This window comes from Enterobacter sp. CFEC122, assembly GCF_052983755.1.
Genome location: NZ_JBRIQR010000040.1, coordinates 1 through 42954 on the forward strand (window position 1 = coordinate 1; position 42954 = coordinate 42954).

Sequence of the window (42954 nt, forward strand, 5' to 3'; positions counted from 1 at the left end):
TTAACGGAAGCAGCACAGGAGATTGAAACGCGCTGGCGCTTCGATCTGGGTAATGGCTTCGCCGTTGCGCCTGGCATGGTGACGGTTTTCACCGCCAGCAATACCCATTACCGCCCCTTCATTCAGGGCTGGAAAGCGTTCGATAACGGTCTGAACCTCTCCGCCCGTTACCGATATAACACCGTCAATGACGCACACAGCGACAAAGAAGTAGACGGCAGCGGCTACACCCGCCGCCAGTCACACCAGTTCGACATTTGGTTCGCGTATAACATTGGCAAATTCGGTATGTCCTACAACCCGCGCTTCCGCTGGCAGGATGATGTCGATCAGGGAACCGGGGATGACACCTACTGGGAGCATACCGTTGCGTTCAACTACAAGCTCGACGATGGCTGGACGCCTTACGTCGAGCTGGTTTCACTGGATAAAACCTACATCACTGCCGATGGCAGTCATGAAAATGATTATGCCGTACGTCTGGGGATAGTGAAGCAACTCTGACGGTCTGACTACACCGTATCGTGCTGCAGCAGCCTGCAGCCGATACGGTCCACGGCGCTTAACAGTTCAAGTTGCCCTTCCCGCTGATACAGCGATACCGCGTTAATGTCGATCGGTAACGGCCAGCATAGCGATGAGATCGCCGCCAGTGTCGATCCCTCGCGGGTAATCGCAATAATCTTTAACCCTTTGCGCAACGCGTTACGCGCCATTTCAATCAGCGACTGCGTCTCCCCAGATTTACTGATCAGCACCAGCGTCCCCTTCGATACCCGTGTCAGCTGGTGCATATCATTCAAAATAAGGTGCGGCAGGCTCGCCAGCGATAAAAAGCGCGACAGGTAATTGAGGCTGGTGAGCGAGGCTCCCCGTGCGTACAGATAGATATGGCTGGAATGGGTAAGCAACCCGGACACCTCCGCCACAATATCGTCCGCCTGCGGCCCTACGTCAGGCTCTACGGGTGCGGGTGTAAAATGATCGCGCAAAAAACGATACCGAAGCTCGGTATAACTTTTATAGCCCATTTTTTTACACACACGATTAACGGAAGTTGTCGTCGTAAAGGTATCACGGGCAATCTCTTTTGCCGATATATTAGAAATATTACATGCGTGATGCTGAATGTATTCAAATATCAAACGTTCACTTCCCTGGAATGAATTCATAAATTACGCCCTGTTTAATCCCGGCATGATACTAACACAACGGGAAAATAGTCTCTGGAAGACGCTTCACACATTGCATTTACGCGTATCACGATACGTAATTAGTATTAGCAAACATTAAAAACCGGTTTAGGTTCTCTTTATACTTTCCCTGTTTTCACATCCAGGGAATTATGACAATGACGAAACAAAAAGTTGTCGCGGTGACGGCCTGCCCGACAGGCATTGCGCACACCTTTATGGCGGCGAATAAAATTACTACATGGGCTAAAGAGCACAATATCGAGGTAAAGGTCGAAACGCAGGGCAGCGACGGCGTTAAAAACCGCTTAACGAAACAGGATATCGCCTCCGCCACAGCCATTATACTGGCAACCGACGTTCCCATTCAGGATGCCGAGCGCTTTGAAAACGTTCCCCACCTTCAGACCCGCACGCAAGAGCTGATTAAGCATACCGATCGCTATCTACGTCAGGCGCTGGCCATGGAAAAAAACGTCACCTCCACTACCGTCGAAGACGAAGACGATCTTCCGCGTTCGGCTTACCAGACTTTTATCGGCCATATCATGGCGGCCATCAGCTATATGCTGCCAGTGGTGGTCATGGGCGGGCTGATGATGGCAACGGCCAAAATCACCGGCCAGTTTATTAACATCGACCACTCGCCGTTCAGCGTGCTGGATAAAGTGGGCTTTATGACCATTAAGTTCATGTATCCTGTTTTCGCCATGTATCTGGCATTTTCCGTTGCGGGTAAACCGGCGCTGATCCCCGGGCTTATCGGCGGCATCATGTCAGACGAGGTCTACAAGCGCTTCTTCGATATCGAAGGCTTTATGCCGTCCGGCTTCTTTGGCGCGATTGGCATCGGCTTCTTTGTAGGCTATCTGGTGCGCTGGCTGAATGATTCCATTCACGTCCGCCAGCAGCTCACCACCATTAAGACCATGCTGATCGTCCCGCTGATCACCGGCATTACGCTGGTGATGGTCATGGAATACCTGATCAACCCGATTTTTGGCTCGCTTAACCAGCTGATGGTGGTCTTTTTTACCTCGGCAGGTGACACCGGGCGCGGATTCTATTCCGCGATGATCGCCGCGGGCACCGCGTTCGACCTGGGCGGTCCGGTCAACAAGGCGGCAGGCTCGGTCGCGCTCGGCCTGAATGGCATGAGCGAAACGTTTGATCTCACCGCCCGCGAACTCTCCATCGTGATCCCCTCTATTGGCGTCGGCTTTGCGGCGTTTCTCAACGGCCGCTTTGGACTACCGGATGTCTTCAGCCGGGAAGAGAAAACCGTCGGGAGTACCTCGTTGCTGCTGGGCGTGATTGGGATTTCCGAAGGCGCGATCCCGTTCATCCTGAAAAACCCACGTCTGATCCCGGTGTTCATGACCGGTGCCGTTGCCGGCGCGCTAATCGCCATTGCACTTGGCGTGAAGCAGACGCTGCCTCTGCCTGCCATCTGGGGCTGGCCGCTGGCAACCAATGTGGTGGGCTACCTGGCGAGCGTCTTTATTGGCGCACTGATTTGCGCCCTGGGCGTGCTCTATGTCAGCCCAAAGAACGCCAGGTAAGGGGAACGTCATGAATCAGATCCACGTCATTGCCCATACGCACTGGGATCAGGAGTGGTATTTCACCCGTCAGGACAGCATGGTGCTGGCATCCTATAACTTTGCGGATGTCATCGACACGCTGGAGCGGGACCCCGCTTACAGCTGTTATCACCTTGACGGACAGATGGCGGTAGTGGAGGACTTTCTCGCCATCAATCCCGATTATCGCGCCAGGCTGGAAACCCTCGTCAAAGAGAAAAGAATCTTTGTGGGGCCATGGTATACCCAGACGGACACCTACAACGTGCATGGCGAATCCATTATTCGCAATCTCAAGTACGGCATTTTCGCCGCCCGTGCGCTGGGGCATGCTATGCAGGTCGGGTACCTTCCGGACACCTTTGGCCACAATGCTCAGATGCCCACCATTTTGCAGGGCTGCAATATCGACAATATCGTCTTCTGGCGCGGTATCGATCACGACATACAAGCGAAAAGCAGCCAGTTCCTCTGGCGCGCGCCGTCTGGGGCGACCGTTATCGCCTGCGCGATGGCATTCGGTTATGGCGCAGCTAAAAACATGCGTTCAGACGCGAGCCATCTGCAGGGTAAAATCTTCCCGATGGTCAATCTTCTGCGTTTACGGGCCGGGATAAACGACCTGCTCCTGCCCTGCGGCGGCGATCAGGTCTGCATCGACCCGGCGCTGCCGAAAATTCTGCAGGTCGCCAGCGCACGCTCTCCCGATGGGGATCGATACGTTATCAGTTCGCTGGAGCGCTACGTCGACATTCTGCGCGCGCAGCGTGAACAGTTTGAAGGCTGGGAAGGGGAGCTGAAATCGCCGCGCTACACCCGCATCCATAAAACGATCGGCTCCGTGCGCTACGACATCAAAAAGAAAAATGATGAGGTGGAGCAGTTCATCCTGCGGCAGTTGGAGCCGACAATCGCTATGGCTCGCCATCAGGGGATTGCGGTCAACCTCTCTGTGGTCGATACGCTCTGGAAGAAGCTGTTGCGAAGCCATGCCCACGACTCTATCGGCGGCTGTAATAGCGATACCACCAACCGCGACATACTGCATCGGCTGGAGCAAACCGAACAGCTGTGCCACAGCCTGTGGAACCTGGTGGTAAAAACCCTGGCCGCCGCCTGCGCTCAGGAAAATGACCTGCTGATTTTCAACCCGCTGGGCACCCCAACGCAGCGCGTAGTGATAACCACCCTGTATAGCCGTGCTGATAATATCGCCCTGACATATCAGGGGCAGCCCATCTCTTTCGACGTCCTGAAAAGAGACATTCTGCCCGGCGGAACGGCGATCTCCCTTAGCGCTGAAGGCGAATGTGAAACGCCCCTTCCTCCCTATTATCGCTGGCACGTTGCTGTGAAGACACCGGTTCTGCCGCCGGTCGGCTATCTCAGCGTTAACGTTAACGATGACCCGGCGCCTTTCCAGCAGCAGGAACAGACAAAGGGCAGCGAGATAGAGAATGCGCATTATCGATTAACGCTGGACGCCGGAACGCTCACCCTGCACGACAAACGCAGCGGCAGATGCATTCCCTCTTTCTTTACTCTCGAAGACTGCGCGGATGCGGGCGACAGCTACGATTTCTCACCGCTTGCGGGCGACACGCCGACGCGGTGCGACCAGTTCACGCTCGTCGACTGCCTGAAAACGCCGCTTGTCGAAAAGCTGATCGTGGAAGCCACCCTGCTTCTTCCGCCGGATCTCGCAGACCGTCAAGAAAATGCCCGAACGCCGTTATCCCTTCGTCTGGCGTGTGAATTACGCGATCACGATCCGAACCTGTATGTGGACAGCTCGCTGGAAAACAGCCACTGCGATCACCGGCTACGTTTGCTGATTAACAGCGATATTCACACCCGCCACGCAATCGCCTCGCAGCCCTTCGCGATAATCGAGCGCGAAACGGGGTGTCACGCTGAAGAGTGGCAGGAACACTATCGCGAAATGCCCGTGGATATCGAAACCAGCGAGGGAATCATCGCTGTCGCACAAGCGGGCAAAGCGCTGGTGGTGAATAGCCGCGGCATGAAGGAGTTTCAGATAATCGGCGACGCACCGGCTACGGTTGCCCTGACGCTGTTTAAATCAACGGGCGTGCTGGGACGCAGCGATCTCGACTGGCGACCGGGCCGGGCATCCGGCATCAATAATACGGTGGTCGAGACCCCCGATGCCCAGTTGCTGAAACCGTTGCGCTTCTCCTTCACCGTCGCGCTGGCCGATAGCGCCGATCATCTCACGCTTCGCCAGCTGGAAAATCAGACAGCGGGACAGCCCTTCACCTATCAACGGCAAACGCTGCACACGCTCGATCACCGTCTTGAGCGCTTTTCGTTGCGTCTGCCCGACCGCAGGCTTCCGGCAGAATTCTCATTATTGTACCTGCCGGAGCCGCTCATCCTCTCTGCCTTGCCCCATGCGCAGCAGTCGCAGGGTACGGTCGTTCGCGTGTTTAACGCCGGCAAGGAGCCCGTTCCCGTCCCGGCAAGCCTGGAGGGGTTTCGTCAGATCAACTATCTGGAAGAGCCGGTGCAGCCGGTAACGGCTATTCCCCCTTTCACGACCTGCGATTTTTTAATGGAGGCTTAATATGAACCTGCTTGCATTGACGCATCCCGATCTGGTTTTTATCAACCCGCCGCACCGTTCGCCTGAAGCGCTAATACGCTGGCTCGCCGAACCGCTCGCCAGGCAAAAAATCATCAGTGATGAAGAAACGTTCATCCAGAGCGTGTTACAACGCGAAAGTGAAGGTCCTACCGCGCTGGGTGAAGCGCTCGCCGTCCCGCACGGTAAAACCGAGGCGGTGCAGCAGGCGGCTTTTTGTCTGGCCCTCTTCGATGACCCGATACGCTGGCCGGGGCTGGACGGTGATGAAGAGGTGAGAATGGTTTTCCTGCTCGCCATTCCGCCTGCGGAAGCAGGGAGTACCCATATGCAGCTGCTGACGACGCTGACCTGTTTATTGACGGAAGATCGGGTGCGTGAGCGACTGCTGGCGGCGCGCACCCGGGAAGAGGCGATGTCCGCGCTGAGTGCTGAAGAACCACAAAAACAGGACGATGCTCCAGAACGCTCCTTTCTCATCCCGGCGGTGCTGGGCAGTATCGCAACCGCAGCCTTTTTGCAGGCGGGACTGAGCTGGATCTGCGGGGGGAGTTAAATGAACAGCGCTTAGCACACACCGTGCTGAGCGCTTGTTTTTGTTGAATAATCAATCAGATTTTTCTCGCCCGCCTTTACAATCGCTGAAGCGCCCGTCGTTTGTACTCTCGTCTTTTTACTTTGTTCTGCATCAAATAAATCGCAAACATGTTTGATGCAAATCACTATATGTAGCACTTAAAATGCACGCCGACCCAACATCTTGTATTTATCGTCTACTATTCCAACAACAAGACGGCGCTTACGCTGGCCGGAATTGTGGATAACACGAGCTGGGAACGCGGGAAGTCTTTGGCCTGGCGGGAAATGCGTCCGGTGAATACTTCTCCACCTCTGTGGATAACCTGTTTTTAAAAATGGAGTGATCATGACACCGCATGTGATGAAACGTGATGGCTGTAAAGTGCCGTTTAAATCAGAGCGCATCCAGGAAGCCATTCTGCGTGCAGCTAAAGCAGCGGGAGTCGATGACGCAGATTACTGCGCCACCGTCGCAGAAGTCGTTAGCAGCCAGATGACTGAACGCAGCCAGGTTGATATCAACGAGATCCAGACCGCGGTTGAGAACCAGCTCATGGCAGGGCCCTACAAGCAGCTGGCGCGCGCCTATATTGAGTACCGCCACGATCGCGACGTGCAGCGCGAGAAGCGCGGCCGTCTGAACCAGGAGATCCGTGGCCTGGTGGAGCAGACCAACTCCGCCCTGCTCAATGAAAACGCCAATAAAGACAGTAAAGTGATCCCCACCCAGCGCGACCTGCTGGCCGGTATCGTTGCCAAACACTATGCCCGTCAGCATCTGCTGCCGCGCGACGTGGTCTCGGCGCACGAGCGCGGCGAGATCCACTACCACGATCTCGACTATTCGCCATTCTTCCCGATGTTCAACTGCATGCTGATCGATCTGAAAGGCATGCTGACCCACGGCTTTAAAATGGGTAACGCGGAGATTGAACCGCCTAAGTCGATCTCCACGGCTACCGCGGTCACGGCGCAGATTATCGCCCAGGTCGCCAGCCATATTTACGGCGGCACCACCATTAACCGCATTGACGAAGTGCTGGCCCCGTTCGTGACGGCGAGCTTCAACAAGCACCGGAAAACCGCCGAAGAGTGGCAGATTCCGGACGCGGACGGCTATGCGCATTCCCGTACCGAGAAAGAGTGCTACGACGCCTTCCAGTCGCTGGAATATGAGGTGAACACGCTGCACACCGCCAACGGCCAGACGCCGTTTGTAACCTTCGGCTTTGGGCTGGGCACCAGCTGGGAATCACGCCTGATCCAGCAGTCGATCCTGCGCAACCGTATTTCCGGCCTCGGCAAAAACCGTAAAACCGCCGTGTTCCCGAAACTGGTGTTCGCGATTCGCGACGGCCTGAACCACAAGTTTGGCGATCCGAACTACGACATCAAACAGCTGGCGCTGGAGTGCGCGAGCAAGCGCATGTACCCGGACATCCTGAACTACGATCAGGTCGTCAAAGTCACCGGTTCGTTTAAAACGCCAATGGGCTGCCGTAGCTTCCTCGGCGTGTACGAGGATGAAAACGGCGAGCAGATCCACGACGGGCGTAACAACCTGGGCGTGATCAGCCTCAACCTGCCGCGCATCGCGCTGGAGGCAAAAGGTAATGAAGCTGAATTCTGGAAACTGCTGGATGAGCGCCTGCAGCTGGCGCGTAAGGCGCTGATGACCCGCATTGCGCGCCTCGAAGGGGTCAAAGCCCGCGTGGCGCCGATCCTCTATATGGAAGGGGCCTGCGGCGTGCGCCTGAAGGCGGACGATGACGTATCCGAGATCTTCAAAAACGGCCGCGCGTCGATTTCGCTGGGCTATATCGGCATTCACGAAACCATCAACGCCCTGTTTGGCGACACGCACATGTACGACAGCGAAGCCCTGCGTGAGAAAGGCATCGCCATCGTTCAGCGCCTGCGCGACGCGGTAGACCAGTGGAAAGAGGAAACCGGCTACGGTTTCAGCCTGTACAGCACCCCAAGCGAGAACCTGTGCGACCGCTTCTGCCGCCTGGACACCGCCGAGTTCGGGATTGTGGAAGGCGTGACCGATAAAGGATACTACACCAACAGCTTCCACCTCGACGTCGAGAAAAAGGTAAACCCGTACGACAAGATCGACTTCGAAGCGGCCTATCCGCCGATCGCCAGCGGCGGCTTCATCTGCTACGGCGAGTACCCGAACATTCAGCACAACCTGAAGGCGCTGGAGGACGTGTGGGACTATAGCTACCAGCACGTGCCGTATTACGGGACCAACACGCCAATTGATGAGTGTTACGAGTGCGGCTTCACCGGTGAGTTTGAATGTACCAGTAAAGGCTTCACCTGCCCGAAATGCGGCAACCACGATGCGGCTCGCGTCTCCGTGACCCGTCGCGTATGCGGCTATCTCGGCAGCCCGGACGCCCGTCCGTTTAACGCCGGCAAGCAGGAAGAGGTGAAGCGCCGCGTGAAGCATCTGGGAAATGGGCAGATCGGTTAATCCGCTGCCACGTTAATGCCCGGTGGCGCTGCGCTTACCGGGCCTACGGACCGCTCTCTTTTGTAGGCCGGGTAAGCGCAGCGCCACCCGGCGTGGTTATTCACAATGAACTATCACCAGTACTACCCTGTCGACATCGTCAACGGCCCCGGCACCCGCTGCACCCTGTTTGTTTCAGGCTGCGTCCACGAATGCCCCGGCTGCTACAACAAAAGCACCTGGCGACTCAATTCCGGCATGCCGTTCACCGCGGAGATGGAAGATAAAATCATCAACGACCTGAACGACACGCGCATCAAACGCCAGGGGATCTCGCTCTCCGGCGGCGATCCCCTGCACCCGCAAAACGTGCCGGATATGTTGAAGCTGGTGGAGCGCATTCGCGCAGAATGTCCGGGAAAAGATATCTGGGTCTGGACGGGCTACAAGCTGGATGAACTGAATGCGCAGCAGATGGAAGTCGTGGATCTGATTAACGTGCTGGTCGACGGCAAGTTCATGCAGGATTTAAAAGACCCGGCGCTCATCTGGCGCGGCAGCAGCAACCAGGTTGTACATCATCTGCGTTGATCAAAGGCGGATATTATCCATCCGCCCTTATCTCAAAAACGACTCAAACTCTCCATCGCCACCGCCTTAAACCCGGCGAAATCCTCGCAGCTACAGAGCCGTGACATCGCCCGCTCGCGCAGGAAAGTGACGAAAATATCGTAAATCGCCATCGCCTCTTCGTACTCGCTTTTGCTGATGGCGAGCAGGAAGATAACGTGCGCGGTTTCGTCGCCCCACTGCACGCCGTGCGGGGCGAGCACGGTGTAGACCACCGTTTTCTGCGCCAGCAGGCCGAGGGAGTGCGGCAGCGCGATGCCGTCGCCGAGCATGGTGCTGACAATAGCTTCACGCTCAACAACCGAATCCAGAAACTCCGCGCCGACAAAGCCTTCGGCCTCAAGCTGTTCACACAGCTCGCGGAAGAGCGTCTGCTGATCGATAGGCTTGCCGATAATGCGGAAATGGGCCGCGTCGAAGTATTTATCCAGCATCCACGGGCGGGTGCGGTCCACCAGCACCAGCTTGCCAATCTGCTCTAACTGGTAGTCGGTCGGGAACGGGGCGATCATCACCACCGGTTTCGACTTTTCGCTGACGCGGGCGGTCGCGATCACAAAGTCTTCGCTAATGGTTTCTGCCAGCTCGTACTCGCGCAGGGTGAGCGTGCGCGTCACCTCAATCTGCGGGTATTTACGCTGCAGTACCGCCTCAATCATGCGGACCATGGCATTACCGGCGTCGCATACCAGCAGCACGCGCGGCTGACGCTGGTAGCCGATGTTGTAGTGGCGCTCAAGCCCGACGCCAATATGCAGCACCAGGAAGCCAATCTCGTTTTCGCTGATCGCATACGGCGTGTATTTGCCCCAGCTCGACACCGCGGCCAGCGTCATGTCCCACGCCATCGGGTAGTGCTGCTTGATGTTATCCAGCAGCGGATTGGGGATCATGATTTGATACCGCACGCGGGTGATCATGGTTTTGATGTGCGTGAGCAGGTCCGCATGCAGCTGCGCGTCGCTGAGCAGGTTGTAGTTATAGTGAGTGTTGATATACCGCAGGATGTAGTTGACCAGCGCCTCGTCGTCGTCAGCGTTAATGGCGCTGGGCGCGATCTCCTGAATCTGCCGCGCCGCAATGTGCACGCACAGCCAGCTCTCCTCCGACGGCGAAAGCGCCTTGCCCGCCAGCTGCTGGATGGTCACCGCGATATCCTTCGCCGCCTCGCGCACGTTCTCTTCCACGTCTTCGGCATGGAATTCCGGCAGCGGGTAACCTTCGCTGATGCGACGTACCGATACCGCGCAGTACAGGCGCAGGAACAGCTCGCCTTCATCGGTCAGGCGAATGTGGTGACGGGTCAAGGCGTCGTGCAGCACCGGCACCATCTGCTCCGCCACGCCCGCATTCAGCGCCACGTCGGTCACCAGCGGGTTCAGGCTGTCCTGCTGCGCCAGCTCCCAGAGCAGATCGGTCAGGCAGGCGCGGGTCGACATTTCGCTGCCAAACAGCTTCATGCCGTGGCGCGGACGGGTTTCCAGCGTCAGGTTGTAGCGATGAAACCACTCGCGCACCTCCGCCATATCGCTTTGCAGCGTGGCGCGGCTGACGAACCATTCGTCCGCCAGATCCTCCAGCTTAAGAGAAAACGCCGAGGTCAGAAAACGCACCACCAGATAATGCACGCGCTCCGGCCCGGTCCGCGGGATACGCAGCGCGCGTGGGTGGGATGCCTGAAGCTGCTGATAGCGCTCGGCATCCTCAATTTTGAGCTGGTAGCCGTTGCCCCGGCTCAGGATGAACTGCGCGCCGTGGCTGGCCAGCAGCGCGTTCAGGGCGGTGATGTCCGCACGGACGGTTCGCGTGGAGACCGACAGCCGCTGCGCCAGCTCGTCCTGCGGCAGCGTCTCGTTTTGCAACAGGTCGAAAAGTTGCGCCAAACGTTGGTTCGGAAATCGCACGTCGTTGTCCTCTTACGGCTTAAGGTGAAATGACCATCTGGGATGGGCTGCCGACCGGGGTATAGTCTGGCTCAAAGCTCAATTTCCCGTCCTGCGCCACGCGGAAGCGGGTAATGTTGTCGCTGCGCTGGTTCATGACGTACAGCCAGCGCCCCTGCTTATCGAGCGTCAGGGTGCGCGGGTAGTCACCGCGCGTCCACACATCGTCCTGATGCGTCAGCGTGCCCTCCGCCGTTACGGTAAAGTGCCCGATGCTGTTATGCAAACGGTTAGCCACATACAGCTGCTTACCGTCGGCGCTTAATGCGAGCCCGGCAGCAAAGCTGGTGCCTTTGTAACCTTCCGGCAGGGCAGAAACCGTTTTACCCTCTTTCAGGGTGCCGTTGGTATTCACGGTATACCGGGTGAGCGTAGACGCCTCTTCGTTAATCAGCCACAGGGCATCGCCCTTCGGCGTAAAGACAAAGTGGCGCGGCCCGGCGCCTTTCGAGGAGGCGCTGATAAACGGCGGATCGTTCGGCGTCAGCTTTCCTGTCCGATCGTCAAAGCGGTATTGGTAGATGCGATCCAGCCCCAGATCGGTGGAAAAAACGTATTTCCCGCTCGGATCGGCGGCGATCATATGCGCATGGGGGCCGTTATGATCGCTGATCGCGAAACTGCCCTCGACGGCAGCTGCCGGCTTCGCCGCGCCCGGTTCGCCTTGATCCTGATGTGTGTCCGTGGCGTCACCCAGGCTGCCGTCTGCGTTAACGGGCAGCACCGCGATAGATCCGCTGACGTAGTTCGCCACCAGAAGATGGCGACCGTTCGGCGTCAGCGACAGGTAAACCGGCCCCGCACCGCCGGAGGCCACCTGATTGAGCTCGCTCAGCTCACCGTTATCGCCGACGCGCAGCGCCTGCACCACGCCCTGCTCCACTTCGCTTGCCAGATACAGCGTTTTGCCGTCCTGTGAAAGGGTCAGCTGCGCCGCATTGGGCAGTTTGCTTACCCGCGTTTTATCGTTCAGCGCGCCGGTTTGCGGGTTAACAGTAAAACGGTACAGCCCTTCACCGTTTGGATTATAGGTACCCACCCAGGCATATTGCGTCTGGGCGACAGCGGCGGTGGCGAACATTGATAGTGAAGCGACAAGCAAGGTACGGGTGTGCATGGTGGCTCCTGTATAGGTGTGAGTTCTACTTCACCAGCTTCTTCGTCATCGCCAGCAGGGTACGCACATCTTCCGGACGCGTATCACCGCTGGCTTTGTCGATAATCGAGCTGTAGATATGCGGGATGATTTTGCTCACGCCCGCGTCGAGGGCGATCTGCAGGATCTCCTCATAGTTTTCCAGATCGATACCTCCTGTCGGCTCCAGCCAGAAGTCGTGACGGGCGCAGGCTTCCGCCACCGCTTTGTACTCGTCACGGCACTTCAGGCCGCCCATCGGGAAGTATTTGATAGAGCTGCCGCCGAAATCTTTCAGCAGGGCAATCGCCGTTTCCACCGGCACAATGCCGTCCATAGCTGCGCTGCTCAACGGGCCGGTGGAAATTTTCACCATCCCGACGGTACCGGTCGGAGAGACCAGACCGTTGACCACGGAGTCATTTTGCCCCAGCAGCGCGCGGCTGGTGGCCACGCCGGTAAAGACCTGGTTAACGTGCTGCGGCTGCACCTGGCGGGAGATCTCGCTCACCATCGCCGACTGGTTCGGATCGCCCGCGCCCAGGCCAACGGAGAGCGCGTTATCAATCAGCTTCGCGTATTCGCGCATATCGGCAACGGCGCTCGCCACGTCCGGGTAATTTTTGGAGAGCACGCCCACCAGCACGTGGCCTTCCGCCGCCTCGTAGATGGCGCTGGCGTTGGCCTTTGAGCCAGCCAGCACGTTCAGACAGACGCGGTCACGGTAAAAGTTGGGGGTCAGTTTCATGCGTTTTTCTCCTGTCCTAATACTTCACTAATGCGGCGGTACACAATGTTCAGCTGGTCAGCGTTTACGCTGCGCACGTCCGCTTCGATAATCCCTTCGTTGGCCTTGTAGCCACGGAAGTAAATGGCGTACTCGCCCTGCTTGAGCTTCGCCACCAGGTCACCCGTGCCGACGCCGGTGGTGGCTTCGTCAAACTTAATCTCGGTGCGGGCGATGTCGCGTCCGGCGCTGTCCCAGACCACGCGCGCGGTCACACCGTTCAGGGTGTTGAGCGCCTCGATAAACGGCGTCATTTTCGCCACCATCTCGGCGCCGCTCTCTTTGGTGGCCGTCAGATAGTGTTCGATGGCGCAGGTCAGGCCAAGAATGCCCTCTTTACCCACCTTCATGGCGCGGCCAATCCCCGCCGTCTGGCGCTTCACCCACTCAACGTACTGGGTCTTGCCGATCACCAGCCCGCTGGTGGGGCCTTCGATCGCCTTTGCACCGCTGTAGATCACCAGGTCCGCGCCGGCGCGGTAGTACACGTGCAGATCTTCTTCCGCCGCGGCATCGACGATGAGCGGCAAGTCGTGTTTACGTGCGACAACCGCCGCCTGCTCGACGCTGAGCATGCTTTTCTGCACGCAGTGGTGAGATTTGATGTACATGATCGCCGCCGTGCGCGGGGTAATCGCCGCCGCCAGCTGATCGGCGGAACATTCGTTGGCGTAGCCCGCTTCCACCAGCCTGCCGCCGCCCAGCGCCACCATGGTGCCCACCGGCGCGCCAAAATTCACGTTGTGGCCTTTCGGCAGGACGATCTCGTTGTTCTCAATCGGGGTGACGTGCAGGTTTTCCAGCAGCCAGTCGCTGTCTTTCACCAGCACCGCGGCCACGGACTGGGCAATGCCCGCCGACGCGCAGGAGACCACCGTCGCGCCTTCCACGTCCAGCAGCTTCGCGATGTATTCCCCGGTTTTATTGACCAGATCCTTCATCTCGAAATAGTGATTCATGCCGTCCATCGCCGCCTGTACCACCTCCGGGCGCGGCGTGGAGACGCCCAGCGCCGTCATGCGGCCAGAGGTGTTGATAACCTGCTTTAAGTTGTACTTCTCATAAATCGAAGGCATGTTCCGTGCTCCCTTGTTCGGTCATGTAGCCCTTGCCCGCGCGGATCGCGGCAAGCGGCACCAGTATGTGTTCAGCCTGCAGGCTGTCGTTTTCGGCATCCGTCAGCACCGTCGGCTGACGTTTAATGGTGAACAGCGTCAGGTCGGCGTCGAGACCCGGCTGAATGCGGCCTTTGCGCGTCAGGCGCAGGCCGTCGGCGGCGTTCGCCGTGACGCAGTCAATCACCTGCGGCAATGACATGCCGATGGCGAGGAATTTCGACATCACGCTTGCCAGCGAGCCGACCGGGCCGTTGATGCGGTTGCGGCAGTAGATGTCCGAGCTGATGGTGTGCGGCAGGATGCCCATCGCGATGGCGCGTTTCGCCACCTCAAAGCTGAAGCTCGCCGTGCCGTGCCCGACGTCCAGACGCACGCCGCGCTTAAGGGCGGAGGTGATGGAGGCGCGCAGCTCGCCGGACGGCGTCAGAATGCGGTTAGGCTTGCCGTTATAGCAGTGGGTAATGATGTCGCCGGAGCTTAACAGCTCGGCGATTTCATCGAGGTTCGGCGGGTTATTGCCGATGTGCACCATCAGCGGCAAGTCGCCATTCTCTTTCTGGATGGCTTTGGCGCGCTCCAGCGGCGTAATGCCGTTTTCACCGACCACGCTGCTGCTCATGCGCGCCTTCAGGCCGACGATAAAATCAGGGTGGCGCTTCACCGCCTGCTTCACCGCATCGGCGTCAATGTTTGCCATGTTGGCCAGTTCGTTCTGGGCAATCAGCCCCACGCGGGAGATATTCAACAGGGCAAAGACGTCGGTGGAGGCTTTGCGGGTGATTTCGTAAAAATCGTCCACGTCGTCGGCCCCGGTACTGCCCGCGTCCACCACGGTAGTGACGCCGGTGGCAATACCCACGCTGTCCGGCTCGTCGTGGTAAATCGGTGAGTTCGGGTAGCAGTGAACGTGGGAGTCAATCCAGCCCGCGCTAACGTACACGTCACCGTTAAGCTCAACCGTTTTACGGGCGGGAGCGTCAATTTCGCCCGTCGCTGCGATCTTCCCGTCCTGAATGGCGATATCGGTCAGGGTATCGTCGGCGAGGCGCGCACGGCGCAGGAGTAAATCAAACATGAGGATCTCCTGATAGGGCGGGCGCAGATGCGCCCGCGGGTATTAAAGGGCGACCGGGAACAGCCAGCCCAAAATCATTGCGCCGAGGATGGCGCCACCGGTAATCGGCTTCTGCCAGATGTAGAACAGCAGCGCGCCCACCAGCGAACCGACGCCGATTGGAATGGAGGCGGTCATCGCGCTGAGGATAATCAGCGGCCCGAGGAAGCGGCCGGAGGCGTTACCCGCGCCCATCATCACGTCTGCGCCGTAGGTGGAGTTGCTCTGGTTGATGGTGAACTTACGCGCCAGGATGATGACGTAGCCAATCGCCAGACCAATCACCAGGCCGGTAATCAGCGAGGCAATGAAGTTGGTCACCGGGAACATGATCCCCGCGCCCAGCAGCAGCGCCGGTACGCCGAGCCCCACGCCGGTCTGGATCGCCCCGCCGATGTCGAGAATACCCACCAGCGACCCTTCAATAATGCGGGCGAACAGGAAGCTCGCGCCGAACGCCGCCACCGCGCCGTAGACGCCGGTATCGATTCCCGCTTTCAGCATCGCCACGAAGGCCACTTCGTTAAACGCGCCGATGCCGTAGAGGTAGTACATGTGCGTCCCGGCGAAGACGCCGGAGGAGAGCAGGCCAACGAAGATCGGGAACGACCAGTCGGCATACCAAAAACCTTTATTCTGTTCCATTTAGAGGCTCCTGTTATTTACCGCTGAGCGAGTTGTGGATCATGTCGAGCCAGTTCGGCACGGTCAGATGGAAGGATTCGATCATCTTCATGTCGAAGCCGCGGAAGAAGCCGCTCAACACGAACAGCAGCACGATCGCCGCCATCATCACTTTGGTGACGTGGTTCCAGCCGCTCTCCTCAACGCCTTTACCGATCAGGATGCCGAGAACCAGACCCGGTACGGCGTTCCCCATGATCAGCTGCGCCGCGCCGCCGAAGATGGTGGCCCAGAAGCCCGATTTTTTACCCGCGTCGATGGCCGCCAGCCAGAAGATCACCGGCATCACGGTGTTAACCAGCAGGTTCGCGGCAGGCACCAGCACCTTCACGGCGGTGACCTGCAGCGCTGCCGGCACGGAGGAGGCGGTCAGGTTCAGGAAGGTGACGACGAGCATGCCAATCACGCCGCAGGCAATCGCCATTTTGCGGGGGTCGTGCAGCGTTTCGCCGACGTTACGGTTTTTGATCATCAGTGCAGCAGCACCCCAGTTCGGGATGATGCGGTGGTCAACGTCCTGTGTGAAGGCACCTGCAGCCACGGAAGAGGCCCAGGCGTTAAAGAAGAAACCTAACCCAAAGGAGAAGTGGGACGCCGGATCCCCTTCACAGGAGTTCAGTTCCCCCAACGTACGAAACGCGCCCATACCCTGAGTGGTAGGCGCATGAAACATGCGTGCAGCCCCGGCTCCGACACCGACGCCAACCAGGCCGCCAATGATGAGCGATTTTATTAATATAATTAAGAACATCAGTCTGCCCTTTTATGAATAATCAGCGTTGCGTGACGAAATCCACCCGGTCAAGATTGATGGCGGTCACGTTGACGGTCACATCCAGCTCCACGCTGTAGGTGCGTCTTTCCCGGCGCAAAAAGAAGAACAGAAACGCTTCTTTACGCACCGCTTCTTGCGCCTGAACAACCTGCACATCCTGTGGCTCAATACGCAGTAAGATATGCGGTGAGGCTTTCATCACCGCGGCCTGAACGTGGTTGAGGGCGTCGGCAAAGGCGCGCGCTTTGGCGTCGCCCTTCCCCTTCACTCTCACCGTGGTTGTGAACTGTTCTTTCATGCTTATGCGCCGTATTTCTTCTGCCACGCCTGCACCAGACGCTCGCCCAGCTCTTCTTTATCCATAAAGCCAAAGCCCAGCACGTTGCAGCCTTCGTTGATGGCGGTCACGCCCTCTTCCACGGAACGCATGCCGTATTTGGCCTTGTAGCCATATTTGGTTTGGGCGGTGATGGCGCCCGCGCCGCCGCTGCCGCAGAAGGAGATGCCGAAGGTGGCGTTTTCGGCTTTCATCACGTCGCCGAGCTTCATGTCTGCCGCCATGCCCGGTACGACAACCGCGCGTCCACCTGCTTTTTCCACACCGGCCGCCACCTTCTGACCTTTACCCAGGCGATCGCCAATCACGACTGTAATCTGTTCCATGTGTTGCTCCTTAAAGGTTGTCTTTCGCGACTTCAAAGTGAACGGAGAGCAGCCAGGCTTCTTCATCAGGAAGGTTGCCAAACTGCGCCACCACTTCACGGGCAAGCCGCATTGAATCCGGTGAAATTTCGTCAAACAGCTCTGCTTCAACCTCCGGCAGCGGCTCGCCGGTCACGGACCGGTGCGCCATGGCGCGCACGTGGGAAGTAAGCATCTGCTCCTGTACCGCATTGGGGATGATGTTGTTCCGGGCCAGCAGGGCATAAACCTGCTGCAGCATGGTGTTCGCGAGCTGTTCTGTTTGCTCTGCCTGTTCCCCAACGTCGTTCATTACCGCTCCGTTAATCACTGGTCTTACCCCGTTAATGGCTCTGGAATAAAACTAACGTTGGGGGGGAATTGTTTGTAGCGAGTTGTTTTCCACTTCGAAGTGGAAAGGGGAGCCGCAGCAGTGATCTGTGCCACATAAATACGGTGAATCTGGATTAATCACGGCATTTGCGTGATTAATATCACGTATTCCAGCGGCAAAACGCGCGCCGGGGAAACGAAAACGTTCAGGCGTGGTGACGCAAAAATGTGATGGCGATAGGGTTTACTTATTACTGCGCAAAAAAAAACGGGGGCCACTGGCCCCCGCTGGTTGTTTGTCAGATGCGCGATCGGTTAACGGTATTTCTTGTGATACGTATTACGGGTCGTCACAAACTGCTCGGCCGCCGCCTGGGCTTCCTTCACTTTGCCTTCGTTAGCGAGCTTCAGCGCGCCGTCGATCTGGCCGACCAGCACGTCAAAGCCGTGGCGGTAGTCTTTCATCTCTGCACTGTCTGCCGCTTTGCTTTCCAGTTTAGGAGGCGTCGCTTTTTGTGCGTCCAGCGCCGCTTCACGCATTTTGGTCAGCGCGTCTTTCATTTCCGCCGCATTGTCGGTTTTCTGCACCACCTTCAGGTTTTGCCCGAGGATGCCCATGTCGTCTTCAAGATCGGCAGCAAACGCAGAAGAGCCAAGAACCAGCGTTGAAGCCGCGACGATCGCTAACAGATGTTTACGCATTGCTCACTTCCTTTTTTATTATTAACAAAACGCTATCTCTATTGTCCGGCGATTTTCATTTCCGGGAGTAATACAGAACCACACTGTATATTGCTGCGTGTTTCAATATCGTTACCGACCGTAACGATATTGCGCCACATATCCTTCAGATTGCCAGCGATGGTAATTTCGCTCACCGGATACTGGATTTCGCCGTTTTCAACCCAGAAGCCCGCCGCGCCGCGAGAGTAATCGCCGGTGATGCCGCTGACGCCCTGACCCATCAGCTCGGTCACCACCAGACCGGTGCCCATCTCTTTCAGCATCTGCTCAAAGTTGAGGCCCTGCCCGGCAATGCGCCAGTTGTGAATGCCGCCCGCGTGCCCGGTGCTTTTCAGCCCCAGCTTGCGCGCGGAGTAGTTGGTCAGAAGCCACTGGGTCAGAATGCCGTCTTTCACGATGTCACGACGCTCGGTGCGCACGCCTTCGCTGTCGAACGGCGTGGAGGCCAGGCCTTTCAGCAGGTGCGGATGCTCTTCGATGGTGAGCCATTCCGGCAGGATCTGCTTGCCCAGCGAGTCGAGCAGGAAGGTCGATTTACGGTAAACGGAGCCGCCCGCGATAGCGCCCACCAGATGGCCAAACAGGCCGGTCGCCACTTCGTTGGCAAAAATCACCGGGGCTTTCATGGTGGAGAGCTTGCGCGGCGACAGGCGAGACAGCGTGCGTTCGGCACACTCTTTGCCTACCCACTCCGGAGACTGCAAATCCCCCAGCGCGCGGCCAATGGTATAGGCGTAGTCGCGCTCCATGTCACCGTTCTCTTCGGCGATGACGCAGCTGGAGAGCGAGTGGCGGGTAGAGCAGTAGCCCTGCAGCATGCCGTGGCTGTTGCCGAAGACTTTGATGCCGTAGTGGCTGTTAAAGCTGCCGCCTTCGGTATTGGTGATGCGCTTGTCGGCCTGCAGGGACGCCTGCTCGGCGCGCGCGGCCAGCTCGATCGCTTCGTCCGGCGTCACTTCCGCCGGATGGAACAGGTCGAGATCCGGCGCCTCAAACGCCAGCAGATCTTTATCCGCCACGCCGGCGTAAGGATCCGGCGAGGTATAACGGGCGATATCCAGCGCGGCCTGCACCGTACGGGCGATGGCATCCGGACTGAGATCGGTGGATGACGCACTGCCTTTGCGATTCTGGTGGTATACCGTGATACCCAGCGCGCCGTCGCTGTTGAATTCAACATTCTCCACTTCGCCATAGCGGGTGCTCACGCTAATGCCGGTGGTTTTGCTGACCGCCACTTCGGCGCCATCTGATTTTTCTGAAGCAAGCATCAGCGCGGTGGAGACGGCTTCTTCCAGAATCTTACGCTGCGCTTCAACTTGTGAGGTTACTTTCATCGCAAATGCCATACTGTAAGAGAGAGTTAACTGAAGTCTAACAGAGAACCGTTTTTCAGTGCGCGTCTTAACTGGTAACATTAGCCTCTTTTTTTAAGGAGCCTGACATGACTAAGCAGCCCGAAGACTGGCTCGACGACGTTCCCGGTGATGACATCGAAGACGAAGATGATGAGATCATCTGGGTCAGTAAAAGTGAAATTAAACGTGACGCCGAAGAGTTAAAACAGCTTGGCGCGGAAATGGTAGAACTGGGTAAAAACGCGCTGGATAAGATCCCGCTCGACCAGGATCTGCGCGATGCCATTGAACTGGCACAGAAAATCAAAAAAGAAGGCCGTCGTCGCCAGCTTCAGCTTATCGGGAAAATGCTGCGTCAGCGCGATGTTGATCCGATCCGCCAGGCGCTGGATAAGCTGAAAAACCGCCACAACCAGCAGGTTGCGCTGTTCCACAAGCTGGAGCAGATCCGCGATCGTCTGATTGAACAGGGTGATGACGCCGTACCGGAAGTGCTGAATCTGTGGCCGGATGCCGACCGCCAGCAGCTGCGTTCCTTGATCCGCAACGCGAAGAAAGAGAAAGAAGGGAATAAGCCGCCGAAGTCTGCGCGCCTGATTTTCCAGTATCTGCGCGAGCTGTCTGAGAACGAAGAGTAATCCGTTCCCCTCACCCCGAAGGGGCGAGGGGGAAAAGAACGTAGGCCCGGTAAGCGCTAGCGCCACCGGGCTTTTTTTTACGCTTCGGCGGCCGCTTCCGCTTTCTTCGCCAGCCCGTCCAGCAGCTTCTGATGGATCCCACCAAAACCGCCGTTGCTCATCACCAGAATATGGTCGCTGGGCTGAGCGGCTTTCACCACCATATCCGCGAGCACATCCACATCCGCACTCCAGTGCGCAGGCTGGATGCAGGCATCGGCCACTTCCGCCACCTGCCACGGAATATGCTGCGGCTGCAGCAGGAAGACTTCATCGGCACGTCCTAACGACGGCGCGAGATCGTCTTTGCAGATGCCCATCTTCATGGTGTTCGAGCGCGGTTCCAGCACCGCCAGAATGCGCGCGGTACCGCCAACTTTGCCACGCAGGGCGGCAAGCGTCGCCAGAATGGCCGTTGGGTGGTGCGCGAAATCGTCATACACGGTGACGCCGTGGGCTTCACCGCGCAGTTCCAGACGGCGGCGGGCATTGATAAACGAACCCAGCGCATTCGCCGCATCCGCAGGCTGAACGCCCACGTGACGCGCTGCCGCAATCGCCATCAGGCCGTTGTGCATGTTGTGTTCGCCCACCAGGCCCCACTTCACCTCGCCCACTTTTTCGCCGTCGAGCAGCAATTCCCACTCGGAGGCATCGGCGTTGAGTTTCTTCGCCTGCCAGTGGCCCTGCTCGCCCACCAGCTCCTGCTCGCTCCAGCAGCCCATTGCCAGGGTCTGCTTCAGGTTGATGTCGTTTTCCGGCAGGATGATGCGGCCCTGGCCCGGAACAATGCGCACCAGGTGGTGGAACTGTTTCTGAATGGCTTTCAGATCGTCAAAAATATCCGCGTGGTCAAACTCAAGGTTGTTGAGGATCAGCGTGCGCGGGCAGTAGTGCACGAACTTGGAGCGCTTGTCGAAGAACGCGCAGTCATACTCGTCGGCTTCGATCACAAAGAACGGGCTGTCTCCCAGACGCGCAGAGACGTCGAAATTACCCGGTACGCCGCCGATGACGAAGCCCGGCTTGTAGCCGCAGGCTTCGAGGATCCAGGTCGCCATGCCCGCGGTGGTCGTTTTGCCGTGGGTACCGGCAACGGCAACCACCCAGCGGTCGCGCAGGACGAAGTCATGCAGCCACTGCGGGCCGGACATGAACGGAATATTGCGTTCCAGTACCGCCTCAACGCACGGATTGCCGCGGGTCATGGCGTTGCCAATAATCACCAGGTCCGGCTCGGGATCCAGCTGGCTGGCATCGTAGCCCTGAATAAGAGAGATGCCCTGTTTCTCCAGAAGTGTGCTCATTGGCGGATACACATTGGCGTCCGAACCTGTCACCTCATGGCCCAGCGAGCGCGCCAGCATTGCCAGTCCGCCCATGAAAGTGCCACAAATCCCCAATATATGAATGCGCATACGTCACTATCCTTCTTCAATGTGGCGCACATTTTACTCACATGTTAGCGGCTGTGAAACGCATTTCAGGTAAATCCGTATGTTGCTGGCGCGATTCACCTCTGCGCTACTATTTGAATATTTGTTAAGATTGTTGGGCTTTAGTCGTTTTAGTGAACATACAATCGCTCTACTCACAAAGATGCAGGGAAAGTGTTATGAAAACGTTAGGTGAATTTATTGTCGAAAAGCAGCACGAGTTCTCTCATGCTACCGGTGAACTCACTGCTTTACTGTCGGCAATAAAGCTGGGCGCTAAGATCATCCACCGTGATATCAACAAGGCCGGTCTGGTCGATATCCTGGGTGCCAGCGGTGCCGAGAACGTTCAGGGCGAGGTTCAACAGAAACTCGATCTGTTCGCAAATGAAAAACTGAAAGCTGCACTGCGCGCGCGCGACATCGTTGCGGGTATCGCCTCCGAAGAAGAAGATGAAATTGTTGTTTTCGAAGGGTGTGAACACGCGAAATACGTTGTTCTGATGGATCCGCTCGACGGCTCCTCCAACATTGATGTTAACGTTTCTGTCGGTACCATTTTCTCCATCTACCGCCGCGTCACGCCTGTTGGCACGCCGGTGACCGAAGAAGATTTCCTGCAGCCGGGCATTAATCAGGTTGCTGCCGGTTACGTCGTCTATGGCTCCTCCACCATGCTGGTCTACACCACCGGTTGCGGGGTACACGCCTTTACGTACGATCCTTCCCTGGGCGTTTTCTGTCTGAGCCAGGAACGCATGCGCTTCCCGGAGAAGGGCAATACCTACTCCATTAACGAAGGTAACTACATCCGCTTCCCGAACGGCGTGAAGAAGTACATCAAATTCTGCCAGGAAGAAGATAAAGCGACGCAGCGCCCGTACACGTCCCGCTATATTGGCTCTCTGGTCGCGGATTTCCACCGTAACCTGCTGAAAGGCGGCATCTACCTCTACCCAAGCACCGCCAGCCACCCGGACGGGAAACTGCGTCTGCTGTACGAATGCAACCCGATGGCGTTCCTGGCCGAACAGGCGGGCGGTAAGGCGAGCGACGGTAAAGAGCGTATTCTGGAGATCGTGCCGGAAAGCCTTCACCAGCGCCGTTCGTTCTTCGTCGGCAACAACCACATGGTTGAAGACGTTGAACGCTTTATCCGCGAGTACCCGGACGCGTAATCCCTCTCTTCAGGGGAGCCGATCCGGCTCCCCTGTTCATTTATATATTTTACCGTATAAGTGTTTATAAAAAACACGCTTTAATATTCGCCACTGCTCCTGCATTATTTCCATAACAGTTTGACAGATATTTCGTGGAGCAGAAACGCAATGAAAAATTATTCCCGTGCTAATACCGGCATTGATTTAAATCTTATCCCTGTATTTATTGAAATCGTCCGCTGCGGCAGCATGGCAAAGGCCTCTTTGCGTCTGGAGATGTCACGCCCTGCGGTGAGTCTGGCATTAAAGCGTTTTAATCAACTCTTTGATGAGCCGTTATTTCTCCGCAAAGGCTTATATCTTGAGCCGACTGAAAAAGCATTAGCCTTAACCAGCTCGCTGGAAATATTAATGGGCGAAATTCACGATAATATCGGGGCGCTTAATTCCGGAAGGAATAAAACCCCGGCACAGAACGTACCGGGGCTGGGTAATATTATGCCGCGTTCTGAGTCGTCACTTTGAATGATGACATGGCTTCCATCAGCTGACGCGACTGCTCCTCAAGGGAGCGGGTCGCGGCGGAGGATTGCTGCACCAGCGCCGCATTCTGCTGCGCGGTTTCATCCATCTGGTTTACCGCAATATTCACCTGCTCAATGCCGCGGCTCTGCTCCTGAGACGCGGTCGCAATCTCACGCATCAGTTTGGTCATGCGCAGCACTTCTGTTGCGATCTCATCCATCGTTTCGCCCGCCTGCTGGGCCAGCTCGCTGCCCTCGTTAACGTGGGTTTGCGAATCACTGATAAGGGAACGAATCTCCTTCGCCGCGTCGGCGCTGCGGCTGGCCAGGTTTCGCACCTCGCCCGCGACGACGGCAAACCCGCGCCCCTGCTCGCCCGCGCGCGCCGCCTCTACGGAGGCGTTAAGCGCCAGAATATTGGTCTGGAAGGCAATGCCGTCGATCACGCTCAGGATGTCGGCGATGCGCGCCGAGCTGCCGGAGATATCGCGCATTTTTTCAATCACGTAGCAGACCATTTCGCTGCCGTGATCGGCCGTGTCGGAGACCGACTTCGCCAGCTGGTGCGCCTGCTCGGCGTTATCGGCGTTGAGCTTCACCGTGGCGGTGATCTGTTCCATGCTCGCCGCCGTCTGCTCCAGCGACGTGGCGGTGGATTCCGTTCGCTCGGCGAGATCCCGGTTCCCCAGCGTCAGCTCGCGGCTGCCGGTGTCAATCTGCGCGCTGGCATCGCGTACCCGCAGAACCGAGTTCATCAGCGACTGACGCATCTCCTCAATGACCGCGTTAAGGCGGTTAAACTCCTGGCTCGCGGGCGCGGCCAGCGTATGGGTTAAATCGCCCGCCGCCACGTTCTCCAGCTGAGCAATCGACGCCGAGAGCGGCTTGAGCAGCATATGGCGCAGCGCCAGCCAGGCCAGCACGATAATGCCCGCCGTCAGCAGCGCGGCGACGATAATCAGGATCAGGACGCGGGTTTTACTCGCCTGCACGGCGCTCACTTCCGCCTGACCTCGCGCTTCGCTCCATTTCTGAAACGCCTGCATGTCGTTATCAAACGCTGACGCCAGCGGGATCAGCGTCTTCTCCAGCAGATCGTAATACCCGTCCGCGCTCTGGTCGTTGAGGGTTTTCAGCATCGGGTTGATCCCCTGCTGGTTATACGCCGCCAGGCTGGCTGCCACTTTATCGAGCAGCTGCTGCCCCTGCTCGTCAGCCACGCCGCCGTCGATCACGCCCTTCAGCGTTTTCTGGGCCAGGGCGACTTCCTGATTAATGTTTTTTACCGCGCTGGCCGCATCGTCCAGCATGCCGATTTCCATCATGCGGACGGCCTGACCCGCTTCATTGCGCGCGCGCAGGATCAGCGTATAGCCTGAATTAAGCTGCACCATCTGCTCACCCTGAAGGTGATTAATGCGCTGCAGCGAAGAAGAACTCTGTGTGAGGGCATAAATGCCAATGCCGCTGACAATCAGCAGCAGAAGGGTCATAACGGCCAGTAAAGAGAGCAAGCCGGTACGAATCGATAGCGTTTTCAGCATGATATTATTTCCGGTAGCGAGATATTTCTGGGCATAAAAAAAGAGTATCGGCCGCTACCGGAAAATGTTTAGACTTTCAGCATGTTATCGCTCTGTTACCGATGTGTTCACGCGGGTAACAGGCGAGCTTTGACGGTTCTCCCAGAGCACCGTCAGGCCGCGCTGCAGGGCAATAAAAATAAACAGCAGAATGCCGATGGCGATCTTCGTCCACCAGGAGCTGAGCGTGCCGTCAAAGTTGATATAGGTCTGGATCAGCCCCTGAATCGCCACGCCGAACAGCGTCCCCAGCACCGTCCCCACGCCGCCGCTGAGCAGCGTGCCGCCGATGACCACAGAAGCAATCGCATCCAGCTCCACGCCAACGCCTGCAAGGGCATAGCCCGCCTGGGTATACACCGAGAAGACGATCCCCGCCAGCGTCGCCAGGCCGGTCGAGAGCATATAAATGCGGATGGTGGTGCTGCGGGTCGAGATCCCCATCAGGTTGGCCGACGTGGCGTTGCCGCCAATGGCGTAAACCTGATTGCCAAACCGGGTGCGGTGGGCGAGGAAGATGCCAATCACTACCACGCCCAGCATCAGCAGCCCCATCGCGCTCAGGCGGCCGCCGCCGGGGATTTTCCACGCAAGGCTGGAGAGCGTGTCGTACACCGGATGGTTAATGGGAATCGACTCTTCCGACACCAGGTAGCTCACCCCGCGCAGGAAGAACATCCCCGCGAGGGTAATGATAAACGCCGGAATTTTTAACGCGTCGATCAGCAGCCCCATAAAGGCGCCAAACGCGCAGCCCATCACCAGCACCAGCGGGAACGCCAGCAGCGGTGAGATGCCCCAGAAGCCGATCGCTTTCGCGAGGAACACGCCCGTAAACGCGATCACCGAGCCGACGGAGAGGTCGATCCCGCCGGAGAGGATCACAAAGGTCATGCCGACGGCGATGATGCCTAAAAAGGCGTTATCGGTCAGGATATTGCAGATCACGCGCGTCGAGGCAAACCCCGGGAACTGGGTCAGGCAGTAGAGATAGCCCAGCACAAACACGCCCAGCGTGATCATTAGCGGTAAATTACGTTTTATCATGGCCACGGATCCCCTTAATGATGCTGACAAAGCGCGGCGACTGGACGATCAGCACGCAGAGCACGACCACCGCTTTCACCACCTGGTTGAGTTCCGGCTGGAATCCCGAAAGCAGGATCCCGGTGTTCATGCCCTGAATGATCAGCGCGCCGATCGCCGAGAGCAGCAGGTTAAAGCGCCCGCCCATCAGCGACCCGCCGCCGATGACCACCGCCAGGATCGCATCCAGCTCCAGCCAGAGCCCGGCGTTGTTGGCATCGGCTCCGCGAATATCCGCCGCGACGATCACGCCGGCGATGGCGGCGCAAATACCGCTCAGCACGTAGGTCAGCATCACCATCAGCCGCGTGTTGACCCCGGCGTTGCGCGCGGCGCGGATGTTGATCCCGACGGCCTCAATGAACATGCCCAGCGCCGTTTTGCGGGTGAAAAGCCAGAACACCACTAGCGTCACCAGGGCAATCATCACCGGCGTCGGGAAGAACAGAAGGTTGCCGCTGCCGAGCCACGCCAGGCTCGGCGAGTTAAAGGTGACAATCTGTCCGGAGGTAATTAGCTGCGCGACGCCGCGCCCGGCCACCATTAAAATGAGCGTGGCGACAAAGGGCTGGATTTTCAGCACCGCCACCAGAATGCCGTTCCATAATCCGGCCAGCACGCCAGTGCCTAAGGCTGCCAGCAGGACCACCGGCAGGCTATGCCCGGCCACGGTCATGGAGGCTGCCGTGGCCCCGGCGATAGCCATCACCGCGCCGACGGAGAGATCAATCCCGCCGGTGGCGATGACCAGCGTCATCCCGATGGCCAGCAGCGCCACGGGCGCGGCGCGGTTTAAAATGTCTATCGGGCTGCCAAACAGGCGGCCATCCTGCACGATAATCTGGAAGAAATGCGGCGCGACCAGGCTATCCACCAGTAAAACCACCAGCAGCGCCGCGATTTGCGGCGTGCCGGTCGGCCAGCTGAAGCGGCGCTTTGACTCACCGGTTTGCGAAAGCGAACGGGACATCACGATTCACTCCTTATGCCGCGATGGCATTCATGATCGCTGGAACGGACAGCTTATCCAGCGGGATCTCTGCCACCTGTTTACGATCGCGCATGATGATGACGCGATCGGCATAGCCCACCAGCTCTTCCAGCTCGGACGAAATGACCAGCAGGGCCAGACCGTCTGCGCACAGGGTTTCGATAAGCCGGATAATTTCGGCGTGCGCCCCTACGTCAATGCCGCGGGTCGGTTCGTCGAGGATCAGGAACTGGGGTTTGGTCAGCAACCAGCGGGAGAGCAGCACTTTCTGCTGGTTACCACCGGAGAGGAACTCGATGGGCTGTTCCGCGCTCGGGGTGCGGATGCCGAGCTGGCGGATAAAGCGCTCAGCAATGGCGTTCTGCTCTTTGCGTGGGATCGGCCGCAGCCAGCCGCGCTGCGCCTGAAGCGCCAGAATGATATTTTCCCGCACCGAGGCGGCGGCAATAATGCCGTCCGTTTTCCGGTCCTCCGGGCAGAAGCCGACGCCCAGGCAGGAGGCCTGATGCGGCGATCGCAGGGTTTGCGGTTTGCCCTTGATCAGCGCGCTGCCGCTGTCGGCGGGCTTGATCCCGAAGATCACCTCGGCGGTCTCGGTTCGGCCCGAGCCCAGCAGGCCCGCCAGCCCGACAATTTCGCCCGGCCGCACCTCAAGGTTAAATGGCGAGATGACCCCTTTTTTGCCGTAATCGCTGAACGCGGCGACCGGCTTCTCGCTCAGCAGCGTGCGGCCCGCGCGCTGAAGGGCGTTGGTCTCCAGCTCGCGGCCCAGCATCATTTTGACCAGCTCGATCTGCGGCAGCTCGCGGGTTTCACGGCAGCCGACAAAGCTGCCGTTGCGCAGCACCGTAATGCGGTCGCTCACCTCGTACACCTGATCGAGGAAGTGGGTAACGAAGATCAGGCTGACGCCCTGATCGCGCAGCTGGCGCATCAGGGTAAAGAGCATTTCCACCTCCTGGGTATCGAGGCTGGCGGTGGGTTCGTCGAGGATCAGCACCTTTGCCGAGAGATCGATCGCGCGGCAAATGGCGACGATCTGCTGCATCGCCACGGAAAAGCGGTTCAGCGGCTCGCGAACGTCGAGAGAGAAGCCGTAGGATTCCATCAGCTTTGTCGCCCGCGCCTCCATCTCTTTACGGCGCAGCAGGCCAAAGCGTCGTGGCTCACGGCCAATAAACAGGTTATCCGCCACCGACATATTCGGCAGCAGGTTCACTTCCTGGTATACCGTCCCGATCCCCAACTGCTGGGCATGGGCGGTGTTTTTTGGCGAAATGGCGTTACCTTCCAGCCAGATGGTGCCACGGTCGGCGTGATAAACGCCGGTCAGAGATTTAATCAGCGTCGATTTTCCCGCGCCGTTTTCCCCCAGCAGCGCCATGATCTCCCCGCGCCGCAGGCTGAAATCAACGTTATCCAGCGCCTTTACGCCGGGGAAGAATTTACTCAAGCCCTCTGTGCGGAGGATTTCCTGGTGTTGTTCAGTGGTCATGGTTTCCCCCTGCATCAAGCCGGATGGCGCTACGCTTATCCGGCCTACAAAAGAGCGTATCGTAGGCCGGGTAAGCGCAGCGTCACCCGGCATGTTCAGACAGGCTTAGTAGCCCATATTTTTCTTCTTCTCTAACTCTTCTTTCGCCGTGTCAGGCAGGTAGAGCGTGGATTTGGTGACCGTCACTTTCTCCGGCATCGTGCCGTCTTTCTTGAATTTCTCCAGCGCGTCGAATGCCGGGCCGGCCATGTTTGGCGTCAGCTCCACGCTGGCGTTGGCTTCGCCGTCGATCATCGCTTTGTAGATATCAGGCACGCCGTCGATAGAGCCGGTGAGGATATCCTTGCCCGGCTTCAGGCCCGCTTCTTTAATTGCCTGAATCGCGCCGATCGCCATGTCATCGTTGTGGGCGTAAACCATGCAGATGTTCTTGCCGTTGTTTTCAGCCTTAATGAAGCTCTCCATCACCTCTTTACCTTTGCTGCGGGTAAAGTCGCCGGACTGAGAGCGGATAATCTTGATGTTTGGCGCTTTCGCGATGGCTTCAGCAAAGCCTTTTTTACGGTCGATGGCCACGCTCGCCCCGACGGTGCCCTGCAGTTCAACAACGTTACACGGCTTGCCGTCGACCTGTTTTATCAGCCAGTCGCCAATTAACTGCCCTTCCAGCACGTTGTTGGCCGTCACGGTGGTCATATAGAGAGATTTGTCTTTGACGTCGATGGAACGATCGAGCAGGAAGACCGGGATTTCAGCGTCTTTCGCTTCCTTCAGGACGGGTTCCCAGCCGGTCGCCACGACGGGTGCAATAAAGATGGCATCCACGCCCTGGGCGATAAAGGAGCGCACGGCTTTGATCTGATTCTCTTGTTTTTGCTGGCCATCGGCGATTTTCAGGGTAATGCCGCGTTTCTGAGCTTCGCTTTTCGCCACGTTGGTTTCTGCCGCTCGCCAGCCAGATTCAGAGCCGACCTGCGAAAAACCTACGGTTAAGGGAGCGGCCATCGCCATAGACGACATGGCTGCCGAAACTGCTGTGACAAGGAGTAAGCGCTTCCACATATGAACGTCCTCGTAGGGTGAGTTATTGTTGGTTAAAAGATGTTCTGCGGAATGACTATAGCCCATGAAATATGTAACGAATTGCGTTACATCACACTTCAGAAAAGTGAATAAAACGTTAATCACAAGTTTGTAATCGCTTTCATTTCTCCATGAAAAATGCGGCTGAGTTTATGGATTTTTCTGTCATGGAATCGGTCTGAAAAGTGGGAAGAACGTGGAGAGAAGGCGAAAACAGGCGGAGACATTCAGCGCGAGTTGGCTATAATACCTGCCACTTGTTTACCATCCATTTTAAAGGACACCGACATGAGCTTACTCAACGTCCCAGCGGGTAAAGAACTGCCAGAAGACATCTACGTAGTTATCGAAATCCCGGCTAACGCAGATCCGATCAAATACGAAGTGGACAAAGAGAGCGGCGCCCTGTTCGTAGACCGCTTCATGTCTACCGCGATGTTCTATCCGTGCAACTACGGTTACATCAACCACACCCTGTCTCTGGACGGTGACCCGGTTGACGTACTGGTCCCAACGCCATACCCACTGCAGCCAGGCGCAGTGATTCGTTGCCGTCCCGTTGGCGTGCTGAAAATGACCGACGAATCCGGTGAAGATGCGAAGCTGGTTGCGGTACCGCACACCAAGCTGAGCAAAGAGTACGATCACATCAAAGATGTGAACGACCTGCCAGAGCTGCTGAAAGCGCAGATCACTCACTTCTTCGAGCACTACAAAGACCTCGAAAAAGGCAAGTGGGTTAAAGTTGACGGCTGGGACAACGCAGAAGCAGCGAAAGCGGAAATCATCGCCTCTTTCGAACGCGCTGCTAAGAAGTAATTCTTACTGCCAGACACAAAAAACAACGCCACCTTACGGTGGCGATGTCGTTTTTCAGTACTGGTCTCTGTCTAACCAGTTACCGCTTACGATCCGCGTTAACCCGTCGACTGGACGCTGGTAGACATACATCCACGCACTTCCGTACGGCGTCTGGATCAACTGGCGTGCGTATTCACCGCCCCTGGTGCGCAAGGCATCAAGTTCGGCAAGCGTCGCGTTATCAATACGATAAACTTCACCCTGTACTGTTCCTTCACCCGGAACCGCGCCTGGATAGTGGCCCAGGCTGTACAACTGGTAGTTCTCGATATTGTAATTCCCCAGTAGCTGGGCATTGGTCATCCAGTGACTGTTGCCTTGCCTGGTTCGTAAACTGCCGTAGACAAATATTCGCATTGCTAAAACTCAAACTGATAGAGCAGATCAAGTGCCTGGTCTACGCCGGACACTGCTTCCAGATATAGCTTAGGCATCAGGCGATAGCGTAACGTGAGTGTTGCCAGTGAGTCAAAGATCCCCACACCATATTTTACCTGCAGACCCGGCAGTACATAGCCGCTGACCACCACCTGCGAGGAGTCACCCACGCCCTGGGTGTCCAGCGCCAGATTGCTTACGCCGAACGTCTCGCCGATTTTACCCACAACCTGCCCACTTTGTGCAACCCCCAGCCCCACTAACATCGAAGTCATCGCCGCGCTGTCGCTCTGACCGCTGTCGAGACCTTGACCACGCAGCAGGTAAGAGAGGGCTTCCTGCTGGGACATCGCCGGGTCAGAGAAGATCTCCGCCTTCGGTTCGTCGGCGGAACCGGTGACGCGTACCCCGGCAATGACGTCGTTTTCCGTCGCTTCCGGGTTACGAATCGCTTCAATGTTCAGCAAGGGTTGATCCGGTGGACCGGAGAACAGCAGCTCGCCTTTACGGACAATCAGATCCTGACCATAGGCGTGGAATCGCCCTTCAGGGATATTGATCTGCCCGTTCAGGCCAAGCCCTTGTTTATCCTGCGCCACCTTCAGGTCGCCCGTAAGCCTCGCCTTCAGCCCAAACGCATCCAACCGCACGTTATTCCCCACGTGCACGATAAGGTTACTATTAATCGGTATGCCCGCGCTCTTCTGTTCGACCGGTTTCAGATTTTCATTGAGCATAACTTCATCACTTGAGACGCCGACCGCACTTTCCGGCACGTCGTGAACCACGATGCGCGCCCACGGCACGTCAACGCGACCGTCAAGCGTGAAGAGGCTTGGCGTAGCTTCAAAGACCACATCAGGCGAGACGTCCAGGCGCACCATTGGCGGTACGGTGATGCGCACCTTACTGCCCTTCGCGGCAATACGGGCGCGCCAGTTGTCGAGCTGGCTCCAGTCCGCGTCGCCGCTCAGATTGATTTGCCCCTGCTGCGTCAGTACCGATCCGCTCAGCGTCGAGCTCATGCCGTTGAAGTTCATCGCGATCTGGCTGGGCTGCATGTCAAACGGCATAAAGTTGCCGTCAATATCCACGCCGCTGAGGCGCAGCTGGCCGAACAGCTGAGGGCTTTGCGCATTGCCCGCCAGGCGCAGGTTGGCATTTACCATGCCCTCGGCTTTTTCCCCGCGTGCGAAAATCGGGTTCACCATCGCCAGGTTGAAGTTGCGGATAGTGACGTTGCCGCCCAGATTTCGCCGTCCCTGTGGGTCGGTAATTTGAACCTTGCCGTCAAACTGACCGTTGTTGGTGAGACGAATCAGCCAGCCCAGCTCCGCACGGTTGTTATGCAGATCTGCGCTCAGGTTCAGGGTGTCGAAGGCCACCGGCAGCGGCGCGTCATTCACCTCCTGCGTCACCTTCACGTTACGCCCGGACAGCGTGACGCTACCCTGCGGCAGCCCCTCTTTGGTGGTGTCCCAGGCGACATCGGCTTTTCCGCTGAAGACGCCGCTGGCCTGGGTAGTATCCGGCATAAACGGTTTCAGCATCGCCAGATCGAAGCGGTTGAGGTTGATCTGCGCGCGTCCTTCCGCGCCCGCGTCGATGGTCTGCGGCACGCACAGTTCCGCATTCGGGTTGGTCCAGCAGTGCGGCCCAATGCTGATCTTCTGCTCGGCGTTGCGGTAGTCCAGCGCGATGGCGCGCGACAGCGCCAGCGGCCCGACCGGCGTGTTGAAGCGGGTGTTATCCAGCGTCCCTTTCCAGCGCTCCTCTTTGCGGTCGAAGCTGCCGGTCAGGTGAAGCTGGCCGGAGACCGGCTCGCCCTGCACGCGCAGCTGGAGATCGTGCTGCTTTTCGTTCCCTTTGGCGTCCAGGGTCACCAGGTTAATGTTGACGTCCGGCTGAGAAATGCGCTCTACGCGCAGGTTCAGGTTTCCGCCGATCTGGTCAGTGGATTTCACATCCCCTTCCACGCGGACGCGGGCAACGCTCAGCGCCTGCCAGCGCAGGTTATTGGCGGTAATGTCCGCCAGCAGCTGCGGCGCGTCTACCGTGCCGCGCACCTTCAGGAGCCCCTTCGCCGTACCGCCCAGGCCCGGCAGGGCGTTATCCAGATTCGGCGCATCGATGGTGGCGTCCAGATTGAGATCTTTCACCCCCAGCTCGCCTTTGATATCCGCCGTGTTGCGGCCCAGCGCCACGTGCAGACCCGGGATAACCCACTGCAGGTAGCTGTTGCCTTTCACCGATCCTTCAACGTTTACCTTGTTCTGCTTTACGTTCCCGGTGAGCTTAATCTCCGGCACGTCCATCTGCCACGTGCCGCCGTACAGGCTGCCGCGGGTTTTGATCAGGCCATCCAGCTTCGACGGCCAGTCCGGCACCTCTTTGGCGGTGTTAATGCCCGTCAGCTTCAGCTCACCGCGCCAGCTGATCGCCTGCTGCCAGTCGAGCAGCGCGGTCAACTCCGTTTTGCCTTCCAGCGCCGCGACGGTCAGCTTGTCGAGGTTAACCTGCTGTTCGTTGCCCTTCGCATCCAGGGTGATGTTCGCGGGCGGCACGCCCTGCCCCTTCACTGCGGTGCGGAACGAGAGCGTATAGTCGGTCATCTTGCCGCTCAGCTTCAGCTTCAGGTCATCGGCCTGGTACTGTTTTTCGCCGGTGAATGGCCAGTAAAGCTGCTTGCTGACCACCTCAAGATTGAGCGGCAGCCCGGCTTCCGCCAGCTGGGTTTGCGCACGCAGGACCATGTCTACCGGGCCGGAGAGATTGACCCCGACATCCAGCTTCTCGCGCAGCGCCCCGCCCACTTTGACCTTCACCTTCTCGCCTTTGAGCGGGTCAATGTTCAGGGCGCTATTCAGCGTGATATCCACCGGCCAGTTGTCGCGCAGCAGGGCGTTGCCTGACGCGTTCACCGAGCCCTGATTGGTGTCGATATCCAGCGCGTCGAGCTTCATGTTGCCGTCAATGCTGCTGACTTTCAGCAGCATGTTATAGACCGTCAGGTCGGTATCGCCTGTCAGGCGCAGCTGCTCGCCTTTGAACTCTTCAATATTGAGGTTCAGCGGCAGATGCACATCGGTCATTTCCGGCAGGACAGGCTTCGAGAAGAGGTCTTTCAGCGTTTCGCCCAGCGGCTTCTCTTCCGGCTGCGGGTTCTGGATCTTCGGCTCGACGATCTCTTCCTGCGCCACGTCGGCCACTTTCGGCAGCGCGATCAGCAAGCCCTGCAGGGAGGTTGGCGTCAGGGTGAGGTTTTTCTCCTGCCAGCGCAGGCCAGAGCTGAAATCCATCACGGACACGGTGGTGTCGTCGATTTTGATATTGACGTTATCAAGCGCCACCCGATAAAGCGCGATCGGGTACGGCGTGGAGAGATTCAGCGGACCGCTGTCCTCTTCCTCTACCGGCGCAGACTTCGGCATTTTCTTCGAATCTATCGCCACGTTGACGTCTTTTAGCGACAAGTCGTTGACGCAGAGCTTGCTGTCACGCAGACAGCCCAGCTTCACCGCCAGGTGAAACTCCCCGGCGTTCACCGCCACGCCCGGCTGCTCATAGCGGATGTTCTTCAGGCGCAGGTCGCGCCAGCCGCCCGTCACCTGGCCAATCTCCAGCCCCGGCACCCAGCGGTTCGCGGCGTTAAACAGCAGATGCAGCCCGGTCGTCGTTCCTACCAGAAACGCCACCGTACCGAGCAGCAGCACGATAAAAATCAGCACCCCGAGGCTTATCTTCTTCCATAAACTCATAATTCAGGCCCCAGACCGATGTAAAACTGTAATCCGTGTTCTTCTTTGTCGCCCACCGGCACGGCGAAATCGAGCTTAATGGGCCCGACGGGTGACTGCCAGCGTACGCCGACGCCCGCGCCGGTTTTAAAATCGCTGCGGCGGATATCGCTCACCGCTTCGCCGCCGTCGACGAACATGGCGCCCCACCATTTTCCGCTGACGTTGTACTGGTACTCCAGCGAGCCGGTAGCCAGCTTAGAGGCACCGATCAGCTTGCCGTCATCGTCCTTAGGCGCGATGGATTTGTATTTATAGCCGCGGATGCTGCGATCGCCCCCGGCGAAGAAGCGCAGGTCCGGCGGGACCTTGTCGAAGTCGCCGGTTTCAATCCAGCCGAGGTTGCCGCGCACCACAAAGCGGTGTTTGTCATACAGCGTGCGGATCCAGACGTTCTGCGCCTGAATCACCGAGAAATCCACGTCGGAACCCCACATGGTGTTGGAGTAATCGATAGAGTAACGCTGGGAATCGCCCCAGGTCGGCATCAGGCCGCCGCGCGAGCGGGTGCGGCTGATCATCACCCCAGGATAGAGCAGCATGGTGGTGTTGGTGACGTTGGCCTGGGTAAAGTGATCCAGGCTCCAGCGCAGGTTGATGGCGCGCTGCCAGCCGCTGGAGAGATCCCAGTAACGCGACACGGCAAGCGTGGTGGAATCGGACTCGGTATCGTTCAGGTCGGTGCGCTTAAAGCCCCCCTGAACCAGGTAATATTGCTCAAGCGGATTTTTCAGCAGCGGCATTTTATAGCTGAAATCGAGCTGCTGTTCCGGGGCGGAAATGCTGGCGCTGGTGGTCAGGCTATGGCCGTAGGAGTTCATCCACGGCTTTTTCCAGGTGGCCTTCACGCGCGGGCCAACGTCCGTCGAATAGCCCACACCGGTTTCAATGGTGTTCTCGGTGCGCGGCGAAACAACGCCGTGCAGCGGCAACACCTTGGTTTTGCGAGACTTATCAAATTCAGGGGCGACAACCACGGAGTTAAACCAGCCGGTGGCTGAGAGCCGTCGGTTCAGCTCTCCCAGGTCGCTCGACTGGTAGTAATCCCCTTTTTTAAAGGGCACGAGGTTTTGCAGGTACTCTTCACGAATTTGCGACCCTTCGAACGTCACGTCGCCAAAGCGGTAGCGTTCTCCGCTGTCGTAGTCGATATCCCAGAAGGCCTGACGTCGCGCCAGCGCAATGCCCAGCTGGCTTTTATTGAACTGGCTGTCAAAGTAGCCCTTACGCAGGGAAACGCTGGTCAGCTCTTTTTTGAAGTGGTCGTAGTCACCGTGGTTGAGCACGGTGCCGATTTTCGGCCGCGTGCTGAGCAGGTCGAGGTAATCCCGGTCGGTACGCGCCCCGCCGCGCAGGATGACGTTGGTGCCGCCAATCAGCACCGGCTCGCCCGGCGAAACGCGGGCAATAAGCACCTGGCGCCCCTTCTTTGGGGGCGGGCGGAGATCGAAATCAATGGTGGGTTCGTAATACCCCAGCGCTTTTAGTCCTTCACGGATGGCATCATCGACGCGCGCGCGGAAACGCCGGTCCGGCGTCACCTCATCACTCTGGATGGTCGATAGCTGCGCACGCACGTTTTTTTGTAGCGCCCCGGATAACCCCTCAACCTGCAAACGGACATTCGCCGCGCTGGCAATCCCGCTTGTCAGCAACAGACTGACTAAACATAACTGGCGGATTTTTGTCACGTTTTCTCCTGAATATCCCTGTTTCCACCCTGGAAGCAAATGAAGTGCCGCTCCGCGGCAAAATACAGCCTGTTGGCCAAAAACCCGAATCTCGGGTTGAAAATGGGTGTAACACCCAAATATTTCTTATGATTAAATCTAGACTCATTCAGCGCATTTATTGTGTTCAATCAAACGCGCCGTGACAACCTTAACCGAAACATCGCACCCCGGGAGGCCCCACCGTGAGTTTATTCGACAAAAAGCATCTGGTTTCACAAGCAGATGCATTACCGGGACGCAACACCCCTATGCCTGTGGCGACTTTACACGCCGTCAATGGCCATTCCATGACTAACGTTCCTGATGGCATGGAAATCGCCCTGTTCGCTATGGGCTGCTTCTGGGGCGTTGAGCGCCTCTTCTGGCAGCTGCCTGGCGTTTACAGCACGGCAGCCGGCTACACGGGCGGTTACACGCCGAATCCAACCTACCGCGAAGTCTGCTCCGGCGAAACCGGCCATGCGGAAGCGGTACGCGTAGTGTACGACCCGACGGTAATCAGCTACGAACAGCTCCTGCAGGTCTTCTGGGAAAACCACGACCCGGCGCAGGGCATGCGTCAGGGCAACGACCACGGCACGCAGTACCGCTCGGCTATCTATCCGCTCACCCCTGAGCAGAATGCCGCCGCGCGCGCCAGCCTTGAGCGTTTCCAGCAGGCCATGCGTGAAGCGGGCGATACGCGCGAGGTGACCACGGAAATCACCACCGCGAAACCGTTCTACTACGCCGAGGACGATCACCAGCAGTATCTGCATAAAAACCCGTACGGCTACTGCGGAATCGGAGGTATCGGCGTCTGCCTGCCACCACAGCTGGCCTGATTATCAGCCGTTAGATCGTCGCCCGTACCGGGCAGCACCCGCTGTCCGGTCTGTTTTATGTAAAAATGTGACCTCTGGCAGATTTACATCTCTTTACGCTATACTAGCCGCTGAAATAATCGGCTCAACGCTACGAGCTGATGTTCAATGTGTTTCCACACAAATGGTATCAACTCCCCTTCTGAGGATCTGGCGAGAAGCCGGATAAACTATGTTAAACAGTATTTTAGTAATACTTTGTCTGATTGCCGTCAGTGCATTTTTCTCGATATCCGAGATCTCGCTGGCCGCGTCCCGTAAAATCAAACTGAAGCTGCTCGCCGACGAGGGCAACATCAACGCCTCTCGCATTCTCAAAATGCAGGAAAACCCCGGTACGTTCTTTACCGTGGTGCAAATTGGTCTGAACGCGGTGGCTATCCTGGGTGGTATCGTGGGCGATGCGGCGTTTTCCCCGGCGTTTTATAGCCTCTTTGCGCAGTACATGTCCGCCGAACTGGCCGAACAGCTGAGCTTTATCCTCTCCTTCTCGCTGGTGACCGGGCTGTTCATCCTCTTCGCCGACCTGACCCCGAAACGCATCGGTATGATTGCGCCAGAAGCCGTGGCTTTGCGTATCATCAACCCGATGCGCTTCTGCCTGTTTGTGTTCCGCCCGCTGGTGTGGTTCTTCAACGGCCTGGCAAACGTCATTTTCCGCATCTTTAAGCTGCCGATGGTGCGTAAAGATGACATCACCTCTGACGACATTTATGCGGTCGTGGAAGCCGGTGCCCTGGCCGGGGTACTGCGTAAGCAGGAACACGAGCTGATTGAGAACGTATTCGAACTGGAATCCCGTACCGTGCCCTCTTCCATGACGGGCCGTGAAAGCATTATCTGGTTCGATTTACATGAAGATGAGCAGAGCCTGAAGAACAAAGTGGCGCAGCATCCGCACTCCAAGTTCCTGGTCTGTAATGAAGATATTGACCACATCATCGGTTACGTCGACTCCAAAGACCTGCTGAACCGCGTGCTGGCGAACCAGAGCCTGGCGCTGAACAGCGGCGTGCAGATCCGCAATACCCTGATTGTGCCGGACACCCTGACGCTCTCAGAAGCGCTGGAAAGTTTCAAAACCGCCGGGGAAGACTTCGCGGTGATCATGAACGAATACGCGCTGGTGGTGGGTATTATCACCCTCAACGACGTCATGACCACGCTGATGGGCGACCTGGTAGGCCAGGGGCTGGAAGAGCAGATTGTCCAGCGTGACGATAATTCATGGCTGATTGATGGCGGCACGCCAATTGAAGACGTGATGCGCGTGCTGGATATCGACGAGTTCCCGCAGTCCGGAAACTACGAGACCATCGGCGGCTTTATGATGTTTATGCTGCGTAAGATCCCGAAACGCACCGACTCGGTGAAGTTCTCCGGCTACAAGTTTGAAGTGGTGGATATTGATAACTACCGCATCGACCAGCTGCTGGTGACGCGCATCGACAACAAACCGACCGTACTGGTGCCGAAGCTGCCGGATGCGGAAGAGAAGGTATCGGCGTAACGTCGGTCCCCACAAACATCAACGGCTCCCATCGGGAGCCGTTTTTTTAACTACTGCATAGCACGTTGGTTAAGCCATCTCAGTTTGCAGACGCATAACCTGACGGTTGACTTCGGACATCACAGACAGGTGCTGTTTGTCCTTCACTTTTGGGACAAGGATTTTGCCCTTATCAAACTCAAAAGCGCCAACATCCTTGATATACAACCGTCCACGGAACAGGATCTTCACGTACTTCGCCACCTGAAGCGGGTTGTAGCGTTGGAAAATTTTCATTCTTGTATCTCCTGCGAATCATACGCTCTTGCGGTGCCACAATCGGCCCGACTGTCCTGAGCGCAAATTTTAATGCCCAATGACTATAGACCAGAACTACGGTGTTACCCAGTGTGCATAAGTTTATTTACCGTTTGATTACAATTATTCAGAATAATCTTTGCAAAGCGTGACTGAGCGCAGTATAAGCCGTCGTTTTTTCATGGATATGTGCGTTCACCCGCAAAGTGGCATCGGGATTGCGGGAAAACCACATTGATCGCACTTATCATTAAAAGTGCATGACCAAGTGGTCGGATCACCTGCAAACAATAAGGAAACGCCATGACCCTACGTAATATCCTTGCAGCAGCCTGCCTGCTGCTGCCCCTGTGGGCGAGTGCTCACAACATTGAAAAAGGACAACGTGTACCGCCAGTCGGCATTGCTGACCGGGGAGAATTGATTCTCGACAATGATAAGTTTAGCTATAAAGCCTGGAATAGCGCGCAGCTCGCGGGCAAAGTGAGAGTTGTACAACATATTGCCGGTCGTACATCTGCAAAAGAGAAAAATGCCAACCTGGTGGAGGCGATCAAGGCAGCAAAATTCCCACACGATCGTTACCAGACCACCACGATCGTGAATACCGATGACGCCATTCCGGGCTCCGGGATGTTTGTGCGTTCAAGCCTTGAGAGCAATAAAAAGCTCTACCCATGGTCGCAGTTTATCGTCGACAGCAACGGCGTCACCCGTAAGGCCTGGCAGCTGGAGGAAGAGAGCTCTGCGATTGTCGTGCTGGATAAGAACGGCCGCGTACAGTGGGTGAAAGACGGGGCGCTGACCCAGGAAGAGGTGCAGCAGGTTGTCGACCTGCTGCATAAGCTGCTGGCTCAATAAAGAGAGACGCGGAAGCCGGGGTTGAGGAAGGATTCGCGCGGGGTGTAGTCCAGCGGCTTGCCCTGCCAGTCATGAACGTGCGCCCCGGCGGCCGCAGCCACGGCGTGCCCGGCGGCGGTATCCCAGACGTTCGTCGGCCCAAAACGCGGATAGAGCTGAGCTTGTCCTTCCGCCACCAGGCAGAATTTCAGCGATGAGCCAATCGAGGTGGTCTGGTGTTCACCCAGCTGCTGCAGATACTCCTGCAGCTCGCTGTCGCTGTGCGAGCGGCTAATCACCACCAGCGGCGGACGCGCGTCTCGCACCTGGATCTGCTTGCGCACGCCGCACTCTTCTTTCCACGCCTTTCCTTCCGCAGCACTGTACATCACCTTCATGACCGGCGCGTAGACCACGCCCAGCACCGCTTTACCCTTCTCAATCAGGGCGATATTGACGGTGAATTCACCGTTGCGCTTGATGAACTCTTTTGTCCCGTCCAGGGGGTCCACCAGCCAGTAGCGCTGCCAGTGCTGGCGCTCTTCCCAGCTTTGCGGCGCTTCTTCTGACAGGACGGGGATGTCCGGCGTTAAGGCCTGTAACCCTTTCAGGATCACCTTATGCGCCGCGATATCTGCCGCCGTGACCGGAGAGTCGTCCGCTTTGCTGACAACCTCCATGGGTTTACTACCGTCATACACCTGCATGATGGCATCCCCCGCATCCCGTGCGAGCTGACAAATTTTATCTAGCATTTTCCACCTCTTTGTTAACTCAGTGAGGTTAACTCTTTGTTTTAGTTATATCGTAATGTGAACAATTCCGCTATCTGTGAAGCAATTCCGGTTTCAGGTTGCTTTTTTCTGTCAGGATTCACATTTATGTAAGCAACACGTTATAGATACATACTCTTTTGTGGCCTGGATCGAAAAAAGGACTCTTCTGATGATTAAGTTTAGCGCAACGCTCCTGGCGACGCTGATTGCGGCGAGCGTGCAGGCAGCGACGGTCGATTTACGTATTCTGGAAACGACCGATCTGCACAGCAACATGATGGATTTCGATTACTACAAAGATACCCCGACGGAAAAATTCGGACTGGTACGCACGGCAAGTCTGATCAATGCGGCGCGCGGCGAAGTGAAAAATAGCGTGCTGGTCGATAACGGCGATCTCATTCAGGGCAGTCCGCTCGGGGACTACATGGCGACCAGGGGGCTGAAAAAAGGCGAGATCCATCCTGTTTATAAAGCGATGAACACCCTGGACTATACCGTCGGTAACCTCGGCAACCATGAATTCAACTACGGTCTGACATACCTGCATGATGCCCTGGCAGGTGCAAAATTCCCGTACGTTAACGCCAATATCATCGACGTTAAGACCCAAAAGCCGCTTTTTACGCCTTACCTGATTAAAGAGACTGAGGTTGTCGATCAGGACGGGAAAAAACAGACGCTGAAAATCGGCTATATCGGTTTTGTCCCGCCGCAGATCATGACGTGGGATAAGGCCAACCTCGACGGTAAGGTGACCGTTAACGACATCACCGAAACCGCGCGTAAATACGTGCCGGAAATGCGTGAGAAAGGCGCCGATCTGGTGGTCGTTGTCGCCCATTCCGGCCTCTCCGCCGATCCATACCAGGCCATGGCAGAAAACTCCGTTTACTACCTGAGTGAGATTCCGGGCGTTGATGCAATCCTGTTCGGCCACGCCCACGCGGTCTTCCCGGGCAAAGACTTTGCCAGCATTAAAGGGGTGGATATTGAGAAAGGGATGCTTAACGGCGTGCCGTCGGTGATGCCGGGCATGTGGGGCGACCATCTTGGCGTGGTGGATCTGGTGCTGAATAACGACGGCGGCCGCTGGAAGGTCACGCAGTCAAAAGCCGAAGCGCGCCCAATTTACGACGCGGCGGCGAAAAAATCGCTGGCGGCGGAAGATAAAAAACTGGTCGACGTGCTGAAGCACGATCACGACGCCACGCGCGAATTCGTCAGCAAGCCGATCGGCAAATCCGCCGACAGCATGTACAGCTTCCTGGCGCTGGTGCAGGACGATCCGACCGTCCAGGTCGTCAACATGGCGCAGAAAGCCTATGCCGAACACTTTGTGCAGGGCGATCCGGATCTGGCGAAACTGCCGGTACTCTCAGCCGCAGCGCCATTCAAAGTGGGCGGACGTAAGAATGACCCGGCAAGCTATGTGGAGGTCGAAAAGGGCCAGCTCACCTTCCGTAATGCCGCCGATCTCTATCTCTACCCGAATACGCTGGTGGTGGTTAAAGCCACCGGGAAAGAGGTAAAAGAGTGGCTGGAGTGTTCTGCCGGACAGTTTAACCAGATTGACCCACACAGCAGCAAGCCGCAGTCGCTGATTAACTGGGACGGCTTCCGCACCTACAACTTCGACGTGATCGACGGCGTGAACTACCAGATTGACGCCACCCAGCCGGCGAAATATGACGGCGAGTGTCAGGCGATCAACCCGCAGGCGGAGCGCATTAAAAACCTGACCTTCAACGGCAAGGCGATCGACCCGAATGCCACTTTCCTGGTGGTGACCAATAACTACCGTGCCTACGGCGGTAAGTTTGCCGGTACGGGAGATAGCCACATCGCCTTTGCCTCGCCGGACGAGAACCGCTCTGTGCTGGCGGCGTGGATCAGCGCGGAGTCGAAAAAGGCCGGCGAAATTCATCCGGCGGTGGATAACAACTGGCGTCTGGCGCCGATCCACAGCGATACGCCGCTGGATATCCGCTTTGAAACGTCACCGTCCGAGAAGGCAGCCGCGTTTATTAAGGAGAAGGCGCAGTATCCGATGAAACAGGTCGCGACGGATGATATTGGGTTCGCGATTTATCACCTGGATTTAAATAAGTAGCGGCGATTGTGCCGGGTGGCGCTTC

Annotated in this window: 38 protein-coding genes; 14 read left to right on the forward strand and 24 right to left on the reverse strand. The window is 57.3% G+C overall.

Annotated features, from left to right (window positions below):
• On the forward strand, positions 1 to 504 hold a 504-nt coding region (locus ACVCAM_RS21365; protein ID WP_447093662.1), incomplete at its 5' end, for an oligogalacturonate-specific porin KdgM family protein.
• Positions 505 to 512: 8 nt separating this feature from the next.
• On the opposite strand, the gene ACVCAM_RS21370 is transcribed toward ACVCAM_RS21365, so the two are convergent.
• A complete protein-coding gene (locus tag ACVCAM_RS21370) occupies positions 513 to 1172 on the reverse strand; it encodes a MurR/RpiR family transcriptional regulator (protein ID WP_023293418.1) in 660 nt (219 codons plus the stop codon).
• Between the two features lie 179 nt (positions 1173 to 1351).
• On the opposite strand from ACVCAM_RS21370, the gene ACVCAM_RS21375 reads away from it, so the two are divergent.
• From ACVCAM_RS21375 to nrdG, 5 genes are all read left to right on the forward strand, one after another.
• Positions 1352 to 2755, forward strand: coding sequence for a PTS fructose transporter subunit IIC (locus ACVCAM_RS21375; protein WP_025911989.1), 1404 nt, complete (start codon positions 1352 to 1354; stop codon positions 2753 to 2755).
• A 10-nt stretch (positions 2756 to 2765) separates the two neighbouring features.
• Positions 2766 to 5363, forward strand: coding sequence for a glycoside hydrolase family 38 N-terminal domain-containing protein (locus ACVCAM_RS21380; protein ID WP_407223012.1), 2598 nt, complete (start codon positions 2766 to 2768; stop codon positions 5361 to 5363).
• A 1-nt stretch (position 5364) separates the two neighbouring features.
• On the forward strand, positions 5365 to 5937 hold the full coding sequence (locus tag ACVCAM_RS21385; RefSeq protein WP_023293421.1) for a fructose PTS transporter subunit IIA: 573 nt from the start codon (positions 5365 to 5367) through the stop codon (positions 5935 to 5937).
• A 369-nt stretch (positions 5938 to 6306) separates the two neighbouring features.
• Positions 6307 to 8445, forward strand: coding sequence for an anaerobic ribonucleoside-triphosphate reductase (gene nrdD / locus ACVCAM_RS21390; RefSeq protein WP_023293422.1), 2139 nt, complete (start codon positions 6307 to 6309; stop codon positions 8443 to 8445).
• Between the two features lie 105 nt (positions 8446 to 8550).
• The gene (gene nrdG, locus ACVCAM_RS21395; RefSeq protein WP_008501398.1) at positions 8551 to 9015 is read left to right on the forward strand and encodes an anaerobic ribonucleoside-triphosphate reductase-activating protein; all 465 of its coding nucleotides are present in this window, start codon (positions 8551 to 8553) and stop codon (positions 9013 to 9015) included.
• 32 nt (positions 9016 to 9047) lie between these two features.
• Here nrdG and ACVCAM_RS21400 read toward each other — a convergent pair whose 3' ends face one another.
• From ACVCAM_RS21400 to pmbA, 12 genes are all read right to left on the reverse strand, one after another.
• Positions 9048 to 10958, reverse strand: coding sequence for a BglG family transcription antiterminator (locus tag ACVCAM_RS21400; RefSeq protein ID WP_407223009.1), 1911 nt, complete (start codon positions 10956 to 10958; stop codon positions 9048 to 9050).
• Positions 10959 to 10977: 19 nt separating this feature from the next.
• Positions 10978 to 12114, reverse strand: a complete 1137-nt coding sequence (locus tag ACVCAM_RS21405; protein ID WP_248225619.1) for a lactonase family protein — start codon at positions 12112 to 12114, stop codon at positions 10978 to 10980.
• Between the two features lie 25 nt (positions 12115 to 12139).
• Positions 12140 to 12880 carry a 2-dehydro-3-deoxy-phosphogluconate aldolase gene (dagF, locus tag ACVCAM_RS21410; RefSeq protein ID WP_021240686.1) on the reverse strand — a complete coding sequence of 247 codons (741 nt, stop codon included), beginning with the start codon at positions 12878 to 12880 and terminating at the stop codon, positions 12140 to 12142.
• Positions 12877 to 13995: a DgaE family pyridoxal phosphate-dependent ammonia lyase gene (locus ACVCAM_RS21415; protein ID WP_248225622.1), complete on the reverse strand. Its 1119-nt coding sequence runs from the start codon at positions 13993 to 13995 to the stop codon at positions 12877 to 12879. Before ACVCAM_RS21415 ends, dagF begins: the two co-directional genes overlap by 4 nt.
• Entirely contained in the window at positions 13979 to 15112 is a 1134-nt protein-coding gene (locus ACVCAM_RS21420) for an amidohydrolase/deacetylase family metallohydrolase (protein ID WP_407223007.1), read from the reverse strand. Before ACVCAM_RS21420 ends, ACVCAM_RS21415 begins: the two co-directional genes overlap by 17 nt.
• Before the next feature lie 42 nt (positions 15113 to 15154).
• Positions 15155 to 15796, reverse strand: a complete 642-nt coding sequence (locus ACVCAM_RS21425) for a DUF4310 family protein (protein WP_003856081.1) — start codon at positions 15794 to 15796, stop codon at positions 15155 to 15157.
• A 13-nt stretch (positions 15797 to 15809) separates the two neighbouring features.
• A complete protein-coding gene (locus tag ACVCAM_RS21430) occupies positions 15810 to 16586 on the reverse strand; it encodes a DUF4311 domain-containing protein (protein WP_023310182.1) in 777 nt (258 codons plus the stop codon).
• 22 nt (positions 16587 to 16608) lie between these two features.
• On the reverse strand, positions 16609 to 16908 hold the full coding sequence (locus ACVCAM_RS21435; RefSeq protein WP_008501409.1) for a DUF4312 family protein: 300 nt from the start codon (positions 16906 to 16908) through the stop codon (positions 16609 to 16611).
• Between the two features lie 2 nt (positions 16909 to 16910).
• Positions 16911 to 17273 carry an SFCGS family glycine-rich protein gene (locus ACVCAM_RS21440; protein WP_023293430.1) on the reverse strand — a complete coding sequence of 121 codons (363 nt, stop codon included), beginning with the start codon at positions 17271 to 17273 and terminating at the stop codon, positions 16911 to 16913.
• Between the two features lie 10 nt (positions 17274 to 17283).
• Entirely contained in the window at positions 17284 to 17622 is a 339-nt protein-coding gene (locus ACVCAM_RS21445; RefSeq protein ID WP_025911967.1) for a glycine dehydrogenase, read from the reverse strand.
• Positions 17623 to 17939: 317 nt separating this feature from the next.
• The gene (gene cybC, locus ACVCAM_RS21450; protein WP_008501412.1) at positions 17940 to 18326 is read right to left on the reverse strand and encodes a cytochrome b562; all 387 of its coding nucleotides are present in this window, start codon (positions 18324 to 18326) and stop codon (positions 17940 to 17942) included.
• Between the two features lie 38 nt (positions 18327 to 18364).
• The gene (gene pmbA, locus ACVCAM_RS21455; RefSeq protein ID WP_248245169.1) at positions 18365 to 19717 is read right to left on the reverse strand and encodes a metalloprotease PmbA; all 1353 of its coding nucleotides are present in this window, start codon (positions 19715 to 19717) and stop codon (positions 18365 to 18367) included.
• Positions 19718 to 19812: 95 nt separating this feature from the next.
• Here pmbA and yjgA point away from each other — a divergent pair, with 95 nt between their 5' ends.
• Positions 19813 to 20364, forward strand: a complete 552-nt coding sequence (yjgA, locus tag ACVCAM_RS21460) for a ribosome biogenesis factor YjgA (RefSeq protein ID WP_008501414.1) — start codon at positions 19813 to 19815, stop codon at positions 20362 to 20364.
• Between the two features lie 77 nt (positions 20365 to 20441).
• Here the strand turns inward: yjgA and mpl are convergent, their stop codons facing one another.
• On the reverse strand, positions 20442 to 21821 hold the full coding sequence (mpl, locus tag ACVCAM_RS21465; protein ID WP_447093663.1) for a UDP-N-acetylmuramate:L-alanyl-gamma-D-glutamyl-meso-diaminopimelate ligase: 1380 nt from the start codon (positions 21819 to 21821) through the stop codon (positions 20442 to 20444).
• 197 nt (positions 21822 to 22018) lie between these two features.
• On the opposite strand from mpl, the gene fbp reads away from it, so the two are divergent.
• Together fbp and ACVCAM_RS21475 are read left to right on the forward strand one after the other, a co-directional pair.
• Positions 22019 to 23017, forward strand: a complete 999-nt coding sequence (gene fbp / locus ACVCAM_RS21470; RefSeq protein WP_008501416.1) for a class 1 fructose-bisphosphatase — start codon at positions 22019 to 22021, stop codon at positions 23015 to 23017.
• Positions 23018 to 23167: 150 nt separating this feature from the next.
• The gene (locus ACVCAM_RS21475; RefSeq protein ID WP_008501417.1) at positions 23168 to 23524 is read left to right on the forward strand and encodes a helix-turn-helix domain-containing protein; all 357 of its coding nucleotides are present in this window, start codon (positions 23168 to 23170) and stop codon (positions 23522 to 23524) included.
• Here ACVCAM_RS21475 and ACVCAM_RS21480 read toward each other — a convergent pair.
• The 5 genes from ACVCAM_RS21480 to ytfQ all read right to left on the reverse strand — a co-directional run bounded on the left by ACVCAM_RS21480 (position 23496) and on the right by ytfQ (position 29740).
• Positions 23496 to 25067, reverse strand: coding sequence for a methyl-accepting chemotaxis protein (locus ACVCAM_RS21480; RefSeq protein ID WP_021240693.1), 1572 nt, complete (start codon positions 25065 to 25067; stop codon positions 23496 to 23498). The genes ACVCAM_RS21475 and ACVCAM_RS21480 overlap by 29 nt on opposite strands.
• A gap of 84 nt (positions 25068 to 25151) precedes the next feature.
• Complete coding sequence (gene yjfF, locus ACVCAM_RS21485; protein ID WP_008501419.1) at positions 25152 to 26153, reverse strand: galactofuranose ABC transporter, permease protein YjfF; 1002 nt, start codon at positions 26151 to 26153, stop codon at positions 25152 to 25154.
• Entirely contained in the window at positions 26140 to 27165 is a 1026-nt protein-coding gene (gene ytfT / locus ACVCAM_RS21490) for a galactofuranose ABC transporter, ATP-binding protein YtfT (protein WP_021240695.1), read from the reverse strand. Before ytfT ends, yjfF begins: the two co-directional genes overlap by 14 nt.
• A 10-nt stretch (positions 27166 to 27175) precedes the next feature.
• Positions 27176 to 28678 carry a galactofuranose ABC transporter, ATP-binding protein YtfR gene (gene ytfR / locus ACVCAM_RS21495; protein WP_008501421.1) on the reverse strand — a complete coding sequence of 501 codons (1503 nt, stop codon included), beginning with the start codon at positions 28676 to 28678 and terminating at the stop codon, positions 27176 to 27178.
• 105 nt (positions 28679 to 28783) lie between these two features.
• Positions 28784 to 29740: a galactofuranose ABC transporter substrate-binding protein YtfQ gene (gene ytfQ, locus ACVCAM_RS21500; RefSeq protein WP_021240696.1), complete on the reverse strand. Its 957-nt coding sequence runs from the start codon at positions 29738 to 29740 to the stop codon at positions 28784 to 28786.
• Between the two features lie 309 nt (positions 29741 to 30049).
• Between ytfQ and ppa the strand changes: the two genes are divergently transcribed.
• On the forward strand, positions 30050 to 30580 hold the full coding sequence (ppa, locus tag ACVCAM_RS21505; RefSeq protein ID WP_008501423.1) for an inorganic diphosphatase: 531 nt from the start codon (positions 30050 to 30052) through the stop codon (positions 30578 to 30580).
• A 54-nt stretch (positions 30581 to 30634) separates the two neighbouring features.
• Here the strand turns inward: ppa and ACVCAM_RS21510 are convergent, their stop codons facing one another.
• The 3 genes from ACVCAM_RS21510 to tamA are packed head-to-tail and all read right to left on the reverse strand — an operon-like array spanning position 30635 to position 36488.
• On the reverse strand, positions 30635 to 30979 hold the full coding sequence (locus tag ACVCAM_RS21510) for a gamma-glutamylcyclotransferase family protein (RefSeq protein WP_008501424.1): 345 nt from the start codon (positions 30977 to 30979) through the stop codon (positions 30635 to 30637).
• Positions 30980 to 30981: 2 nt separating this feature from the next.
• Entirely contained in the window at positions 30982 to 34758 is a 3777-nt protein-coding gene (gene tamB, locus ACVCAM_RS21515) for an autotransporter assembly complex protein TamB (RefSeq protein ID WP_407223006.1), read from the reverse strand.
• Positions 34755 to 36488 (reverse strand): autotransporter assembly complex protein TamA, encoded by a 1734-nt coding sequence (gene tamA, locus ACVCAM_RS21520; protein WP_008501426.1) that lies wholly within the window; start codon positions 36486 to 36488, stop codon positions 34755 to 34757. Before tamA ends, tamB begins: the two co-directional genes overlap by 4 nt.
• A 224-nt stretch (positions 36489 to 36712) precedes the next feature.
• Between tamA and msrA the strand changes: the two genes are divergently transcribed.
• Both msrA and ACVCAM_RS21530 read left to right on the forward strand, forming a co-directional pair.
• On the forward strand, positions 36713 to 37354 hold the full coding sequence (msrA, locus tag ACVCAM_RS21525; RefSeq protein WP_059362863.1) for a peptide-methionine (S)-S-oxide reductase MsrA: 642 nt from the start codon (positions 36713 to 36715) through the stop codon (positions 37352 to 37354).
• 211 nt (positions 37355 to 37565) lie between these two features.
• The gene (locus ACVCAM_RS21530) at positions 37566 to 38903 is read left to right on the forward strand and encodes a hemolysin family protein (RefSeq protein ID WP_008501429.1); all 1338 of its coding nucleotides are present in this window, start codon (positions 37566 to 37568) and stop codon (positions 38901 to 38903) included.
• Between the two features lie 69 nt (positions 38904 to 38972).
• On the opposite strand, the gene ACVCAM_RS21535 is transcribed toward ACVCAM_RS21530, so the two are convergent.
• Positions 38973 to 39179, reverse strand: a complete 207-nt coding sequence (locus ACVCAM_RS21535) for a DUF1107 domain-containing protein (protein ID WP_008501430.1) — start codon at positions 39177 to 39179, stop codon at positions 38973 to 38975.
• A gap of 324 nt (positions 39180 to 39503) precedes the next feature.
• On the opposite strand from ACVCAM_RS21535, the gene ACVCAM_RS21540 reads away from it, so the two are divergent.
• Positions 39504 to 40061: a YtfJ family protein gene (locus tag ACVCAM_RS21540; protein ID WP_008501431.1), complete on the forward strand. Its 558-nt coding sequence runs from the start codon at positions 39504 to 39506 to the stop codon at positions 40059 to 40061.
• Here ACVCAM_RS21540 and cysQ read toward each other — a convergent pair.
• Entirely contained in the window at positions 40055 to 40795 is a 741-nt protein-coding gene (cysQ, locus tag ACVCAM_RS21545) for a 3'(2'),5'-bisphosphate nucleotidase CysQ (protein ID WP_008501432.1), read from the reverse strand. The two genes, ACVCAM_RS21540 and cysQ, sit on opposite strands and share 7 nt — an antisense overlap.
• 190 nt (positions 40796 to 40985) lie before the next feature.
• Here cysQ and ACVCAM_RS21550 point away from each other — a divergent pair, with 190 nt between their 5' ends.
• On the forward strand, positions 40986 to 42929 hold the full coding sequence (locus ACVCAM_RS21550; protein WP_407223005.1) for a bifunctional 2',3'-cyclic-nucleotide 2'-phosphodiesterase/3'-nucleotidase: 1944 nt from the start codon (positions 40986 to 40988) through the stop codon (positions 42927 to 42929).
• Positions 42930 to 42954 lie beyond the last annotated feature (25 nt).

Excerpts from the sequence above, each read along its gene's own strand:
- ytfQ (WP_021240696.1), bottom strand. The coding sequence starts at position 29,740 with ATGTGGAAGCGCTTACTCCTTGTCACAGCAGTTTCGGCAGCCATGTCG.
- ACVCAM_RS21370 (WP_023293418.1), bottom strand. The coding sequence starts at position 1,172 with ATGAATTCATTCCAGGGAAGTGAACGTTTGATATTTGAATACATTCAG.
- ACVCAM_RS21425 (WP_003856081.1), bottom strand. The coding sequence starts at position 15,796 with ATGGAACAGAATAAAGGTTTTTGGTATGCCGACTGGTCGTTCCCGATC.
- ACVCAM_RS21420 (WP_407223007.1), bottom strand. The coding sequence starts at position 15,112 with ATGTTTGATTTACTCCTGCGCCGTGCGCGCCTCGCCGACGATACCCTG.
- fbp (WP_008501416.1), top strand. The coding sequence starts at position 22,019 with ATGAAAACGTTAGGTGAATTTATTGTCGAAAAGCAGCACGAGTTCTCT.
- cybC (WP_008501412.1), bottom strand. The coding sequence starts at position 18,326 with ATGCGTAAACATCTGTTAGCGATCGTCGCGGCTTCAACGCTGGTTCTT.
- ACVCAM_RS21540 (WP_008501431.1), top strand. The coding sequence starts at position 39,504 with ATGACCCTACGTAATATCCTTGCAGCAGCCTGCCTGCTGCTGCCCCTG.
- ACVCAM_RS21405 (WP_248225619.1), bottom strand. The coding sequence starts at position 12,114 with ATGCACACCCGTACCTTGCTTGTCGCTTCACTATCAATGTTCGCCACC.
- mpl (WP_447093663.1), bottom strand. The coding sequence starts at position 21,821 with ATGCGCATTCATATATTGGGGATTTGTGGCACTTTCATGGGCGGACTG.
- ACVCAM_RS21510 (WP_008501424.1), bottom strand. The coding sequence starts at position 30,979 with ATGCGAATATTTGTCTACGGCAGTTTACGAACCAGGCAAGGCAACAGT.
- ppa (WP_008501423.1), top strand. The coding sequence starts at position 30,050 with ATGAGCTTACTCAACGTCCCAGCGGGTAAAGAACTGCCAGAAGACATC.
- ACVCAM_RS21430 (WP_023310182.1), bottom strand. The coding sequence starts at position 16,586 with ATGTTCTTAATTATATTAATAAAATCGCTCATCATTGGCGGCCTGGTT.
- pmbA (WP_248245169.1), bottom strand. The coding sequence starts at position 19,717 with ATGGCATTTGCGATGAAAGTAACCTCACAAGTTGAAGCGCAGCGTAAG.
- cysQ (WP_008501432.1), bottom strand. The coding sequence starts at position 40,795 with ATGCTAGATAAAATTTGTCAGCTCGCACGGGATGCGGGGGATGCCATC.
- ACVCAM_RS21535 (WP_008501430.1), bottom strand. The coding sequence starts at position 39,179 with ATGAAAATTTTCCAACGCTACAACCCGCTTCAGGTGGCGAAGTACGTG.
- ACVCAM_RS21435 (WP_008501409.1), bottom strand. The coding sequence starts at position 16,908 with ATGAAAGAACAGTTCACAACCACGGTGAGAGTGAAGGGGAAGGGCGAC.
- ACVCAM_RS21480 (WP_021240693.1), bottom strand. The coding sequence starts at position 25,067 with ATGCTGAAAACGCTATCGATTCGTACCGGCTTGCTCTCTTTACTGGCC.
- yjfF (WP_008501419.1), bottom strand. The coding sequence starts at position 26,153 with ATGATAAAACGTAATTTACCGCTAATGATCACGCTGGGCGTGTTTGTG.
- nrdD (WP_023293422.1), top strand. The coding sequence starts at position 6,307 with ATGACACCGCATGTGATGAAACGTGATGGCTGTAAAGTGCCGTTTAAA.
- ACVCAM_RS21440 (WP_023293430.1), bottom strand. The coding sequence starts at position 17,273 with ATGGAACAGATTACAGTCGTGATTGGCGATCGCCTGGGTAAAGGTCAG.
- yjgA (WP_008501414.1), top strand. The coding sequence starts at position 19,813 with ATGACTAAGCAGCCCGAAGACTGGCTCGACGACGTTCCCGGTGATGAC.
- ytfR (WP_008501421.1), bottom strand. The coding sequence starts at position 28,678 with ATGACCACTGAACAACACCAGGAAATCCTCCGCACAGAGGGCTTGAGT.
- tamB (WP_407223006.1), bottom strand. The coding sequence starts at position 34,758 with ATGAGTTTATGGAAGAAGATAAGCCTCGGGGTGCTGATTTTTATCGTG.
- dagF (WP_021240686.1), bottom strand. The coding sequence starts at position 12,880 with ATGAAACTGACCCCCAACTTTTACCGTGACCGCGTCTGTCTGAACGTG.
- ACVCAM_RS21380 (WP_407223012.1), top strand. The coding sequence starts at position 2,766 with ATGAATCAGATCCACGTCATTGCCCATACGCACTGGGATCAGGAGTGG.
- ACVCAM_RS21530 (WP_008501429.1), top strand. The coding sequence starts at position 37,566 with ATGTTAAACAGTATTTTAGTAATACTTTGTCTGATTGCCGTCAGTGCA.
- ACVCAM_RS21475 (WP_008501417.1), top strand. The coding sequence starts at position 23,168 with ATGAAAAATTATTCCCGTGCTAATACCGGCATTGATTTAAATCTTATC.
- ACVCAM_RS21415 (WP_248225622.1), bottom strand. The coding sequence starts at position 13,995 with ATGCCTTCGATTTATGAGAAGTACAACTTAAAGCAGGTTATCAACACC.
- nrdG (WP_008501398.1), top strand. The coding sequence starts at position 8,551 with ATGAACTATCACCAGTACTACCCTGTCGACATCGTCAACGGCCCCGGC.
- ACVCAM_RS21550 (WP_407223005.1), top strand. The coding sequence starts at position 40,986 with ATGATTAAGTTTAGCGCAACGCTCCTGGCGACGCTGATTGCGGCGAGC.
- ACVCAM_RS21385 (WP_023293421.1), top strand. The coding sequence starts at position 5,365 with ATGAACCTGCTTGCATTGACGCATCCCGATCTGGTTTTTATCAACCCG.
- ACVCAM_RS21375 (WP_025911989.1), top strand. The coding sequence starts at position 1,352 with ATGACGAAACAAAAAGTTGTCGCGGTGACGGCCTGCCCGACAGGCATT.